The organism is Kocuria sp. UCD-OTCP (assembly GCF_000349605.1).
In the GTDB taxonomy this organism is placed as follows: Bacteria; Actinomycetota; Actinomycetes; order Actinomycetales; family Micrococcaceae; genus Kocuria; species Kocuria rosea.
In genome coordinates this window covers 1-57671 of the sequence record NZ_AOSQ01000027.1, presented here as the reverse complement: position 1 = coordinate 57671, position 57671 = coordinate 1, and the positions used below count along the sequence as shown (strand labels likewise).

Sequence of the window (57671 nt, the reverse complement as noted above, 5' to 3'; positions counted from 1 at the left end):
CGGGCCGGACCTCGAGGCGCTGCCCGGCGGCGTGCGGGCCGCCGTCGAAGCGATCCTGATGGTGGCCGACGAGCCCGTCAGCGAGTACGAGATCGCCGCCGCCCTCGTGGTCCCGGTCGCCACCGTGCAGCGGGTCCTCGACCGGCTCCGCGCGGAGTACGACGGCGTCGCCGCCGATCCGGGGTATGATGGGACGTTGGCGCCGCGCGGGTTCGAGCTGCGCAGCACCGGTGCCGGCTGGCGGATCCACTCGCGCAGCGAGTTCGCCCCCGTCGTCTCCGCGTTCGTCGCGGAGGGACAGACCGCCCGGCTGTCGCAGGCGGCCCTGGAGACCCTGGCCGTCGTGGCCTACCGCCAGCCCGTGAGCCGGGGACGCATCTCCGCGATCCGCGGGGTCAACGTCGACGGCGTCGTCCGCACGCTCGTGCAGCGAGGCCTGATCCGCGAGCTCGAGCGGGACGGCGAGTCCGGCGCCGTGCTCTACGGCACCACCACGTTCTTCCTGGAGAAGATGGGCATCGGCTCGCTCGACGAGCTCCCCGACATCGCCCCTCATCTGCCGGGCATCGACCAGATCGACCACTACGAGGACTGAGACACCACCATGGCCACTTCACGTTCATCATCCGGCCGCCCCGGGCCCGGCGGCCGCCGCGCCCCCGGCTCCCAGGGCGGCCAGAAGCCCCGCACCGGCCAGGGCGGCACGTCGTTCCAGGGCGGGAAGGGCGCTCCTGGCCGCGGCCCCGCCAAGGCCGGTGCCGGCAAGGCCGGTGCCGGCAAGGGCACCGCCAAGGGTGGCGCCGCGAAGGGCGGCGCCGCCAGGGGAGGGTCCTCGACGGGCACCGGTCAGGACCGCGGGCCCCGCCCGTTCGCGTCCTCCGAGAAGAGCGCCCGGCGGATGCCCGCCACCCCGTACCGCCCGCCGCACCGGAAGCGCCGCCCCAAGAACCCGCCCGTGGACCGGCTCGACCAGCACGACCCGGACGGGGTGCGCCTGCAGAAGCTCATGGCCCAGGCCGGCGTGGCCTCGCGGCGCGTGTGCGAGGAGATGATCGAGGCCGGCCGCGTGCAGGTCAACGGGGAGACCATCACCGAGCTCGGCATCCGCGTGGACCCGGACACCGTCGAGATCCACGTCGACGGCGTCCGCGTGCAGCTCGACGAGAACCTCGTCTACTACGCCTTCAACAAGCCCGAGGGGGTGCTCTCCACCATGGAGGACCCCGAGGGCCGGCCGTGCGTGGCCGACTACCTCAACCAGCAGAAGAACGAGCGCGTCTTCCACGTGGGCCGCCTCGACGTCGAGACCGAGGGCCTCCTGCTGCTGACCAACGACGGCGAGCTGACCAACCGGCTCACCCACCCCTCCTACGAGGTCCCCAAGACCTACCTCGTGCAGGTCCGCGGGCCCATGGAGAAGGGCGTCGGCGCGGCCATGAAGGCCGGCATCGAGCTCGAGGACGGCATCGCCTCCGTCGACTCCTTCCGGCTCGTGGACTCCACCCCCGGCCACCTGCTGGTCGAGGTCGTCCTGCACTCCGGGCGCAACCGCATCGTGCGCCGGCTCTTCGACGCCGTGGGCCACCCCGTCGAGAAGCTCGTGCGCACCGAGGTCGGCCCCATCCGGATCGGGGACCAGCGCCAGGGCACCATCCGCCGCCTGTCGAAGACCGAGGTCGGGCACCTCCTCGCCTCGGTGGGCATGTAGGGAGCGCCCGTGACGCAGACCCCCACCGCACCGCCGACCCCCGCGGCGACCGCCGGGCCCGTGCTCGTGGTCGGCGCCGGCCTGCTCGGCGCCAGCATCGGCCTGGGCCTGCGCCACCTCGGCGTGGACGTCTGGCTGCAGGACTCCTCGCCCACCGCCGAGGCCGTGGCCCAGGACATCGGCGCCGGCCGCTCCTGCCGCGCGGCGGGGCAGGACCGGGTGCCGGAGCCGGCCCTCGTCGTCGTCGCCACCCCGCCCGACGTCACCGCCGAGACCGTGGTCGAGGCGCTGGGACGCCACCCGGAGGCGGTCGTCCTCGACATCGCCTCCGTGAAGGAGTCCGTGCTGGAGGACGTGCGCGCCCGGGGCGGGGACCTCACCCGCTACGTGGGCACCCACCCCATGGCCGGGCGGGAGAAGTCCGGCCCCGTGGCCGCCCGCGGCGAGCTGTTCACGTCCATGCCCTGGGTCGTGTGCGACTCCGGCCGCTCCGCGCCCGCGGCGCTGGCCGCGGCGAAGAACCTGGCCGTGGACCTCGGGGCGACGGTCACGTTCATGGACGCCCGCGAGCACGACGCGACCGTGGCGCTGATCTCCCACCTGCCGCAGGTGATGTCCTCCCTGCTGGCCTCCCGGCTGCAGGACACCCCGCTGCACCACCTGTCCCTCGCGGGCCAGGGGCTGCGGGACACCACCCGCATCGCCGCCTCCGACCCCGGCCTGTGGGTGCAGATCCTCTCCGCGAACGCCGCTCCCGTGGTGGCGTCCCTGCACGGGGTGCGCGAGGACCTCGACCGGCTCATCGCCACGCTCGAGGCCCCGCGGGCCCCGGGCGCCCGGCTGGACATCGCCCAGCTGATGTCGGAGGGCAACGCCGGCCGGGCCCGGATCCCGGGCAAGCACGGCGGCGCGCCCCGCGCGTTCGCGACCCTCACCGTGCTCGTCGGGGACGTCCCCGGGCAGATCGCCCGGCTGCTCACCGAGATCGGGGAGATCGGCGTCAACCTCGAGGACCTGCGCCTCGAGCACTCCCCGGGCCAGCCCGTGGGCCTCGTCGAGGTCTCCGTGCTGCCCAACCGCCGCAAGGAACTCGTCGAGGCGCTCCAGGAGCGCGGATGGAAGGTCGTGCAGTGAACACCGGAACGAACACCGCCCGCAGCGCAGCACCCGGCACCGGGACGCCGGCCGCCGCCGGCCGGCAGCTGGTCGTCGCCATCGACGGGCCCTCCGGCTCCGGCAAGTCCAGCGTGTCCAAGGAGGTCGCCCGCCGCTTCGGCCTCGCCTACCTGGACACGGGCGCGATGTACCGCGCGCTGACGTGGTGGTGCCTCGACCGCGGGGTGGACCTCTACGACGGCGGCGCCGTGGTCGAGGCCGCCCGCTCCTTCCCGCTCGCCCAGGGCACCGACCCCGACCGGGAGCTGGTGTTCGTGGGCGGGACCGACGTGGGCGTCGAGATCCGCGGCGCCCGGGTGACCGAGGCGGTCAGCGCCGTGGCCACCAACCAGGCCGCGCGGGCGGTGCTGGTGGCCCGCCAGCAGGAGCTCATCGCGGACAGCGGCCGGCGCATCGTGGCCGAGGGCCGGGACACCACCACCGTGGTGGCCCCCGACGCCGACGCCCGGATCCTGCTCACCGCCGACGAACGGGCCCGGATGGCCCGGCGCGGCCTGCAGAACGGCGGCGTCGAGGACGCCGAGCAGCTGCGGGCCCGGGTCGTGGGCCGGGACGCCAAGGACGCGACGGTCGTGAACTTCACCGAGGCCGCCGACGGCGTCGTGACGATCGACTCCTCCGAGCTCACCGTGGAGCAGACCGTCCAGGCCGTCATCGACGTGGTCGTCCGGGCCGCGGGCCGCTCCGCCTGAACCGCTCCGCACCGCCTCCCCCGACATTTTTCCGCACCCCGACCGGCCGCACCCGGCCCAGCGAAGGACAGCCATGACCGGCAACCCCGAGAACTCCGCGCACGACACCGCCCACGACCCCTACGAGGCCGAGATCCTCGGCGGCACCACGGACGACGTCGCCCAGCGGCTCGCGGCCATCGACGACGACGAGGCCGAGCAGCGCGCGCAGGCGCTGCGGGCCGGGCTCGAGGACTACGAGCTCGACGAGGAGGACGCCGCGCTGCTCGCCGAGTGGGCGGAGGACGGGGACCAGGCCCCCGTGCGCCGGCCCGCCCCGGTGCTCGCCATCGTGGGCCGCCCCAACGTCGGCAAGTCGACCCTCGTCAACCGCATCCTCGGCCGGCGCGAGGCCGTCGTGGAGGACACCCCGGGCGTGACCCGGGACCGCGTCTCCTACCGGGCCACCTGGAACGGGCGCAACTTCACCCTCGTGGACACCGGCGGGTGGGAGTACGACGCCAAGGGCATCAACGCCCGCGTCGCCGAGCAGGCCGAGATGGCCGTGGAGTTCGCCGACGCCGTGCTGCTCGTGCTCGACGCCACCGTGGGCGTCACCGCCGCGGACGAGGCCATCGTGAAGATGCTGCGCAAGGTCCGGAAGCCGGTGATCCTGGTCGCCAACAAGGTGGACTCCCCGCAGCTCGAGGTCGAGGCCACCTACCTGTGGTCCCTCGGCATGGGGGAGCCGCACCCGGTGTCCGCCCTGCACGGGCGCGGCGCCGCCGACGTCCTCGACGCGGTCACGGACCTGCTGCCGGAGTTCTCCGCCGTGGCCGAGACCGAGCTGACCGGCGGGCCCCGCCGCGTGGCGCTCATCGGGCGCCCGAACGTGGGCAAGTCCTCGCTGCTCAACAAGCTGGCCGGCTCCGAGCGCGTCGTCGTGGATCCCCTGGCCGGGACCACCCGCGACCCCGTGGACGAGCTCATCGAGCTGGGCGGCAAGCCCTGGCGCTTCATCGACACCGCGGGCATCCGCCGCCGCGTGCACATGGCCCAGGGCGCGGACTTCTACGCGTCCCTGCGCACCCAGGCCGCCCTCGAGCGCGCCGAGGTGGCCGTGGTGCTGCTGGCCGCGGACGAGGTGCTCTCCGAGCAGGACGTCCGCATCCTGCAGCTGGCCGTGGACTCCGGGCGCGCCCTCGTGCTCGCCTTCAACAAGTGGGACCTCATGGACGAGGACCGCCGCTACTACCTGGAGCGGGAGATCGACCGCGACCTCGCGCACGTGGCCTGGGCGCCGCGGGTGAACGTCTCGGCGAAGACCGGCTGGCACAAGGACCGGCTGGTCCCCGCCCTGGAGACCGCCCTGGCCTCGTGGGACACCCGCGTCCCCACCGGGCGGCTCAACGCGTTCCTCGGCGAGATCGTGGCCGCCCACCCGCACCCCGTGCGCGGCGGCAAGCAGCCGCGCATCCTCTTCGGCACCCAGGCCTCCTCCCGGCCGCCGCGCTTCGTGCTGTTCACCACCGGTTTCCTCGACCCCGGGTACCGGCGGTTCATCACCCGCCGCCTCCGCGAGACCTTCGGTTTCGAGGGCACCCCCATCGAGGTGTCCATGCGCGTGCGGGAGAAGCGGAACCGGAAGCGCTGAGGCGCCCGCCGAGATGAATTCCGCCGGAGCTTGCTGTAATGTGATGCGAGTGCTCGGGGCGGGAACGTACTGAGCACTTCGGGCTGTGGCGCAGCTTGGTAGCGCACTTGACTGGGGGTCAAGGGGTCGCAGGTTCAAATCCTGTCAGCCCGACGATTCGAGGCCGGTGGACCGCGGGAACGCGGACCACCGGCCTTCTCTCGTTCCCGGGGACGGCGCCTCCGGCACCCGTGCTGCCTACCGGCGGGCCCGGGAAGCCGACTCCCGCAGCCGGTCCAGGTCGAGGTCCGGCCGGCCGCCGGCGCTGCCGACCACCTCGGCCGCCGCCGCCGCGGCCCACCAGGCGGCGGACTCGGGGCTCTCCCCGCGCAGCAGCGCGACGGTGAGCGCGGCCACGAACGAGTCGCCCGCCCCGGTGGGGTCCACGGGATCCTCGCCCAGGTGGGGCAGGAGCACGTGCCCGCCCGGCCAGGCGACCACGTCGCCCTCGCCGGTGGCCAGGGCGACGACGCGCGGGCCCTCCGCGAGCAGCGACTCCGCGGCCCGCACCGTCCCCGGCACGTCCTGCGGCGCCCAGCCCACCAGTGCCTCCGTCTCGGCGGTGTCCGCGCGCACCACGTCCGCGGTGCCCAGCACCCGCCGGCGCACCGCCCCGTCCGCCGGGGCGCCGTCGGCCACCACGATCGCGCCCCCCGCCGCGGCCGCCTCGAGGGCCTCCGTCACGGCCGCCCCCGGCTGCTGCAGCTGCACCAGCACGGCGTCCGCCGAGCGCAGCAGGTCCCGGCTCGCGCGCACGTCCCCGGCGTCCAGCAGCATCCGGGCGTCCACGTCCTCCAGCAGGCGGCGGACCCCGCGCGGCCCCACGAGGTCGACGAGCAGCGCGGTCGGGGCGCCGGCGCGGCGCACCACGGCGCCGACGTCGATCCCGTCGGCCGCGGCCTGGGCGAGCACCTCCGCGCCGGCGGAGTCGGTGCCCACGACCCCCACCAGGGCGACCTCGGCGCCGAGCTGGCGGCACGCCACGGCCTGGTTCGCGCCCTTGCCGCCGAGCAGCTCCTGCCGCTCGAGCACGTCGGCGGAACCGCCCTCCGCCGGCAGCTCCGCCACGGTCAGCACGAGATCCCGTCCCACCTGTCCGACCACCACGACACCGGACATCCGGCACTCCTTCCTCCGAGCGGCTCCGCTCGCGAGCCTAGAGCACTCCGGCCGCGGAGCCGACGGCGGTCGGGCGGTGCGGGGCGACCCGGCAGCGGGGGCGGAGCCCCGCCGCCGACGGCGGCGCATACACTGCACGGGACGTCGAGTGCTCCGGTCCCCGGGGCCGACCACGAAGGAGCGCCGGAGTTGAACGACCTGCACACCCTGCCCAAGGCGGAGCTGCACCTGCACATCGAGGGCACCCTCGAGCCCGAGCTCGCGTTCGCGCTCGCCGCCAAGAACGGGGTGGAGCTGCCCTACGGCTCCGTCGAGGAGCTGCGGCGGCAGTACGACTTCGAGGACCTGTCCTCGTTCCTCGCGCTCTACTACGCCACGATGGCGGTGCTGCGCGACGCCTCCGACTTCGAGGCGCTGACCCGGGCCTACCTCGAGCGCGCGGCGGCGCAGGGCCTGCGGCACGTCGACGTCTTCTTCGACCCGCAGGCGCACACCGCCCGGGGCGTGCCGCTCGGGACGGTGGTCGACGGCATCCGCGCCGCCCTCGACGCCGCCCGGGCCGAGCACGGCCTCACCAGCACGCTGCTGCTGTGCTTCCTGCGGGACCGGCCCGCCGCGGAGGCCGTGGAGCTCTTCGACTCCCTCGGGGACCAGCTGCCGCGCATCGACGGGATCGGCCTCGACTCGGCCGAGGTCGGCCATCCCCCGGCGCTCTTCGAGGAGGTCTTCGCGCGGGCGCGGGCGGCCGGACTGCACGTCGTTGCCCACGCGGGGGAGGAGGCGGGCCCCGAGTACGTCCGGGAGGCCCTCGACGTGCTGCGCGTGGAGCGGGTGGACCACGGCATCCAGTGCCTGAGCGACCCGGAGCTCGTGGACCGCCTCGTCGCGGAGCGGGTCCCGCTCACCGTGTGCCCGCTGTCCAACGTGCGGCTGCGCGTGGTCGACACGCTCGCCGACCACCCGGTCCTGGACATGCTCGAGCGCGGGCTGCTGGTCACGGTCAACTCCGACGACCCGGCCTACTTCGGCGGCTACGTGGGGGACGTCTTCCAGGACCTGCGCGACGCGCTGGGACTGACCGACGAGCAGGCCGTCGCACTGGCCCGCAACTCGGTGGACGCGTCCTTCGCGGGGACGGAGCGCAAGCGGGCGATCCACGCCGAGATCACCGCGTGGGAGGGCCGCTGAGCGGCCGACACCCGCGAGGTCCCGCGCCCTCGGGCCACGGGGACGTCTGTGCCATAATCGAGCCGACCGCACCCGCCGGACCAGGAGCCACCCCATGAGCAACATCCCCGCCGACCTGTCCTACACGGCCGAGCACGAGTGGATCGCGGGCCCCGACGCCGACGGCGCGGTGCGCATCGGGATCACCGACCACGCGCAGGGCGAGCTGGGCGACGTCGTGTTCGTCCAGCTGCCCGAGGTGGGGGAGAGCGTCGAGGCGGGCGCCGCCGTGGGCGAGATCGAGTCCACCAAGTCCGTGAGCGACATCTTCGCCCCCGTCTCCGGTGAGGTCACCGCGGTCAACGAGGCGCTCGAGGCCGAGCCCGGGACCGTGAACTCCGCCCCCTACGCGGAGGGCTGGCTGTTCGCGGTCCGCCCCTCCGGCGAGGACTACCGCTCCGGGCTGCTCGACGCCGAGGGGTACGCCGCCCAGCTCGACTGACCCGCGCAGGACCCGACCACGCGCGAGCCGGGACGTGTCCCGGCCGCCCCTCCGTGTCTCCACCACCCGGTACACTGACAAGCAACCGGGTGGCTCCGGCCGGTCGCCCGGGGACCGCCGGGACAGGAGGTCGCGGGGCAGGGGTCCCACAGGACCCGTCCACCAACACGTCACCAGTCGAGGGAAGAGATGTCCAGAACCCAGAACGGCTCGAACGCACCCCAGGGGGAGCCGGAGACCACGTCGATCCAGATCGTGGCCGAGGTCCTCTCGCACGCGGCTTCGCACAAGCTCTCCCCCGAGGAGAGCTCGGCGGTCTCCGCGCTCCCGCCGCGCAGCGCCCTGCTCGTGGCCCACGACAGCGGCGGCTCCGGGTCACGCTTCCTGCTGGACCGGGACGAGGTCCCCGCCGGCCGCCACCCGTCCTCCGAGATCTTCCTGGACGACGTCACCGTCTCGCGCCGGCACGCGCGGTTCGTCCGGCGCGGCGACTCCTTCGAGATCATCGACTCCGGATCCCTGAACGGCACCTACGTCAACGGCGACCGCGTGGACAGCGCGCAGCTGGACAACGGCGACGAGGTCCAGATCGGGAAGTTCCGGTTCACGTTCTACCGTTCGCTGCGCTCGCAGTCGGACCAGTAGAAGGGAGCCATGACCGACCCCGCGGAGACCGATCCCCACCGGGACGACGTCCAGCACGAGGCCCGGGTGGGCATCAGCGCCGTGCTCAAGGAGCTCGGCGAGGACCACCCCGGCATCACCGCCTCGAAGCTGCGCTTCCTGGAGGACAAGGGCCTGGTCCACCCGGCGCGCACCGCGTCCGGCTACCGCAAGTTCTCGCGCGCGGACGTGGACCGGCTGCGCCGGATCCTGGAGCTCCAGCGCGACCGCTACCTCCCGCTGAAGGTGATCCGGGAGCGGCTGGACGCCGACGAGGACGCCCGCGCCGACGACGCCCGGCGCACCGCGGAGCCCGCCGATCCGGTCACCGCCCCCCTGCCGGTCGTCAGCGCGCCGCGCACCTACAACCTGCGGGAGCTCGCCGCCCGCACGGGCGCCGGCATCCCGCTCGTCCGGGAGCTCGTGAGCTACGGGCTGATCCGGGAGCAGAACGGGGCCTTCGACGACCACGCCCTCGCCATCACCCGGGCGGCCCTCGCGCTGACGGCCCACGGTCTGGAACCGCGCCACCTGCGCCCCTTCAAGGCCGCCGCGGACCGGGAGCTGGGCCTCGTGGAGCGCGCCGTCGCGCCCCTCACCTCCCGCCGGGACGCCGCCTCGAGGGCACGCGCGGTCGAGCGCGCCCAGGAGATCTCGGGCCTGTGCCTCACCATCCACACCTCGCTCGTGCGCTCGGAGATCGCCGCGCTCCAGGAGCGCGCCGCGGTGGAGGGCTGACGTGGCCGTGCACCAGGTCCTGATGGAGATCGCGGGCGTCCGCATGGACGTGCCGTCGGCGCAGCCCGTCGTCGTCCTCCGCGAGGTCGAGGGCGGACGGCACCTGCCGATCTGGATCGGCACGAACGAGGCGACGTCCATCGTCTTCGCCGTGCAGGGGATCGAGCCGCCCCGGCCCCTGACGCACGACCTCGTGCTGTCGGTGGCCACCGCGTTCGGGCGCACGCTCACGCGGGTGCGGATCCACACGGTGGAGGAGGGGGTCTTCCACGCCGCGCTCGAGTTCTCGGACGGCACGGTCGTCGACTCCCGCGCCTCGGACGCGATCGCCCTGGCCGCCCGCACCGACTGCCCCATCCTGTGCACCGAGACCGTCCTCGACGAGGCCGGTCTCGTGATGAGCGGGGACGGGGAGCTGCGGGAGCCGTCCCCCCGCGCGGGGGAGGGGGAGCCGCAGCTGCCCCCGGAGACGCAGGTCGAGCAGTTCCGCGACTTCCTCGACAACGTCGACCCCGAGGACTTCTGAGCCGTCCCCGTCCGCCCGACACGGGGTCCGGGCCCCTGATGTCTTTGACCCCGTCCCCGGGGAGGTCTACCGTCATAAGGTGTACTCGAGGTGTTCCCGGGGGGATCCGGACGTCTCTGTGAGACCATCCACTCCCGGCGCCGCGAGCACCGGGTCCACGAGCGAGGAGGCGGCGTGAGCGAACGCGAGCAGCCCGGCGGCCCTCCGGCGCACGGCACCCAGGGCGTCCTCTTCGACGACTCCGTGATCCGGGACGAGTCCGTCGGCTACCGCGGCCCCACCGCCTGCAAGGCCGCGGGCATCACCTACCGGCAGCTCGACTACTGGGCGCGGACCGGTCTCGTGGAGCCCACCGTGCGCGGCGCCTCCGGGTCCGGCACGCAGCGGCTCTACAGCTTCCGCGACATCCTCGTCCTGAAGATCGTCAAGCGGCTCCTGGACACCGGCGTCTCCCTGCAGCAGATCCGCACCGCCGTGGGGGCGCTGCGCGCCCAGGGCGTGGAGGACCTGGCCCGGCTCACCATGATGAGCGACGGCGCCAGCGTCTACGCGTGCACGTCCCCCCACGAGGTCATCGACCTGGTGCAGGGCGGACAGGGCGTCTTCGGGATCGCCGTGGGCCGGGTGTGGCGCGAGGTCGAGGGGACCCTCGCGGCGCTCCCCGGGGAGCACACCGGAGCGGACCGCGCCCCCGCCCAGGAGCCGCTGCCCGGGGACGAGCTCTCCGAGCGCCGGGCCCGCCGGCAGAGCGCGGGCTGAGCCGGGCGGCTCAGGACGAGCCGTCGAGCAGGCCCTGCAGGATCGCCGTGTACCGCCCGGAGATGTCCTGGGCCTCCGCTCCCGGCCAGCGATGGATCGGCCAGGCCGCGCCCTGCGCCTGCTGCCAGACGGGCAGGTCCGGGATCACCGGGCTGACCAGCAGGGGGCCGAACAGCTCCTGCAGCTCGTCCAGGCGGTGCCGGTGCTCCACCGACGAGTGCTGGACCTTGTTGACCACCACCCCGGCAGCCGGCACGGCCCACGTGCGGCTCTGCTCGAACTGGGCGATCGCCGTCATCGTGCGCTTGGTGCCCGCCACCGAGAACAGCGAGGGCTCCGCCACCGAGAGCACCTTGTCGCTGGCGGCCCACGCCGTGCGGGTCAGCGCGCTCAGGGTGGGCGGGCAGTCGACCAGCACCAGGTCGTACCCCTGGGCGCCGGAGAGCGCGCGCTCCAGCCGGCCGAGGTCCTTCTCCCGGTACTCGGAGCGGTCGAGGTGGGACGAGCGGGCCGAGCCCGGGGCGACGTCGAGGGCCCTGCTGTCCAGGCCGGCCCGCACCGCCCAGGCCGAGGCCACGACCACGCGCTCGAGCGCTCCCCGGCGCGGCCTGCGCAGCACCTCTCCGATGTCGTGACCGCGCTCCGGGTGCACGCCCAGTCCGGTCGTGGCGTCGGCGTGCGGGTCGAGGTCCACCACCAGCGTGGGCACTCCCGCCTGCAGGGCCGCCGAGGCGATCCCCAGGGTCACGGAGGACTTGCCGACACCGCCCTTGAGGCTGCTGACGCTGACGATCTGCACGGAGGGGACACCCTTCGCTCGCGGGGAAACGGGAGGAGCGGCTCCTCGGGTCCGGGATCGGGGGCCGCGGCGAGGAGACGGCTGCGCCCATCGTAGCCGGGCGGGCGCGCTCCGCCCCGCTCCGGCGCGGAGCCGCCCGCGGCCGCCCCGCCCCCGCGCCGCCGCCGTGTACGCTGACCACGACGTCGCTCTGTGACAGCAGTCACAGTGTGCCCCGGGGTGGCGTGGTTCACTGGTCAGGACCGCCCGCGGACGGCCATGCTGACCGTGTGCGCGACGTTGTCCGACCTTCGACGAATCAGTGCCCGGGTGTCCGCCGAACGGCCCCGGGTGCGGAACGGGTGTTGATGTTCTCCAAGATCCTGGTGGCCAATCGCGGCGAGATCGCGATCCGTGCTTTCCGTGCCGCCTACGAGCTGGGCGCCAAGACGGTGGCGGTGTTCCCGTACGAGGACCGCAACTCGATCCACCGGCAGAAGGCCGACGAGGCGTACCGGATCGGGGAGGAGGGCCACCCCGTGCGGGCCTATCTCGACGTCGAGGAGATCGTCCGGGTGGCCAAGGAGTCCGGGGCGGACGCGATCTACCCCGGCTACGGGTTCCTCTCGGAGAACCCGGACCTGGCCCGTGCCGCCGCGCGCGAGGGCATCACCTTCGTCGGCCCGCGGGCCGAGATCCTGGAGCTGGCCGGCAACAAGGTCGCGGCGCTGAAGGCGGCGAAGCGGGCGGGGATCCCGACCCTGGCCTCCACGGAGCCCTCGGCGGACCCCGAGGAGCTGCTGGCGCAGGCGGAGGGCATCGGGTTCCCCATCTTCGTGAAGGCCGTGGCCGGCGGCGGGGGCCGCGGCATGCGCCGGGTGGAGACCCCCGAGGCGCTGCCCGAGGCGCTGGCCGCCGCGATGCGCGAGGCCGACACCGCCTTCGGCGACCCCACCGTGTTCCTGGAGCAGGCCGTGCTCCGGCCCCGCCACATCGAGGTGCAGATCCTCGCCGACAACGAGGGCGGGATGGTGCACCTGTTCGAGCGCGACTGCTCCCTGCAGCGCCGGCACCAGAAGGTCGTGGAGATCGCCCCGGCGCCGAACCTCGACGAGGGGATCCGCCAGGCCCTGCACCGGGACGCGGTGAAGTTCGCGAAGGAGCTCGGCTACGTCAACGCCGGCACCGTGGAGTTCCTGGTGGACACGGCCGGGGAGCGGGCGGGTCAGCACGTGTTCATCGAGATGAACCCGCGCATCCAGGTGGAGCACACGGTGACCGAGGAGATCACCGACGTCGACCTCGTCCAGTCGCAGCTGCGCATCGCCTCCGGGGAGACCCTGGCGGACCTGGGCATCGCCCAGGACGAGCTGGCCGTGCGCGGGGCCGCCCTGCAGTGCCGGATCACCACCGAGGACCCGGCCAACGGGTTCCGCCCCGACGTCGGGAAGATCTCCGCCTACCGCTCGGCCGGCGGCGCGGGGGTGCGCCTGGACGGCGGCACGGTCTACGCCGGGGCGGAGATCTCCCCGCACTTCGACTCGATGCTGGTGAAGCTCACCTGCCGGGGCCGGGACTACGCCACCGCCGTGCACCGGTCCCAGCGTGCCCTGGCCGAGTTCCGGATCCGCGGGGTGTCCACCAACATCCAGTTCCTGCAGGCCGTGCTGGCCGACCCGGAGTTCCTCGCCGGCAACGTGGCCACCGACTTCATCGAGCGCCGCCCCGAGCTGCTCGAGGCCCGCACCTCCGGGGACCGGGCCACCAAGGCGCTGACCTGGCTGGCCGAGGTCACGGTGAACCAGCCCAACGGGGAGCGGGTGGAGGGCATCGACCCGCGCACCAAGCTGCCCCACTACCCGGGCGACAAGCAGGACGAGCCGTTCCGCTCGCCCTTCGACGGACCCTCCGAGCACACCCCGCCGCCGGGGTGGCGGCAGCGGCTCGTCGAGCTCGGCCCCGAGGGGTTCGCCCGGGCCCTGCGGGAGCAGCAGGCGGTGGCGGTGACCTCGACGACGTTCCGGGACGCCCACCAGTCGCTGCTGGCCACCCGGGTGCGCACCCGGGACCTGCTGGCCGCGGCCCCGGCCTACGCCCACACGCTGCCGCAGCTGCTGTCCGTGGAGGCCTGGGGCGGGGCGACCTACGACGTCGCGCTGCGCTTCCTCGGCGAGGACCCGTGGGAGCGGCTGCGGCTGCTGCGGGAGGCGATGCCGAACATCCCGATCCAGATGCTGCTGCGCGGGCGCAACACCGTGGGCTACACCCCGTACCCGACCGAGGTGACGGACGCGTTCGTGGCCGAGGCCGCGGCCACCGGGGTGGACATCTTCCGGATCTTCGACGCCCTCAACGACGTGGAGCAGATGGCCCCGGCCATCGAGGCCGTGCGCAGGACGGGCACCGCGGTCGCCGAGGTCGCCCTGTGCTACACCGGGGACCTGCTCGACCCGGCCGAGGACCTCTACACCCTGGACTACTACCTCGAGCTCGCCCAGCAGTGCGTCGACGCCGGGGCCCACGTGCTGGCGATCAAGGACATGGCGGGGCTCCTGCGCCCCGCGGCGGCGGCGAAGCTGGTGACCGCCCTGCGGGAGCGCTTCGACCTGCCCGTGCACCTGCACACCCACGACACCGCCGGCGGGCAGCTCGCCACGCTGATGGCCGCGATCGACGCGGGCGTGGACGCGGTGGACGTGGCCGAGGCCTCGATGGCCGGCACGACCTCCCAGGTGCCCGCCTCGGCGCTGATCGCCGCCCTGGCCCACACGGACCGGGACACCGGCATCCCCCTGGAGGCCGCGACCGCCCTGGAGCCCTACTGGGAGGTCATCCGCCGGATGTACGCCCCGTTCGAGTCCGGGCTCACCGCCCCGACCGGGCGCGTGTACCGGCACGAGATCCCCGGCGGGCAGCTGTCGAACCTGCGCCAGCAGGCCATCGCGCTGGGACTGGGGGAGCGGTTCGAGGCGATCGAGGACATGTACACCGCCGCCAACGCCATGCTCGGCAGACTGGTCAAGGTCACCCCCTCGTCCAAGGTCGTGGGCGACCTCGCCCTGCAGCTGGTGGGCATGGGCGTGGACCCGGCCGAGTTCGAGGCGAACCCGCAGAAGTTCGACATCCCCGACTCGGTGATCAGCTTCCTCGCCGGGGAGCTCGGCACGCCTCCCGGCGGGTGGCCCGAACCGTTCCGCTCCAAGGCCCTGGAGGGCCGCAACGTGCGTGTCGGGATCACGGAGCTGGCCCCGGAGGACTCCCAGGCCCTGGCCGGGGACCCGGCCACCCGCCGTGCCACGCTGAACCGGCTGCTGTTCGCCGGCCCGACCCGGGACTACGAGGCCAGCCGGGCGAAGTACGGCGAGCTGGCGCTGCTGCACACCCGGGACTTCCTCTACGGGCTGACCTCCGACCGGGAGCACGTGATCTCCCTCGGCAAGGGGGTGCGGCTGCTGGTGACCCTGCAGGCCATCTCGGAGCCGGACGACAAGGGCATGCGCACCGTGATGCTCACCCTCAACGGCCAGCCCCGGATGATCGAGGTCCGCGACACCTCGATCACCTCCTCGGTGCCCGAGACCGAGAAGGCCGACCCCACGGACCGCGGCCACGTGGCCGCCCCGTTCGCCGGGGCGGTGACCGTGACGGTGGCCGAGGGCGACACCGTGGAGGCGGGCGGCCAGGTGGCCACCATCGAGGCCATGAAGATGGAGGCCTCCATCACCGCCCCCACGGGCGGCACGGTCGCCCGGGTGGCCCTCAAGGGCGTCACCCAGGTCTCCGGCGGCGACCTCCTGCTGGCGCTCGACACCGCCGGCTGACCCGGCACGCCCGCGCCGGCACCGCGGCCCCCGGGAGGGCCGCGGTGCCGGCGGGTGCCGCCCGGCGGGCGCGCATAGGATGGGTCGCATGCGGAAATTCGACCTCATCATCATCGGCTCCGGCTCGGGCAACTCGATCCTCACCGAGGACTACGAGGGCCTGGACGTCGCCATCATCGACGGCGGGACCTTCGGCGGCACCTGCCTCAACGTCGGCTGCATCCCGACGAAGATGTACGCGTATCCGGCGAGCGTGGCCCGCCGCGCCCAGGAGGCGGACCGGCTCGGCCTCCACGTCTCGGTGGAGGACGTGCGCTGGCGGGAGATGCGGGACCGGATCTTCGGGCGGATCGACGCGATCTCCCACGGCGGGCTCGAGTACCGCCGGACGCTGCCGCACGTGACGGTCTACGAGGAGCACGTGCGCTTCACCGCCCCGCGGACCCTGCGCACCGCCTCGGGGGAGGACCTCACGGCCGACCAGATCGTGGTGGCCTCCGGCTCGCGCCCGGTGCGGCCGGAGATCCCCGGGATCGACCTGCCCCAGGTGCACACCTCGGACACGGTGATGCGCATCGAGGAGATGCCCCGCCGCGTGGTGGTGGTCGGCGGCGGCTACATCGGCGCCGAGTTCGCCCACGTCTTCTCCAGCCTCGGCGCGCGGGTCACCCAGGTCAACCGCTCGCACCGGATCCTGCGCTACCACGACCCGGAGATCGCCGAGCGGTTCGCCCGCGAGGCCTCCCGGCAGTGGAAGCTGGAGACGGGCTGGTCGCTGAGCGAGGTCGAGGAGTGGGACGGCGACGAGTGCGCCGTGATGGTCACCTTCCGCGACCCGCAGGACCCGGAGCTCGTCATGCGCCTGCCCGCGGACGTGGTGCTGGTGGCCACGGGCCGGCAGCCGAACACCGACGTGCTCGACGCCCGGGCGGGCGGGCTGGACGTGCGGCCGGACGGGCTGCTGGCCGTCGACGAGCACCAGCGCGCCCTCTCCGGGGGCCGCCCCGTCGAGGGCGTGTGGGCGCTGGGCGACATCAGCTCGCCCTACCAGCTCAAGCACGTGGCCAACGCCGAGGCCCGCACGGTGCAGCACAACCTCCTGCACCCCGGCGACCTCCGGGCCACCGACCACCGGTTCGTGCCCTCCGCCGTGTTCACCAGCCCGCAGATCGCCTCCGTCGGCATGACGCAGCAGGAGGCCGAGCAGTGGGCGGTCGAGCAGGGCAGCGAGATCACCGTCAAGGTGCAGGACTACGGGGCCACGGCCTACGGGTGGGCCATGGAGGATCGCACGGGGCTGTGCAAGCTGATTGCGGAGAAGGGCACCGGTCGCCTCCTGGGCGCGCACCTGATCGGGGAGGAGGCCTCCCTGCTCATCCAGCCGCTGGTGCAGGCCATGTCCTTCGGCCTCGACGCGCACACGATGGCGCGCGGCCAGTACTGGATCCACCCCGCCCTGAGCGAGGTCGTCGAGAACGCCCTGCTGGGCCTCGACGTCCCCGAGCACTCACCGCTGTCCCCGGGGGCCCTCGTCGGCGGCCGGTGATCCCACCGGCCGCCGGCCGGCCCGGGGTCAGCCGCGGCCCGGCAGGTGCGCGTGGGAGAGCTTCTCCTTGATCCGCTCCGCCGGGGTGACGGGGGCCGCGGCCGGATCGGGGGCGGGGCGCGAGTAGATCTCCTCGATCCGGTCCGCGAAGTCCTGGGCGATCCTGGCCCGCTTGATCTTCATGGACGGGGTCAGGTGCCCGGAGGCCTCCGTCCAGTCGACGTCGAGGATCTCGAAGGCCCGGATGCTCTCCGCGCGGGAGACCGCCTGGTTCGCCCGGGTGACGATGTCCTGGACGTGCTCGACGACCTTCGGGTGCCGGGCGGCCTCCGCCACCGGCATCGCGGGGTCCAGGCCCATCAGCTCCAGGCGGGCGGGGAGCACGTCCTGGTCGAGGGTCACGAGGGCGGCCACGAACGGCCGGTTGTCCCCGACCACCATGACCTGGGAGACCAGGGCCGAGGCGCGGATGGGGTCCTCCAGCACGTTGGGGACCACGTTCTTGCCGCCGGCGGTGACGATGATCTCCTTCTTCCGGCCGGTGAGGGTGAGGGCGCCGTCCTCGTCGAGCGAGCCGAGGTCGCCGGTGCGGAACCACCCGTCCTCGAAGGCCTCGGCGGTGAGGTCCTCCCGCCCGTGGTAGCCGCGCATGACGTGGGTGCCCCGGACCAGGACCTCCCCGTCCTCGCCGATCCGCACCTCGTTGCCCGGCAGCGGCAGTCCCACGGTGCCGATCTTGCCGATCTCCGGGGTGTTGACGGCGATCGGGGCCGTGGTCTCCGTGAGCCCGTAGCCCTCCACGACGTACACGCCGATCCCGTTGAAGAAGTGGCCCAGCCGGGTGCCGAGGGCCGCGCCGCCCGAGACCGCGTGCGTGACCTCCCCGCCCATCGCGTCCCGCAGCTTCGAGTACACGAGCCGGTCGTAGAGGGCGTGGCGCGCGCGCAGCAGCGGCGGGATCCGCCCGTCCTGACCGGCCTTCGAGTACGCGACGGCCGTGGTCACCGCGCGCTCGAAGATCAGGGACTTCGCCCCGCCGGCCTTCTCGGCCTTGAGGCGGGCGCTCTGGTAGATCTTCTCGAACACGCGCGGGACGGCCAGGATGAACGTGGGCCGGAAGGCCCCGAGGTCCGCCATCAGGTTCTTCACGTCCGGGGTGTGGGCCAGGACGGTCCCGGAGTAGAGGGCGATCACCTCCACGAAGCGGGCGAAGACGTGGGCCAGCGGCAGGAACAGGAGCGTCCGGGCGCCCGGGTGGATGATGTCCTCGACGACCAGGGTCGTGTTCTCGCACAGCCGCACGAAGTTCCCGTGCGTCAGCTCGCACCCCTTGGGCGGTCCGGTGGTCCCCGAGGTGTAGATGATCGTGGCGACGTCCTCGAGCCCGCGCGACGTGCGGCGGGCCTCGAGCTCCTCGTCCGGCACGTCCGCGCCGGCGCGCGCGAGCTCGTCGAGGCCCGTGCCGGTGCCGTCCAGGCGCCAGACGTTCTCCGCGGCGCGGAACGGCGTCTCCCGCGAGGCGGCGAGCACGGAGTCCTCGAGGGCCTGCGTCTCGACGAACACGGCCTTGGCGTCGGAGTCGCCCATGATCCAGGCGATCTGCTGCGCCGAGGACGAGTCGTAGACGGGGACGGGCACGGCGCCGGCGTACCAGATCGCGAGGTCTGCGAGGGTCCACTCGTAGCGCGTCCGGCTGAGGATGCCCACCCGGTCCCCGGGCTCGATCCCCGCGGCCACGAGACCCTTGGCCACACCCTGCACGGCGGCGAGGAACTCCCGGGCGCGCACCTCGCGGGCGGCCCCCTCCGGCCCCAGGACGGTGTACAGGTGCGGATCCTCGTCCTGGCCCGCCTGCATGAGCAGGAAGTCGGTGATGCGGCTGTGGGCCGGTGGGTCCACGAGGGCGTCGGTCGCGACGTGGCGCATGGGGTTCTCCTCGGATCGGGGTCGGTGGGCCGTCCGCTCCAGTCTAGTGAATTGGCTCACGCAAACCCCGTCAAACGCGGGCGCCGTCGTCCAGCTCGTCGCGGTCGTCGGGCAGGGACCGCAGCAGGTGGCCGATGGCCCCGACCACGGCGAGCAGGCCCCCCACGATGGCCCACCACGGCAGGGAGCCGGGCAGGAGGGAGAGCACCACCAGCAGCACGGGCACCCCGACCAGCACGGTCCAGGACAGCAGTGCCCCGCCGCTGAGCCCCTGCGTGACCGGCCCGGGGTCGGGGGAGTAGGGCGCGTCGTCGTCCCCCGCGTCCTCCGGCTCCCCGGCGCCCTCTGCCCCGGCAGCCTCCGCTCCGGCGTCCTCCGCCCCGGCGGACGCGCCCGGCCCGGCGTCCTCGGGGGACCAGTCCCGGGGCCCGGCGAGGTGCCGGTCCCCGGCCCGGCGCACGTCCTCGAGGCCCGACACGATCCGGCTCCACTCGTCCTCGGGGCCGTGCCCGGCGCCGCCCGGCGTCCCCGGGCCCGCACTCATCGCCGGTCCCCCCGGGAGGCGGGGCGCAACGGTCTCGCGGTGACCGGGTTGCGGCCCGCCAGCAGGTCCTCCAGGAAGCGCACGGACCGCGCCGCGACCACGTCCGCCTCCCGGTCCAGGGTGGCCACGTGGAAGCTCTCCGCCAGCCGCACCAGCTCCACGTCCCCGCCGGCCCGGCGCAGCACCTGCAGGTGCGAGGCGTCCGACACCACGTGGTCGTGCTGCGAGCGCAGCACCAGGACCGGGGCGGTGACCGCGGGCAGCATCCTCCGGGTCCGGGTCATGAACCGGCCCAGCTCGGCGACGCCCGCCACGGGCGTGCGCGGGTAGGCGTGCTCGGTGACGCCCGGGAGGCTGATGTCGTCCCCCACGCCCGGCACGGACGGCACCGCGCGGTGCAGGGCCGGGGCGAGCCGGGCCGTGCGGCTGACGAGGGACAGCGCCGGGTTCAGGGCCACGACCCCGTCGACGGGCAGGGTCGCGGCGAGGTGCAGGGCGAGCGCCCCGCCCATGGACAGCCCGCACACCACCACCACGTCGTGCCGGGCCCGCAGCCGCTGCACGTGCTCGGCCGCGTGGTCGCGCCACTGCTCCCAGCGGACGCCGGCGAGGTCCTCCCAGCGGGTGCCGTGGCCGGGCAGCACGGGCCCGACGACGTCGGCGCCCGCCGCGTGCAGCGCCCGGCCCCAGGGGCGGACGCTGAACGGGACGCCGGTGAAGCCGTGCAGCACGAGCGCGCCCGCGGGCCCGTCGGCCGGATGGTGGAAGGGCGCGCCGGGATCGTCCGCGGCGGCGGGCCCGACGGTCGCGGAGGGGGCGGGCAGGTGCTGGTCCTCGACGGGTGGCGTCATGCGTCCATGATGTCAGGGCGGGCGCCGTCGACGGGCGGACCGGCGCGGGTGCCCGTGCGGACGTGAGAGAATACCGGAGGCCGGACCCGGTCCGAGCGGCACGGACCCTCGCGACATCCCGATCAGCACGAAGGAGTCCCCTCCCACATGGTCTACATGTTTCTGAAGCGCTACGTCGTCGGCCCCCTGATCAACGTCGCCTTCCGTCCCGAGGTGCGCGGCCTGGAGCACGTGCCCGAGGAGGGCCCGGCCATCCTCGCGAGCAACCACCTCTCCGTCTCCGACTCGGTGTTCATGCCCGTGGCCGTGCCCCGGCAGGTGTACTTCCTGGCGAAGTCCGACTACTTCAACAGCCCCGGCGTCAAGGGCCGGGTGATGGCCGCGTTCTTCCGCGCCATCAACCAGATCCCCATGGACCGCTCCGGGGGCCGGGCCAGCGCGAAGTCCCTGAGCAACGGCGGCCGCAAGCTGCTGGAGGGCGAGCTGCTCGGGATCTATCCGGAGGGCACCCGCTCCCCGGACGGCCGCATGTACAAGGGCAAGATCGGGGTGGCCCGGCTCGCGCTCGAGACGGGGGCCCCGGTCGTCCCGATCGCCATGGTCGGCACCGACAAGGTCCAGCCGATCGGGACCAGGCTCCCGCTGCCCCGCCGCAGCGCCCGGGTCACCACGATCTTCGGCGAGCCCCTCGACTTCTCCCGCTACCGGGGCCGGCAGGGTGAGCACGCCCTGCTCCGCGAGGTCACCGACGAGATCATGCACGCGATCCAGGCCCTCTCCGGCCAGGTCTACGTGGACGTCTACGCCTCGGAGCACAAGAAGCGGCTCGCCGAGCAGAAGCGCCAGGAGACCAAGCAGGCCGCGGCGGAGCTCGTGGGCAACGCCAAGGACAAGGCGCGCAGCGCCGCCCACACCGCCCGCCGGACCGCGGACTCCATCGCCCACCGCGACCGTCCCGGGGCCGCGGACGACGACACCCCGCGGCCCACCGCACCCTGATCCCGCGCCCGGCCCCGCCCCGGACGAGACATAGGAAGACATGATGCTCGACTTCACCGTTCCCGACAGCCTCCGCAACCTCGCCTCCCCGGTGCCCTCTGCGGCCGACTACCCGGGGCTGGACGACTGGCGCGAGCTGGCCGCCGACCAGCAGCCGACCTGGCGCGACCACCCCGACTTCGCCGCCTCGATCGCCGAGCTCAACGCGGTCCCGCCCCTCGTCTTCGCGGGGGAGGTGGACAAGCTGCGCGACCGTCTGGCCGAGGTCGCCAACGGCCGGGCGTTCTTCCTGCAGGGCGGGGACTGCGCCGAGACCTTCGAGGGCGCCACCGCCGACCGGATCAGCGCCCGGGTCAAGACGCTGCTGCAGATGGCCGTGGTGCTCACCTACGGCGCGTCCATGCCCGTGGTGAAGATGGGCCGGATGGCCGGGCAGTTCTCGAAGCCCCGCTCGTCCAACGACGAGACCCGCGACGGCACGACGCTGCCGACGTTCCGCGGCGAGATGGTCAACGGCTTCGACTTCACCGAGGAGTCCCGGGTCCACGACCCGCGGCGGATGGTGCGCGGCTACCACACCTCGGCCTCGACCCTGAACCTCATCCGGGCCTTCACCACGGGCGGGTTCGCGGACCTGCGCCTCGTGCACGCCTGGAACATGGGTTTCACCACGAACCCGGCCCACGCCCGGTACGAGTCGCTCGCCCGCGAGATCGACCGGGCCGTGAAGTTCATGGACGCGTGCGGCGCGGACTTCGACGCCCTGCGCACCACGGAGTTCTACGCCGGCCACGAGGCCCTGCTGCTGGACTACGAGCGCGCGCTGAGCCGCATCGACTCCCGCACCCACCTCCCGTACGGCACGTCCGGGCACTTCCTGTGGATCGGCGAGCGCACCCGGGAGCTCGACGGCGCCCACGTGGACCTGCTCTCCCGGCTGCGCAACCCGATCGGCGTGAAGCTCGGCCCCAAGACCACCGGGGACGACGCGCTGGCGCTCATCGACAAGCTCGACCCGGAGCGCGAGCCCGGACGGCTCACCTTCATCACCCGCATGGGCGCGAAGAACATCCGGGAGAAGCTGCCCCCGCTCGTCGAGGCCGTGGAGCGCTCCGGCGCCAAGGTCGTGTGGGTCACCGACCCCATGCACGGCAACACCGTGTCCCTGCCGTCCGGGTACAAGACCCGAAACTTCGACGACGTCGTGGACGAGGTCCGCGGCTTCTTCGAGGTGCACGAGGCGATCGGCTCCTTCCCCGGCGGCATCCACGTGGAGATGACGGGCGACGACGTCGCGGAGTGTCTCGGCGGCGCCGACCCCGTCGACGAGTCCTCCTTCCAGGACCGCTACGAGTCGCTGTGCGACCCGCGCCTGAACCACATGCAGTCCCTGGAGATTGCGTTCCTCGTGGCGGGCTACCTCTCCCGCCGCTGAGCGCGGGACCGGCCGACGGGGCCGGGGCCGTTCCTGCCGTCCGCTCAGACGACGGTGAGGACGACCTCGGCCCCGTCCGTCGTCTGGGCCACCACGTAGCCGAAGGGGGCGCCGAGGCTCTCCTCGANGTTCCTGCCGTCCGCTCAGACGACGGTGAGGACGACCTCGGCCCCGTCCGTCGTCTGGGCCACCACGTAGCCGAAGGGGGCGCCGAGGCTCTCCTCGACCCGCGCCGCGAACCCCGCCTCCGCGAGGAGCCGGACCGCCTCGTCCACGGGCCTGCCCAGCACCCCGGGCGCGGAGTCGGCGCGGGCCCCGAGGGAGACGGCGAGGTCCACCGCCGACCCCTCGGCCACCGCCTCGCCCGCCTCGGGGTGCTGGCCCACGACCGTCCCGGCGGCGGCGGCGTCGGCGACCGGGCTCCGGGTGCCGGCCGCCAGCCCGGCGTCCTCGAGGCGCGCCCGGGCGTCCTCCTCGGACATCCCGGTGACGTCGGGCGCGGTGGTCCGCACGGGACCGGTCGAGACCAGCAGGACGACCTGCTCCGCGGAGCGCACCGTGGCCCCGGCCTCCGGGTCGGTGCCGAGCACGGTGCCGGCGGGGGCCACCGGGTCCGCGGTCTCGTGCACGGCGACGTTGCCCAGACCGGCCCCGGCCAGGTACTGCTCGGCGAGCTCCGGACCCGCTCCCCGCACGTCCGGCACGCTCACGGTCCCGCCCGGACCGGAGCCCAGGAGCCAGCCCAGGAACGCCGCCCCGGCCACCGCGAGCGCGACCAGGGCCAGCGTCCCCGCCGCGTGCAGGGGCCGGGTGGGCCGCAGCTCGACCTCGGGCCGCCAGGGGTCGGAGGAGCCGCTCGAGGTCCGCGCCGGCAGCGGCCGGCCGGAGACCCCCGGGGCCCCGGCCCCGGCCGCTACCAGGGTCGCCGCGTGCGGACCCGGCACCCCGGTCCGGCCGGCCGCCGGGCCGAACGCCTCCGTGGGAGCGTCCCGGCCGAGGGTCTCGGTGGGGGCGTCCCGGCCGATGGTCTCCGTGGTGCCGCTCGAACCGAGGGCCTCCGTGGGAGCGCCCCGGCCGAGGGCTTCCGTGGGAGCGGTTCGGCCGAGGGCTTCCGTGGGGGCGCCCGCCCCGAGGGCCGCGGTGGGTCCGACCGCGGGGTCCAGGGCCGCCGTGGCCGCGGCGTCCGGAGCCGGCACGGCCGGGGTGCCGCGGGCGGCGCCGGGTCCCGGGGGGCGGTCGAGCTCCGCGGGCCGCAGACCCGCCCGGACCGACCGGAGCTCGTCGAGGAAGCTGCCGGCGTCGGGCGGACGCCGCTCCGGCTCCCGTGCCGTGGCCCGGGCGACCAGCCGCGCCACACCGGCCGGGAGACCGGGATCGAGGGTGCGCAGGTCCGGGACGGCGCCGTCCGCGTGGGCGCGGGCCACGGCCAGCGGACCGCCCTCGAAGGGACGGCGGCCGGCCAGGAGCTCGAAGAGCAGGATCCCGGCCGAGTACACGTCCGCGCGGGTGTCGACCCGCTGCCCCGTGACGAGCTCCGGCGAGGCGTAGCCGACCGTGCCCAGCACCGTTCCGGTCGCCGTGTGCTGGTCGACGGCGCGGGTGAGACCGAAGTCCGCGACGGTCACCCGGCCGGCGGCGGAGATCAGCACGTTCTCCGGCTTCACGTCGCGGTGCACCAGGCCCTCGCGGTGGGCCGCCGCCAGCCCGTCGAGGACCGGTTCCAGCAGCCCGAGCGCCTCGCCCGGGGGCAGGGCGCCGCGCCGGCGCAGGAGGTCCCGCAGCGTCGAGCCCGCCACGTGCTCCATGACCAGGTACGGCACCCCGTCCGGGGCGTGGCCCTGGTCGAGCACGGAGACCACGTGGGGATGGGACAGCCGCGCCGCCGACCGGGCCTCCCGCACGAACCGGTCCGCCGCGGCCGGGTCCTCGGCCAGGTGGGCGTGCATGAGCTTGACCGCCACGACGCGCTGCAGGCGGGTGTCCACCGCCCGGTACACGGTGGCGGTGCCACCGCGGGCGATCCGCGGACCCAGCTCGTAGCGGCCCTCGAGGACGGTCCCGGTCAGGTGGTCGGGGAGCGCGTGCTGCACGGGATCAGCCTAGGGCGGGGCGCTGTGCGCAGGCTGGGTCGCAGGTCACGGTCCGAACCGCTTGCGGTGGGTCTTGACGCTCTTGACGTACTGCTTGGTGTCGTCGTACATCCCGTACTTCTTCACCCCGTGCAGGCCCTGGTAGTACGCGGCGATGGCCACGTCGGTGCTGGGCGCGGCGCGGCCCAGCTGCCGGATGATGGCCACGCCGGCGGTGACGTTGTCCTGCGGGTCGAGGAGGTCGAGCTCCCGGCCCACGAGTCCCGAGGCCCAGTCCCCGGCGTCCGGGATGACCTGCATGGTGCCCACGGCGTCCGCGGGGGACACGGCCCGGTGGTCGAAGCCCGACTCCTGGTGGGCGTGCGCCAGGGCGAGCGCGGGGTCCACGCCCATCCGCACGGCGGTGTCGTGGACGAGCCGGCGCATCTCCTCGCGCGAGGGCGCGGGGCGGGCGGCGAGCTGCTCGTGGTGGCGGTTGGCGGAGTCCACGACTCCGTCCTCGTACGTGCGGCCCAGGAAGGTGTCGCCGACGGCGCGCTCGGGCGCCGGCCGGGGCTGCTCGGCCCGCTCGGGGGCGGGGGCCTGGGCGGTCCGCACGGTGTCGGGGGCCGGCTCCGTGACCGACAGCCGCTGGCCCGGGCGCAGCAGCGAGTTCACCGTGAGGTCGTTGCCGTCGAGGAGCGACTGGACCGACACCCCGCGCGCCTGCGAGATGCTCCACAGCGAGTCGCCCGAGCGCACCATGTGCTCCGTCCGGGGCGGCTCCGCCGCGGGCGGGGCCGGCTTCTTCGAAGGCTCGGCCGCCGGGGCCGCGCCGCCGGAGAGGCGCAGCTCCTGCCCGGGCAGCAGCAGCGCCGCGCCGGAGAGGTCGTTCCACCGCATGAGTTCGTCCACGGCCACGCCGTGGCGCTGGGCGACCGCCCACAGGGAGTCCCCGGGGGACACGGTGTGCACGGGGGTCTTCGTCGTCTTCTGGGCGGCGAGCAGGGGCGCCGAGGCCACCTGGGCCGTCTGGGCGGGGGCGGCGTGGGCCACGGTGCCCCCGCCCAGGGCGGCGAGGGCGGCGACGGCGGTGACCGCCGACCCCGTCCGGGCGCGGCGCGCCCAGCCGGGGGAGCGGTCGTCCTGCCGCCCGGAGGCCTCGGCGGAGGTCTCGGCGGTGGTGGAGCGCGGTGCGTCGTTCGGGTCGGTCGTGTCGCTGTCGGGGGGATACGGCATGAAGTAACTCTCTGACGCTGATCGGGGAAGGTGCGGAGGTCTCAGCCGGCTCCGCGGGTCGAGCATACCGTGGCGGGCCCGCGTGGCACGGGCACCGGCGGACGTGGCACTCTGGGGGCGTGAAGAACACATCCGGAATCAGCACCGAGGAGTTCGACCGCCTGGACGGTCTCGTCCAGGAGTGGTTGCCCCTGCCCGACGTCGCCGAGCAGCTCGGCCTCGTGGTCACCCGCGTCCACGGCCTCGTCGACGACGGGACGCTCCTCGCCGTCCGCAACCCGCACGACAGCATCCGCCGGGTGCCGGCCGCCTTCCTGCTGGACGGCGCCGTGGTCGACTCGCTGAAGGGCACGGTGGCGGTCCTGCGGGACTCCGGCTTCACCGACGTCGAGGCGATCACGTGGCTGTTCACCGAGGACGAGTCCCTGCCGGGCCGTCCCGTCGACGCGCTGCGGGACGGGCGCAAGACGGAGATCCGCCGCCGGGCGCAGGCCCTGGCCTGGTGACCCGCTCCTGACCGGCGCGCCGGACCGGCCCCGACCGCGGGACCGGCCCGGCGCGCCGGACTCACGACGAGCGGCGGACCGCAGCCGTCGCGAGGCCGCGCAGCGCGGCCATCGGCACGGCGTCGGCCCCGAGCCGGTCCAGCGCGGTGAACGCCTCCCCGCTGAGCCGTTCGATGAGCTCCTCCGTGGAGCCCAGGGCGCCGCACGCCGTGATGAGCGAGCGGAGCTCCTCGACGTCCTCCTCCGTCAGCTCCGGCCGGCCCAGGGCGTCCTCGAGCCGCGCGATCTGCGCCTCGCTGCCGAGCGTGCGGACGTAGCCGACGAGCACCGTCCGCTTGCCCTCGCGCAGGTCGTCGCCGGCGGGCTTGCCCGTGGCCGCGGGATCGCCGAACACGCCCAGGACGTCGTCGCGCAGCTGGAACGCCTCGCCCAGGGGCAGCGCGAACGCGGAGCAGCGCTCCAGGACCGGCTCCGGCGCCCCGGCCAGGGCGGCGCCGAGCACCACGGGGTGCTCCACCGAGTACTTCGCCGACTTGTACCGGATGACGTCCAGGGCCCGCTGCACCGCGCCGTCGCGGTCCTGGCCCCCGCCGGCGACCTCGCCCTGCACGTCGAGGTACTGCCCGGCCATCACCTCGGAGCGCATGAGGTCGAAGACCGCCCGTGCGCGGTGGCCGCCGGGCGCCGTGGTGGTGGCCGCGGCGAACGACTGCTCGCTCCAGGACAGGCACAGGTCGCCCGAGAGGATGGCAGCGGCCACGCCGAAGGCCGGACCGTCCAGGGCCCAGCCCCGGTCCGCGTGCACGGACTCGAAGCGGCGGTGCACGCTGGGGGCGCCGCGGCGGGTGTCGGAGCGGTCGATGACGTCGTCGTGGATGAGCGCGGCGGACTGGAAGAGCTCGAGCGCCGCCCCGGCCCGGACCACGGCCGGGTCCTCCGGGTCGCCGCCCGCCGCCCGCCAGCCCCAGTAGCACAGCCGCGCCCGCAGTCGCTTGCCGCCGGCGGAGAGCGCGACGACGGCGTCCAGCAGCGGGAGGGCGTCCGCCGAGATGCCGCCCAGGACCGCTCGCTGCCGGCCGAAGAACTCCTCCAGCTCCGCGTGCAGCCGCGCCACGAACCGCTCGTCCTCGGCGCGGAAGGCGTCCTGGGGCCGGGCCTGCGGCGCGGTGCCTGCGGGGGCGTCGGGGTGGTGCGGGAGGGGCGGGCACGTCATGGGCGGATCGACCTCGGACTCGGGGTGGCGGCGGACGCCCTCTGCCGGCCGTCCGCGATGTCCGCCCCAGCCTATCGAAGGCCCGGTGAGCGGACCGGGGCGCTCCGCCCGGGCCGGGGCCCGCACCGCGGCCGGGATGTCCGCGCCGAGGGCTAAGCTGTGCCGGACCCGGGAGGAGGACGCGGTGACCGAGACGCCGAGGGACCGGCTGGAGCGCTGGCGGCAGTGCGCCGTGCTGCACGTCGACATGGACATGTTCTACGTCGGCGTGGAGCTGCTCGCGGCCCCCGGGCTGCGCGGCAGGCCCGTCATCGTGGCCGGGTCGGGCGGACGCTCCGTCGTCCTCTCCGCGTCCTACGAGGCCCGGGCGTTCGGCGTCCGCTCCGGCATGCCCCTGGCAAGGGCCCGGGCGATGTGCCCCCGGGCCGTCCTGCTCGAGCCCCACCGGGACGCCTACGACGCCTACTCCCGCCGGGTCATGGCCATGTTCTGGGACATCACCGACCGTGTCGAGCAGATCAGCGTGGACGAGGCCTTCCTCGACGTCGCCGGAGCGGTCCGGCGGCTCGGCCCGCCCGTGGGCATCGCCCGCGGCCTGCGGGCCCGTGTGCGGGACGAGCTGGGACTGACCGCCTCCGTGGGGATCGGCGCCAACAAGACCGTCGCGAAGATCGCCTCCACCCGCTCCAAGCCGGACGGCCTGCTGCTCGTCCAGCCCGAGGACACCGTCGCGTTCCTGGCGGAGCTGCCGGTCTCGGCGCTGTGGGGCGTCGGCGGGCGCACGGCCGAGACGCTCACCGGCGCGGGGCTCAGGAGCGTGGGGGACCTCGCGGCCGCCCCCGTGCCGATGCTGACCCGCCTGGTCGGACGGGCGGCCGGCCACCACTTGCACGAGCTCGCCAACGGACGGGACCCCCGCCCCGTCGAACCGGTCCGCGAGGAGAAGAGCGTGGGCGCGGAGGAGACCTTCCCCCGGGACGTCGCGGACGACCGCGTGCTGCACGAGACCCTCCTGCGGCTCAGCCACCGGACCGCCTCGCGGCTGCGCCGGCAGGGTCTGCGCGCCCGCCGGGTGGGGCTCAAGGTGCGCTGGGCGGACTTCACGACCATCACCCGGTCGCGAACCCTGCAGCATCCCTTCACGTCCGCCCACGACCTCCTCGAGCACGGCGTGGGCCTGCTCGAGGAGCTCGGGGACCGGCCCCAGCCGGTCCGGCTCATCGGCATCCGCGCCGAGCGGCTGGAGCCCGCCACGGACGCCCTGCAGCTGAGCCTGGACGGCCGCGAGGAGGAGTGGGGGGCCGCCGAGCAGGCCATGGACCGGGTGCACGCCCGCTTCGGCGCCGAGCGCCTCGGCCCCGCCCGTCTCCTGCCTCCCGCACCCCGGAGTCCGGAGGGCAACTCGGAGGCTGTTGACAGCCGTGTGCGCGGTGCCAAATCAGCACCCGACGGTCTATCCTGGTAGCAGGCGGCGCCGGAACAGCCGGGGAATCCGCACCCGAAGGATGAGGAGGCATACCGTGCCACTGTCCGAGCACGAGCAACAGCTCCTGGCGCAGCTCGAGAAGCAGCTCCACGCGGACGACCCGAGGTTCGTGACGAACATGGGGTCCCGCGCCGTCAGGGGTGCTTCCACCCGCAACATCGTCCTCGGGATCGTGATCGCCGTCGTCGGCCTGCTCGTCCTCCTGGGCGGGGTCGTCATCGACTCCATCCTGGTCGGGGTCCTGGGCTTCGTCGTGATGGGCGCGGGTGTCTACGTCGCCACGCTGCGCTCCGGCAAGCCGCGCCCCGGCGGGGAGCCCGGCAAGGGCGGCCCGCCCCGCCGCTCGTCGCCCTTCCTGCAGAACCTCGAGGAGCGCTGGGACCAGCGCAACTCCGGGGGCCCGTCCACCTGACCGGCCCCGCCCGGACCCGGAGCCGACCGCAGGGCGCCGCCCGCTCGAACCGACCCGCCCGGCCCCTCCACCTCCCCCCACCCTGCTGCCGCACGGCGGTCTGCAGGGTCCGATCAGCTCCCCGGTGCACCGCCGGGGAGCTTTTTCATGCCCTGGAGGTGCCGCGGCCGCACCCCGGGAGCGTCCGGGGAGCGTTCCTCCACCGTCCTCCCCGCAGCCCGCACCGCGGCGTCCTCCACTCTCCTCCCCGCACCCCTCCGCCGGCGCCCGATGCCGCGGCGTCCTCCACCGCGCTCCCCGACGCTCGGTGCCGGCGCCCCGCACCGCGGGCCCGGGGTGTCCTCCACGCTCCTCCCCGCCGCCCTCCGCCGCGGCGCCATCGTGCCCACCTGGGGCGACGCCCGTCGCGGCGCCCGGGCGCCGCGCCACGCCGCGGCGCCCGGCCCCTGCGTTCGTTGACCGGGGAGTGAAGTGGAGTAAAGTGGGGCGAAGAGATGGATCTGGGAAAACTCTCGGGCTGGAGAGGCGGTGAGCATGTTTCTCGGAACGTACTCACCCCGTCTCGACGAGAAGGGCCGCCTGATCCTGCCGGCGAAGTACCGGGAGGAACTGGCGGAGGGACTCGTGCTGACCCGCGGTCAGGAACGGTGCCTCTACGTGTTCAGCGTCCGCGAGTTCGAGCGGGTCCACGAGCAGCTGAGGGCGGCACCGCTGTCCTCGAAGCAGGCCAGGGACTACATCCGGGTCTTTCTCTCGGGCGCCTCGGACGAGGTCCCGGACAAGCAGGGCCGAGTCACCATACCGCCGCCGTTGCGGGACTACGCCGGGCTGGGCCGGGAGCTCGCCGTCATCGGCGCGGGCACCCGGGCGGAGATCTGGGACGCCCAGGCGTGGAACGACTACCTGAACGAGAAGGAGGCCGTCTTCTCCGAGACCGAGGAGGAAGTGGTGCCCGGGCTCTTCTGAGCGCAGGGCCGCCGAGACCACCGCGGAGCACGCGGAGCCGCTTCCCGGATGAGATCTCCAGCCGCACAGCCGTCACCGTCCTGACTCACCTTCCCCTGAGCCAGGCCGGATTCGAGGGACGGCCAGCGGATGGGGTTCTGATCCTGGAAGGCCCGCCGCCGCACCACGGCGTCGACCCGGCGCCGGCCACCGAAGACCGATCCACCGTCGACCGCCGAAGAGAGGGCCCATGGCGCAACGCCCAGCCGAGCAGCTCCACGTTCCCGTGCTGCTCGAACGGTGCCTGGACCTGATGGCTCCCGCGCTCGGCGAGGACGGCGCCGTGGCGGTGGACGCGACGATGGGCATGGGCGGTCACTCCGAGGCGCTGCTGCGGCGCTTCCCCGGCCTGCAGCTGGTGGCGATCGACCGGGACCCGCAGGCCCACGCGCTGGCCGGCGCGCGGCTCGCCCGGTTCGGGGACCGGTTCCACCCCGTGCACACGACCTACGACCGGATCCCGGAGGCCCTCGGCCGGCACGGGTTCGACCACGCGGATGCGGTGCTCTTCGACCTCGGGGTCTCCTCGCTGCAGCTCGACGAGCGCGAGCGCGGCTTCGCCTACTCCTACGACGCGCCCCTGGACATGCGCATGGACTCCACCGCGCCCGTCACGGCCCAGGACGTGGTCAACGACTACAGCGAGGAGGACCTGCGCCGGATCCTGCGGGACTGGGGCGAGGAGCGCTTCGCCGGTCGGATCGCCCGCGCGATCGTGGCGCAGCGGGCCAGGACCCCGCTGCGGACCACGGGCGAGCTCGTCGAGGTCGTCCGCGGGGCCGTGCCGCAGGGCGCCCAGCACCGCAAGGGGCACCCCGCGAAGCAGACCTTCCAGGCGTTGCGGATCGAGGTCAACGAGGAGCTCGACGTGCTGCGCCGGGCGATCCCCGCCGCGCTGGACGCCGTGCCCGTGGGCGGGCGCGTGGTGGCCATGAGCTACCACTCCCTCGAGGACCGGATCGTCAAGCAGGCCTTCGCCCGCGGAGCCGCCTCGACGGCGCCGAAGGGCTTCCCCGTGGAGCTCGACCAGCACAAGCCCACCCTGCGGGTCCTGACCCGCGGGACGGAGACCCCCACCCCCCGGGAGATCGACGATAACCCCCGTGCCGCCTCCGCGCGCCTGCGCGCGGTGGAGCGCATCCGAGAGCACGTCCCCCCCACAGCACAGAACACGCAGAGGTACACGGCATGAGCGGAACCGGACTCCAGCGACGCCCCGTCCGCCCGACCTCCCAGCGCACGGGCATCGGCGCCTGGGCCGGGCGGCGCGGGCAGCGTCCGCCGGTGGAGGGCACCTCCGCCCGCCAGCTGAGCGACCCGGCGCCGCCCGCCGAGGAGCGGGCCGGGTCGACCCGGGCCCCGCTGTCCGTGGTCCCGGGCCGGGCACGCCGACAGCGGTTCTCCACCGTGGTGCTCAGCCTGGTGGCGCTCGTGGTGGCGCTGGCCTCGATCCTGGTGCTGAACATCCAGATCTCCGGGGGCCAGTACCGGCTCGTGGAGCTGCGCGCCCAGGAGCAGGCCCTCAGCCAGCAGAACGAGGCGCTCACCCAGGACCTCGAGTTCTACAACGCCCCGCAGAACCTCGCGGTGATGGCGACGGACCTCGGCATGGTCCCCGCGCAGGACTCGGGCACGGTCGACGTCACGAACGGGACCGTCGAGGGCGACCCCATGCCCGCGCAGCCCCAGGAGAACCACGAGATCCTGGTCGACCACGCCCACCAGACCGGCTCCGAGGCCGCGGACCGTGCCGCCCAGCGCGCCGAGGACCGCGAGCGGGAGAAGGCGGCGCAGGAGCGGGAGGACGCCGAGCGCAGCGCCCGCGAGGACGCCGCGCCGGCCGGCGAGGCGGACGCGGAGGGCGGCTCCCTCGCGGCCCCGCCGCAGCGCACGCCCGGGGAGTGACCGGGCCACCGGCCCCCGCCCCCGCCGGCAGCAGCCCCCCGGACATCTCCCAGTCGCAACCAGGAACGAGGCAGACACGTGGCACGCGCACGCTCGACGTCCGACGCCCCCCGCGCCCGCGGCATCGGACGCAGCCACATCGGCGTGGTCCTCGTGCTCGGCCTGCTCGTGGTCCTCGGGATCCGGCTCGTGTGGGTGCAGGGCTTCGACGTCGCAGGCCGGGCGGAGGCCGCCGCCGGCGAGCGGTCCCGAACGGAGGTGGTGCCCGCGCTGCGCGGTGAGATCCGCGACACCCACGGCAACGTCCTGGCCCGCACGCTCCAGCGCTACGACGTCACGGTCGACCAGTCCCTGGTGCGCGAGTTCGAGCGTCCCCTGGCCGACGGCACCACCGAGACCGTGACCCCCACGCAGGCGGTGTACCAGCTCGCCGACGCCCTCGAGCTCGAGGACACCGAGGTCAAGGACGCCCTCGACGGCGACAAGCAGTTCGAGTACGTGGCCCGCGGGGTCACGCCCGAGCAGTGGAACACCGTGCGCGAGCTCGGCCTGCCCTACGTGTACGGGCAGCCGTCCTCCGACCGCATCTACCCCAACGGCCCGGTGGGCGGCAGCGTGGTCGGCTTCATGGGCGGGGACGACGAGGCGCTCGGCGGGATCGAGCAGACCCAGGACGAGCTGCTGCGCGGCACCGACGGGAGCCGGACCTTCGAGATCAGCGCCGACGGCGTGCGGATCCCGGTGGCGCCCCAGGAGGAGAGCCCGGTGGAGGACGGCTCCTCGGTGCAGCTGTCGATCGACAGCGACGTCCAGTTCTTCGCCCAGCAGGCCGTCACCGAGCGCGCCGAGGAGCTGGACGCCGAGTGGGGCACGGCCGTGGTCATGCGGATCGAGGACGGTGCGGTGCTCGCGCTGGCCGACTCCTCGACCGTGGACCCCAACGACATCGGCTCCGCCGAGGCGGAGGACCTGGGGGCGCGGGCCGTCACCCAGGCCGTGGAACCCGGCTCCACCCAGAAGATCCTCACCGCGGCGGCCGCCGTGGAGGAGGGCGTGGCCACGCCCCGCACGGAGATCACCGTGCCCCCGTTCCTGGAGATCGACGGGCAGAAGATCACCGACGCCTTCGACCACGGCGAGCAGCGGCGCACGTTCACCGGGATCATCGCCGACTCGATGAACACCGGCACCGTCCTGGTCGGCGGCAAGCTCGCCCCGGAGCAGCGCCACGAGTGGATGCAGCGCTTCGGCGTCGGCGAGACCACGGGCATCGAGCTGCCCGGTGAGTCGCCCGGCATCCTCACGAGCGCGGACCAGTGGGACGTGCGCCAGCAGTACACCGTGCTCTTCGGCCAGGGCGTCGCCCAGACCCCGCTGCGCACGGCGACGATCTTCCAGGCCATCGGCAACGGCGGGGTCCAGGTGGAGCCCCGGGTCGTCGAGTCCGTCGTCGCCCCCGACGGCACCAGCACCCCGGTCGAGCGGCCCGAGGGCGAGCGGGTCGTCTCCGAGGAGACGGCCGAGCAGGTGCTCGACATGATGGAGGTCACCGTCACCCAGGGCGGCGCCAAGGAGGCCGCCGTGGAGGGCTACCGGGTGGGCGGCAAGACCGGCACCGCCGAGGCCCCCAGCCCGGAGGGCGGCTACGACGGGTACACCACCTCCTTCGTGGGCGTCGCCCCCGTCGAGGACCCCCAGTACCTCGTGGCGGTCACGCTCCAGCGCCCCCAGGGCGACGTCCGCGCGATCGGCACCACCCCCACCTTCAGCAAGATCATGGGCCAGGTGCTGCGCCACTACGACGTCCCGCCCTCCACCACCGAGCCCGTGCGGATCCCGCTGCGCACGGACGATCCGGAGGAGGACGAGAGCGAGCAGACGGCGCCGGTGGACACCCCGCCGGGTGTCGAGGCACCCGAGGACGGCAGCACCGGGGCGGACGCCCCGGCCGACGCCGAGGAGGGGCCCGCCGCCGACACGGAGGCCGGCGCCGGGGTCGACGCCGCGGCCGGGACCGGGGCCGCCGGGACCGGCGGGACCGCCCCGGAGGCGTCCCGGCGGGCCGACGAGGGCGACTAGACTTCCATATCGCCGTGCCCGGCCACCCCCCGGGACCGCCCCCGCTCCCGGCGGACCACCCACCCGCCGCCCAGACCACGAAGGACGTTGATGGACGCGACAGCCCAGCAGGGACACGACGCGCAGACGATGCGCCCCGCCCGCCCCCGGCCGCTGAGCCTCGCGGAGACCGCCCGGCTCGCGGGCGGGACGGCGCCGTCCCGCGCGGTGGAGGTCACCGGCATCTCCCTGGACTCCCGGGAGCTGCGCCCCGGGGACCTCTATGCGGCGCTGCCCGGCGCCCGCACCCACGGCGCCCGCTTCGGCGCGGCCGCCCAGCGCTCCGGCGCCGCCGCGGTGCTCACCGACGACGAGGGCGCCGCAATCCTCCGGGACGCCGGCATCGGGCTGCCCGTGGTCGAGGCCCCGGACCCCCGCCGGTCCGTGGGGGCGATCGCCGCACGCGTCTACGGCTCCCGGCCGGAGGACGGGACCGCCCCGGCCCTGTTCGCGGTGACCGGCACCAACGGCAAGACGACCACGACCTACTTCACCAACTCGGTGCTCCGCGCCCTGGGCCGGCGCACGGGCCTGATCGGGACCATCGAGATCCTCGCCGGCGACGAGTCGATCCCCTCCCGGCTCACCACCCCGGAGGCCCCGCACGTGCACGCGCTGCTGGCGCTCATGCGCGAGCGCGGCATCACGGCGGCGTCCATGGAGGTCTCCTCCCACGCCCTGCAGTTCCACCGGGTGGACGGCGTCCGCTTCGACGTCGCCGGGTTCACCAACCTGACCCAGGACCACCTCGACCTGCACGGGTCGATGGACGAGTACTTCGCGGTCAAGGCCCAGCTGCTCACCCCGGAGCGGACCCGCCGGGCCGTCGTCGTGGTCCAGGACGAGGACGACGTCTGGGGCCTGCGGATGGCCGAGCACGCGCGGGAGCGGCTCGGCCCGGACCTCGTCGACACGATCGCCCTGCGCGGCGGCGTGCCGGGGGACCGGGACGCCGGACCGGGCCGGCACGGCGCGGACTGGACGCTGACCAGCCTGACCCGCCGCGGGATCGGGCACTCCTTCGCGCTGCGGCACCGGGACGGCCGCACACTGCGCGTGTCCACGGGCCTGCCGGGCGACTTCAACGTGGCCAACGCCGCGCTCGCCGTGGTCATGGTCGTGGCCTCCGGGGTCGACGTCGCCGACGTGCAGCGCGTCCTCGACGAGGCGGACCCCCTCACCACGGACGTGCCGGGGCGGATGCAGCTCATCGGCACGCAGCCCACCGCCGTCGTCGACTTCGCGCACAACCCGGACGCCCTGCGCCGCGCGCTCGCCGCCGTCGAACCGCCGGACGAGGAGGGCCGCGTGATCGTGGTCTTCGGCGCCACGGGGGAGCGGGACCGCTCCAAGCGCCCGGTCATGGGGGAGATCGCCGCCCGCCACGCGGACGTGGTGATCATCACGGACGACGACCCGCACGACGAGGACGCCGGCGCGATCCGCGCCGAGGTCGCGGCCGGGGCGTTCGCGGCCCGCGACGCCGGCGCCCGGGCCCAGGAGGTGCTCGTGCTCGAGCCCCGCACCGTGGCCATCCGCGCCGCGGTGGCCATGGCGGGGCGCACCGACTCCGTGCTCGTGGCCGGCCGCGGGCACGAGACGGTCCAGGAGATCCGGGGCGTGGACCACCCGCTGGACGACAGGGAAGAGCTGCGGGCCGCGCTGGCCGACGGGCAGCAGGACCGTTGGGAGAACCGATGATCGACCTCACCGCCGCACAGCTCGCGCAGATCACCGGCGGGCGCGCCGTCGGCGCCGCCGCCGCGGCGCCCGTCGTCCGCCACGTCGCGACCGACTCCCGCGAGGCGCGTCCCGGCACGCTGTTCGTCGCCAAACCGGGGGAGGTCACCGACGGCCACGAGTACGTGGGCGCGGCCTTCGCCGCCGGCGCCGTCCTCGCCCTCGTCGAGCACGAGGTCTCCGACGCCGCGGGGGTCACCTACCCGGGCGTGCTGGTCCCCGACGTGGTGGAGGCGATGGGCCGGCTGGCCGCCTGGGTCGTGGCCCAGCTGCGCGCCGACCACGAGGTGAAGGTCATCGCCGTCACCGGATCCGTCGGCAAGACGACCACCAAGGACCTCCTGCGGGGCATCTTCGCCGCGGAGGGTCCCACGGTCGCGCCCCGCGGTTCGTACAACGGGGAGGTCGGCGTGCCGCTGACCGTCTTCGAGGCCGAGCCGGACACCCGGTTCCTCATCATCGAGATGGGCGCCACCCGGATCGGCAACATCGACTACCTGTGCCGGATGGTCCGCCCCGACATCGGGGTGGTGCTGTGCGTGGGCTCCGCCCACGCCGGCGAGTTCGGCGGGGTCGCCAACATCGCCCGCGCCAAGGGCGAACTCGTCGAGTCCCTGCGGGCCGACGGCGTGGCGGTCCTCAACGACGACGACCCCCTGGTCCGCCAGATGCACCGTCGCACCGCCGCGCCCGTGCTGTTCTTCGGGGAGTCCCCGTCGAACGCGCTGCCGGACGTCCCGGCCGCCCGGGTGCACGCCTCCGAGATCCGCCTCGGGCCCGGCGGCAGCCCGGAGTTCCTCCTGCACCTCCCGGACGGCTCCGCGCACCGGATCGTCTCCCGGCTCATCGGGGAGCACCACGTCTCCAACCTGCTCGCGGCCGCCTCCGCGGCCTTCGTGGCCGGGGTCGCCCCGGAGCGGATCGCGGCCTCGCTCAACGCCCAGGGCGCCGCGAGCCGGTGGCGGATGGAGCGCACCGAGCGGGCCGACGGCGTCACGGTGGTCAACGACGCCTACAACGCCAACCCGCAGTCGATGCGCGCCGCGCTACAGACCCTGGCCCAGCTGGGCCGCGGCTCCGCCGGGTCCGCGCCCCGCCGCACCTGGGCGGTGCTCGGGGGCATGCTCGAGCTCGGCGACAGCACGATCGAGGAGCACGACGCCCTGGGCCGCATGGTGGTCCGGCTCAACATCTCCAAGCTGATCGCCGTGGGCGACCTCGCCCGCCCGGTCTACGACGCCGCCCAGCTCGAGGGCTCGTGGGGCAACGAGGCCACCTGGGCGGCGACCGCGGAGGACGCCGAGGAGATCCTGCGCCAAGAGCTCGCTCCCGGTGACATCGTGCTCTTCAAGTCCTCCAACGCCGCCGGTCTCCGGGTGCTGGGGGACCGGGTCGCGGCCGACGCCGGGGACGGCGCCGGCGGACCCGCCCCGGGCAACGACGCCCCGGCGCGCGGCGACCACTGGCGCTCGGCCGGTCCCTTCGTCAACGCCTCCCTCGACCCGAACGGAAGGCCCACCACCCCGGGCCCCTCCGCGGACGGGAACGAGCCGGCATGATCCAGATCCTCATGGCGGCCTGCTTCGCCCTGGTCCTGTCCCTCTTCGGCACCCCGGCCTTCATCAAGTTCCTCGCCCGGCGCGGCTACGGCCAGTTCATCCGGGACGACGGGCCCACCAGCCACCACACCAAGCGCGGGACGCCCACCATGGGCGGCGTGGCGATCCTCGGCTCCGTGGTGGTCGCCTACGCGCTCACGCACCTGATCTCCGGGGTGCTGTGGCCCTCCTACGGGGGCGTCACCCTCTCCGGGCTCTCCGCGCTGCTGCTGATGCTCGGCATGGGCTTCGTCGGGTTCATCGACGACTACAAGAAGATCGCCAAGAAGCAGAACCTCGGGCTCAGCCCCGTGGGCAAGATCGTCCTGCAGGGCCTCATCGGCACCGCCTTCGCCCTGCTCGTGCTGCTCGTGCCCGGTCCGCAGGGCACGACCCCCGCGTCCTCGGCGATCTCCATCACCCGGGACACCGCCCTCGACCTCGCCTTCGCCGGCACCGCGGTCGGGGCCGTCCTCTTCGTGATCTGGGTGAACCTGATCGCCACCGCCACGACCAACGCCGTGAACCTCACCGACGGCCTCGACGGCCTCGCCACCGGGGCGTCCATCCTCGTGTTCAGCGGCTACCTGCTGATCGCCATGTGGCAGAACACCCACCTGTGCGGAGCCGTGGCCGAGGGGGTCTGCTACGAGGTGCGCGACGCCGCCGACCTCGCCCTCACCGCCGCCGCGCTGGTCGGGGCCCTGGTGGGCTTCCTGTGGTGGAACACCTCCCCGGCGAAGATCTTCATGGGCGACACGGGATCGCTGGGCCTCGGCGGCGCGCTCGCCGCGTTCGCGGTGCTCACCCGCACCGAGCTGCTGCTGGTGCTCATCGCCGGGCTGTTCGTGATCATCACGGTCTCCGTCATCCTGCAGGTCGGCTACTTCAAGCTCTCCGGCGGCAAGCGCATCTTCAAGATGGCGCCGCTGCAGCACCACTTCGAGCTCAAGGGCTGGAACGAGGTGACCATCGTGGTCCGCTTCTGGATCATCGCCGGGCTGTTCGTCGCGGCCGCGCTCGGCGTCTTCTACGGCGACTGGCTGCTCTCCCACGGAGGAATGATCCAATGATCCACGCGAGCAACGACAACCCCGTCCTGGACCGGCCGCGCCTGGCCGGGCTCACCACGTGGGACGCCGACTGGGCCGGGCTGCGCGTGGTCGTCGCCGGCATCGGCCTGTCGGGCTTCGCCGCCGCGGACACCCTGATCGAGCTCGGCGCCCGCGTCGTCGTCGTCGACGGGGCGGACACCCCGGAGAACCGGGCGAAGGCCGACACCCTGCGGATCGTGGGCGCCGCCGACGTCCTGCTGGGGGAGGCCGCCCAGGGGGCCGTGCCCGACGTCGAGGGCGAGCGCCCCGACCTGGTCGTCACGTCCCCGGGGCTGCGGCCCGACCACCCCCTGCTCGCCGCCGCGGCCGCCGAGGGCGTCCAGATCTGGGGCGACGTGGAGCTCGCCTGGCGGGTGCGCGAGCGCGCCGGGCGCAGGACCGCCGAGTGGGTGTGCATCACCGGGACCAACGGCAAGACCACCACGGTCGGGATGACCGCGTCGATGCTGCAGGCCGCCGGGCTCACCGCGGCCGCCGTCGGCAACGTGGGCACCCCCATCCTGGACGCGCTGCGCGAGCCGGTCGAGCACGACGTCCTCGCCGTGGAGCTCTCCAGCTTCCAGCTGCACTGGACGTCCTCGATGTCGCCGCTGGCGTCCGTGGTGCTCAACGTGGCCGAGGACCACGTGGACTGGCACGGCGGCTACGAGAACTACGTGGCGGACAAGTCCCGCATCTACGAGCACACCCGGGTGGCGTGCGTCTACAACGCCCAGCAGGCCGAGACCGTGCGCATGGTCGAGGAGGCCGACGTCGAGGAGGGCTGCCGCGCCGTGGGCTTCACCCTCGAGACCCCGGACGTCAGCATGCTCGGCGTCGTGGAGGACCTGCTCGTGGACCGCGCCTTCCTCGACGACCGCCGGGGCTCCGCCCTCGAGCTCGCCTCCATCACCGACACCGGCCCCCTCCCCACGCCCCACGGCGTGGCCAACGCGCTGGCCGCCGCGGCGCTGGCCCGGGCGGCCGGCGCCCCGCCGGAGGCCGTGCGGGAGGGGCTGCGCGCCTGGGAGCCCGGCGACCACCGGATCCAGGCCGTCGCCACGACCCACGGCGTGCTGTGGATCAACGACTCCAAGGCCACCAACCCGCACGCGGCCGACGCCGCCCTGGCCGCGTTCGACTCCGTGGTGTGGATCGCCGGCGGCCTGTCCAAGGGCGTCTCCTACGACCGGCTCGTCGCCCGGCACGCCGGCCGGTTGCGCACCGTGGTGCTCATCGGCACGGACAACGACTCGCTGCTGGCCGCGCTCGCCGCGCACGCCCCCGAGGTCCCCGTCCTGCGGACCGCCGAACGTCCCGGCCCCGCGGCGGGCGACGCCGTGATGGGCGAGGCGGTGCGGCTCGCCCACGAGGTCGCCCGGAAGGGCGACACGGTGCTGATGGCCCCGGCGTCCGCCTCGATGGACCAGTTCAGCTCCTACGCCCACCGCGGTGACGCGTTCGTCCGGGAGGTCGCGGACCTCGTGGGACGGCTCTCGTGACGCAGCTGCAGGACCGGGCGGGGCTCGCGGAGACGGCCCGCGGCTCCCTGGGCGGGGCGCGCCGCTTCTGGCGTGCCCTCGTGGACGGCCCCCTCATCCACTCCTACTACGCGCTGGCCGGCTCCGTGCTGCTGCTCACGGCCATCGGCATCATGATGGTCCTCTCCGCCTCGGCGGTCGAGTCGATCTCGGCGCAGGAGTCCGCGTACTCGTACTTCGTCAAGCAGGCCACCTTCGGGGGGATCGGCGTGGTCCTGATGTTCGCGCTGTCCTTCGTGCCCACCGCCTGGTACCGCCGGGGCGCCACCGGACTGCTGGTCCTCGCCGTGCTGCTGCTCATGCTCGTCTTCACCCCGCTCGGACAGGAGATCAACGGCAACCGGAACTGGATCGTGGTGGGCGGGCAGACCTTCCAGCCCTCCGAGGCCGCCAAGCTCGCCGTGGCGATCTGGCTGGCCATGGTCCTGGCCCGGCAGGGCGACGCCGTGCGCGACTGGCGCCAGGCCCTGTGGCCGTCCGGGCTGGGCATCGGGATCCCCGCCGCGATGATCGTGCTGGGCGACGACGTCGGCACGGCCCTCGTCTTCGTGCTGATCTACGGGGCCGCCCTGTTCTTCGCCGGGGCGCCGCTGCGGCTGTTCGCGATCGCGGCCGCCGGGGCCGCGCTGGTCGGCACGCTGGCCGTGGTCACCGCGCCCCACCGCGTGGACCGGATCACCGGCTGGCTGTTCGGCGAGTGCGGCGCCACCGACGCCTGCTACCAGTCCCAGCAGGGGCTCAACGCCCTCGCCTCGGGCGGCTGGTGGGGCGTGGGGCTGGGCCAGTCCCGGCTCAAGTACAACTACGTCCCCGAGGCGCACAACGACTACATCTTCTCGATCATCGGCGAGGAGCTGGGCCTGCTGGGCACGGTGCTGATCCTCGCCCTCTTCGCGGTCATGGCCCTGGCGATGGCCCGCGTCATCCTGCGCGCCCGCAGCGGCTTCGTCCGGATCGCCACCGCCTGCATCGTGACCTGGCTGGTCGGCCAGGCGTTCATCAACATCGGCATGGTCACGGGGGTGCTGCCCGTGATCGGCGTCCCCCTCCCGTTCATCAGCTACGGTGGGTCGTCGCTGCTGATGAGCCTCGCGGCCGTCGGCGTCGTGATGTCCTTCACCCGGCTGCCGCGCCGGATCCAGGTCCCCACCCGCACCCCCCGCCCCCGCACCCCGAACGAGGATCGCGCATGACACCGTCCGAACCCACCACCGGAGGCCCCGCGCCGTCGGTCCTGCTGGCCGGCGGGGGCACCGCCGGGCACGTCAGCCCCCTCCTGGCCGTGGCGGCCGCGCTGCGGGAGCAGGCCCCGGCGGCCCGCCTCACGGCGGTGGGCACCGCGTCCGGGATGGAGACCCGGCTCGTCCCGCAGGCCGGGCTCGAGCTCGAGCTCGTCGACCGGGTCCCGCTGCCCCGCCGGCCCTCCGTGGACCTCGTCCGGCTGCCCGGACGGCTCCTCGGCGCCGTGCGGCAGGCCGGGGAGATCCTCGACCGCGTCCGGCCGGACGTGGTGCTGGGCGTCGGGGGCTACGTCTGCACCCCCGTCTACCTCGCCGCCGCCCGGCGCGGGCTGCCCATCGTGGTGCACGAGGCCAACGCCCGCCCCGGTCTGGCCAACCGGGTCGGCGCGCGCTGGGCCAGGACCGTGGCCGCCGCGTTCCCCGGCACCCCGCTGCGCGGAGCCGTCACCGTCGGCATGCCCATGCGCCGGGAGATCTCCCACCTGGACCGGGAGGCGCTGCGCGCCGAGGCCCGCCGGTCCTTCGGGCTCGACCCCGACCTGCCCACCGTCGTGGTCACCGGCGGATCCTCGGGCGCCCTCGCCATGAACCGCACCGTGGCCGGCGTCGTCGGGGAGGTCGCCGCGCGCGGCTACCAGCTCCTCCACGTCACCGGCCGGGGCAAGCAGCTCACCCGGGACGACGGCGCGCCGCTGAGCGCCCCCGGCTACGTGCAGGTCGAGTACGTGGACGGCATGGAGCGCGTCTACGCCGCCGCGGACCTGCTCGTGGCCCGCGCCGGCGCCGCGACCGTCTCGGAGGTCGCCGCCGTCGGCCTGCCCGCCGTGTTCGTCCCGCTGCCCGTCGGCAACGGCGAACAGGCGCTCAACGCCGCCTCCCTGGTGGCGGCCGGCGCGGCGCAGCTCGTCGCCGACGACGCGTTCACCCCCGACTGGTACCGCCGGAACGTGCACCCCCTGCTGGCCGACCCCGGCCGCCTCGCCGCGATGGCCGCCGCGAGCCGCGCCCACGGCGTGCGCGACGCCGACACCGTGCTGGCACGGATGATCCTCGAGGAGGTCCCCGTTGAGCGCTGAGCACGAGACCGACCCCGCCCTGCTGGGCCGGGTCCACTTCATCGGGATGGGCGGCGCGGGGATGTCCGCCGTCGCCAAGCTGATGCTCGCCCGCGGGGTCCCGGTCAGCGGCTCCGACCGCCAGGACTCCCCGGCGCTGCGCCAGCTCCAGGACCTGGGCGCCACCGTGCACGTGGGCCAGCGCGCCGAGCACGTGGACGGGGCGCAGACCGTGGTCGTGTCCACCGCGATCCCGCCCGAGGACCCCGAGTACTCCGCCGCCCGGGCCGCGGGGCTGCGCGTGCTGCACCGCTCCGAGGCCCTCGCGGCCGCGATGCACGGCCGCGCGGTCGTGGCGGTGGCCGGCACGCACGGCAAGACGACCACGAGCGCCATGGCCGCGCTCGCGCTGCACACCGCCGGGCTGGAGCCCTCCTGGGCCATCGGCGCGCACGTGGCCGACCTCGGCTCCAACGCGGCCCTCGGCACGGGCCCGTGGTTCGTGGCCGAGGCCGACGAGTCGGACGGCTCCTTCCTCGCGTACGGTCCGCGGATCGCCGTGGTCACGAACATCGAGCCCGACCACCTCGACTACTACGCCTCCCGCGAGGCCTTCTACCGGGCCTTCGACGAGTTCGCCGCGACCCTGCCCGCGGACGGGCTGCTCGTGGCCTGCCAGGACGACCCCGGCTCCCGGGCGCTCGCGGAGCGCCACCGGTCCGCCGGCGGACGGGTGGTCAGCTACGGCACGGACCCGGGCTCCGACGTCCGGGTGCTCCCCGGGGAGGCCGACGGGCTGCGCACCACCAGCACCCTGCTCCTGGGCGAGGGCGCCGACCGCCGCGAGGAGCGGCTCGAGCTCGTGGTGCCGGGCCGGCACAACGTCCTCAACGCGACCGCCGCCTTCTGCGTGGCCGTCGAGGCCGGCGTCCCGCCCGCGGACGCGGTGCGCGGGCTGGCCGGCTTCCACGGCTCCGCCCGGCGCTTCGACCTGCGGGGCGAGGTGGACGGGGTCCGGGTCTTCGACGACTACGCCCACCACCCGACCGAGGTGGTCGCGGCGCTCACGGCCGCGCGGGAGGTCGCGTCCGGGCACCGGGTGATCGCGATCTTCCAGCCGCACCTGTTCTCCCGCACGCGCGAGTTCGCGGCCGAGTTCGCCGACGCCCTGGCGCTGGCCGACGAGGCCCTCGTCATCGACATCTTCGCCGCGCGGGAGCAGCCCGTCGACGGCCTCACGAGCCGGATCGTCACCGACCGCGCCCCCGCCCACGTCCGCTACGTGCCGGACGGCGCCGACGCGGTCGCAGAGGCCGCGGCGGCCGCACGCCCCGGGGACCTGGTGCTCACGGTGGGCGCCGGGGACGTCACCGCCCTCGGGCCCCGGCTCGTGGACCGCCTCGGAGCCCGCTGATGAGCCGGCACGGCCGCCCGCACCAGCCCCGCTTCGGGGACCCGGCCGGGGACTCCGCCGGGGACTCCGGCGTTCCCGGGCCCGCCGACGGGCCCGTGCCGGAGACCACCGCGGGCCCCGCCCCCGAGCGGGGCACCGCCCCCGAGCGCGACCCCGGACCGCCGGCCGGCCCCGGGGGCCCGCCGCGGTCCGGGAGCACCGCCTCCGGCGCGGCCGCGCCGGAGGGCGGGCGCGTGCGCGTGCGCGTGAACGACGGGACCAAGGTCACGCCCCTGGCCGACGAGGACGACCTCGAGGAGGTCCCGGCCGCCGGCGGGCGCTTCAGCGCCTGGCGGCGGCACCGGCAGGAGCGCGCCGCCACCCGCACGCTCACCGCCTCCCGGCTCCCCCCGGTGGAGGAGCCCCCGCGGGCCGGTTCCACGGCCGTGGGGGCCACAGCCGTGGGAGCCACGGTGGTGGCCTTTCCCGCCTCACCGGGGGCGCGGCGCCGGCGCCGGCGGATCGGCGCGGTCCTCGGGGTGCTCGCCGCCCTCGCGGTGCTCGCCGGCGTCCTGTTCCTCTCCCCGGCGCTGGCCGTGCGGGACATCACGGTGCGCGGCGCGGAGTTGACGGACCCGGCTCGCGTCGAGTCCGCGCTCGACGCCTACCGGGGCGTCCCGCTGACGCGGATCTCCAAGGACGAGGTGCGGGAGCGGGTGGGGCGGATCCCGCAGGTCCGCTCCATCGAGGTCCTGCTCGAGCCCCCGCACCACCTCGTGGTCGCGCTGCGCGAGCGCGTGCCCGTGGCCGCGATCGAGGACGACGGGGAGTTCGTGGTCGTCGACTCGGAAGGGGTGGAGCTGATGACCGCCGGCTCCGCGGAGGAGGCGGGCGTCCCCGTCGTCACGGGCGGGCGCGACGTGCTCGAGGGCGAACGGTTCGAGGCCATCGCGGACGTGCTGGCCGCCCTCCCGGAGTCCGTCCTCGCCCAGCTGCGCACCGCCTCGGCCGAGTCGCTGTCCTCGGTGGAGCTGGCCTTCACCGACGGCCGCACGGTCGTCTGGGGCACCGCCGAGGACAGCGAGCTCAAGTCGCAGGTCCTCCGGGAGCTCGTCGAGGCGCGCGGCGCCGGCAGCGGCGTCGAGACCTACGACGTGTCGAGCCCGACCCGCCCCGTGGTGCGCTGAGGGGCGACACCGGGCCTCACGTTCCACCAGAGGTCGAGAGTGCGGCCGAAACGCAGCACGACCTGCGGTTTTGGCGAAAAGTGTCGAAAGCGGTATGGCTTGTCGTGCAGGTGGTCCCCGTCGTTGTTAGGCTTGACCCCGACATCGAACCCGCCGGGGGAGCAGCTGACGGCATGAGATTCGACCTTCGATAGAAGGTTGAGAAACGGCTCGCCATCCCCGACCCGAACCATCTCCAGTTAGGTACCCATGGACTCCTCCACCCCCCAGAACTACTTGGCCGTCATCAAGGTCGTCGGAATCGGCGGCGGCGGCGTCAACGCCGTCAACCGGATGATCGAGGAGGGGCTGCGCGGCGTCGAGTTCATCGCGATCAACACGGACGCGCAGGCCCTGCTGATGAGCGACGCCGACGTCAAGCTCGACGTCGGGCGCGAGCTCACGCGCGGCCTGGGCGCCGGCGCCAACCCCGATGTCGGCCGCCAGGCGGCGGAGGACCACCACGAGGAGATCGAGGAGGTCCTCAAGGGGGCCGACATGGTCTTCGTGACCGCCGGCGAGGGCGGCGGCACCGGCACCGGCGGCGCCCCCGTGGTCGCCCGCATCGCCCGCTCCCTGGGCGCCCTGACCATCGGTGTCGTCACCCGCCCGTTCACCTTCGAGGGCCGCCGCCGGTCCAACCAGGCGGAGAACGGGATCGAGACGCTGCGCGACGAGGTCGACACCCTCATCGTGATCCCCAACGACCGGCTGCTGTCCATCTCCGACCGCAACGTGTCCATGCTGGACGCCTTCAAGTCCGCGGACCAGGTGCTGCTCTCCGGCGTGCAGGGCATCACGGACCTGATCACCACCCCGGGCCTGATCAACCTCGACTTCGCCGACGTGAAGTCCGTGATGCAGGGCGCCGGCTCGGCGCTCATGGGCATCGGCGCCGCGCAGGGCGAGGACCGTGCCGTGAAGGCGGCCGAGCTCGCGATCGCGTCGCCGCTGCTCGAGGCCTCGATCGACGGTGCCCACGGCGTGCTCCTGTCCATCCAGGGCGGCTCCGACCTCGGGCTGTTCGAGATCAACGAGGCCGCCCGCCTGGTCCAGGAGGTCGCCCACCCCGAGGCGAACATCATCTTCGGCGCGGTCATCGACGACGCCCTGGGTGACCAGGCCCGCGTCACGGTCATCGCCGCGGGCTTCGACTCGGTGAGCCCGGAGACCAACGCGAACAACACCAACGCGGCCGCCCAGCAGGCGGCGACCACGCGCGCGGCCTTCGGGTCCGGCGCCGGTCAGCCCGCCGGCGTGGGCCGTGCCCCGCAGCGCGGCGGGACCCCGTCCTTCGCCCAGCCCTCCACCTCGCAGCGGTGGGCGCAGCCGGTGCAGAACGACGACGTGCCCGACGACGCCGGCTTCGACGTCGACCTGCCCGCCGAGGCGGAGGCCGGCACCGGGGCGGGCTCCGGGCGCAAGGACTCCCTGGACTTCCCCGACTTCCTGAAGTGAGTCCGGCCCCCTGGGGGCGGACGCGGTGGACCCGCGTCCGCCCCCAGGGCGCGTTAAGCCCCGCCGCCGGTTCCTCCGGCGGCACGACGAGCAATGACAGGAGGACCCGGTGCTCTGGTGGCAGGACGACGTCGGGCAGGGCGTCCGGGTGGCGTTCACGGACCGCGGCGCGGGCAACCTCGCCCTGCACACGGGCGACGACCCGGACGCGGTGCGGGCCCGCCGGGCCGCGCTCGAGCGGTCGATCGGCGTGCCCGGGGGCTCCCTGGTGTTCCTCGACCAGGTGCACGGCACCGACGTGGCCGACGCGGACCGGCACGACCGGCCGGCCGTGCCGACCGCGGACGCCGCGGTCACGGCGACGGGCGTGCCGCTGGCCGTGATGGTCGCCGACTGCGTGCCCGTCGTGCTGGTCGGGGAGGGGCCCCGCGGCCCGCTCACGGGCGTGGCGCACGCCGGGCGCCGCGGCCTGCTCGAGGGCGTGCTCGAGCGCGCCGTCGAGCAGCTGCGGGCCCGGGGCGCGAGCGGGCTGTCGGCCTGGCTCGGCCCCTCGATCTGCGGCAGCTGCTACGAAGTGCCGGCCGCCATGCGCGAGGACTCCGTGGAGCGGATCCCCGCGGTGGCCGCCACGACGTCCTGGGGCACCCCTGCCCTCGACCTGCGCGCCGGGGCCCGGGAGCGGCTGACCGCCCTCGGGGTCGGCGTCGTCGAGCCGTCGGGGGCCGGCCCCTCCTGCACCCTCGAGAACGAGCGGCTGTCCTCGCACCGCAGGGACCCCGGCTCCGGCCGCATCGTCGGCCTCGTCTGGCGCTCGGGTCCCCGCGGAGAGGACGCCGCGTGAGCGCCGACCCGGCCGCCGCCCCCGGCGGCGACGATCCGCGGACCCTGGAGCTCGCCCGGTCCCTCGACCGGGTGCGTGCCCGGATCGCGGCCGCGGCGCGGGGGAGCGGGGCGGCCGAGGAGCCCGTGCTGGTCGCCGTGACGAAGTTCTTCCCGGCCGCGGACGTGGCCCGGCTGCACCGGCTCGGCGTCCGGGACGTGGGGGAGAACCGGGACCAGGAGGCCGCCGCCAAGGCGCGGGAGGTGGCCGGGCTCGTGGACGGACCCCTCACCTGGCACTTCGTGGGCCAGCTCCAGTCCAACAAGGCGAAGTCGGTGGTGCGCTACGCGGGGTGGGTGCACTCCGTGGACCGGGCCTCCCTGGTCACGGCCCTCGGCAAGGCGGTGCAGCGGCACCGGGAGGCCGTGGCGGCCGGGGACGCGGCCCCCGGGCCGTGCGCCGAGCAGGACCTGACGTGCCTCGTCCAGGTGTCCCTGGACGCCGAGGAGCGCCGCGGCGGCGCCCGCCCCGAGGACGTCGTCGGGCTCGCCGAGCAGATCGCCGGCACCGAGGGCCTGCGGGCCGGGGGCCTCATGGCCGTCGCCCCGCTGGGGGCGCCCCCGGGGCCCGCCTTCGACCGCCTCCAGGAGCTCTCGCAGCGGCTGCGGCGGTCCCTCCCGGAGGCCGCGGCCGTGTCCGCGGGGATGAGCCAGGACCTCGAGGAGGCGGTCGCCCGGGGAGCCACGCACGTGCGCGTCGGCTCCGATATCCTCGGGCCCCGGGCGCCCGTAGGATAGCTTGGAGGACGGCCCCGCGGGGCCAGGGCCGTACCGCGTTCCGGGCAGCACCACGGGCGCAGGGCGGTCCGAGGATCCCGGAACTCCCCCCACCGCCGATATCCGCACAGACAGTCAAGGAGAGCACCATGGCCGGAGCGTTGCGCCGCACCATGATCTATCTCGGCCTCGCCGAGACGGACGAGGACTACGACGAGCCGACGCCGTCCCGCCAGGAGCACCAGCCCACCGCCGCGGTCCGCGAGGAGCCGCGCGAGGCCCGCGCCCACGAGTCCACCGCAGTGGCCGTGCCGCGCCGGTCGGCCGAGTACCGGGCGCCGGTCACCCCCATCAAACGCGCCCCCTCCAGCTCTCGAGAGGACAGCTCGACCTTGCGCACGATCACCACGGTCCACCCCCGCTCCTACAACGACGCGAAGTCCATCGGCGAGGCCTTCCGCGAGGGCACGCCCGTCATCATGAACGTCAGCGACATGGGCGACGCCGAGGCCAAGCGCCTGGTGGACTTCTCCGCAGGCCTGGTCTTCGCCCTGCACGGCTCCATCGAACGGGTGACCGGCAAGGTCTTCCTGCTCACCCCGTCCTACGTGGAGGTCGTCGGGCACCCCGCCGGCGGCGAGGACGAGACCGACGACCACCAGGAGGACTGAGGCGGACCGATGGACCTGTTGCTCTCCGTGCTGTACCTGGCACTGCACCTCGTGTACGTCGCGCTGCTCGCGCGCCTCGTGCTCGACTGGGTGCAGATGTTCGCCCGCAACTGGCGGCCCCGCGGAGCCGCCCTCGTCGGGGCCTCCGCCGTGTACACCGTCACCGACCCGCCGATGCGGTGGCTCCGGCGGATCGTGCCGCCCCTGCGCTTCGGCGGGGTGTCGCTGGACCTCGGGTTCCTCATCCTCATCTTCGCCGTCAGCATCGTCCAGGGCATCATCGGCTCGATGCTGGTCTGACGCAGTGCCGGTCTGACGCAGTGCCGGTCCGACCCGGCCCGCCGGGGACCGGCCTGTACGCTGTAACCGCACGACCACCGGGCGCCGGCCACCGCGCCGCCCCGGCCCCGGTCGGACGGATCCCCCGCCGCGGGCCGCGCCCGCGCTCCGCCCACGAAGGAATGCACCCATGGCTCTGACGCCCGAAGACGTCATCAACAAGCGGTTCCAGCCCACCAAGTTCCGGGAGGGCTACGACCAGGACGAGGTCGACGACTTCCTCGACGAGATCGTCGTGGAGCTGCGCCGCCTGAACCAGGAGAACAGCGACCTCAAGCAGCAGCTCGAGGCCGCCGGGCAGCCCGTCGCGCCCAAGGACTCCGCGCCGTCGCCCGTCTCCGAGCCCGGCCTCCCGGTCGCCGAGGACACCGCCGGAGAGACCGCTGGGGAGACCGTCGAGGCCCCCGCCCCGGTCGCCGGCGGCGCGCCGCAGGAGGCGGTGGAGCTGACCTCGCCCGCCGCGGCCGGCACCGGAGCCGCCGAGACCGTCCCCGCGGAGACCGCGCCCACCTCCGGCGCGGCGCAGTCCGCGGCCGGAGTCCTGGCGATGGCCCAGAAGCTGCACGACGAGTACGTCGCCGAGGGCACCGCCGAGCGGGACCGGATCGTCGGCGAGGCCCGCGAGCGGGCCGAGGAGCTCGTCACGGACGCCCAGCGCACGCGCGAGGAGACCCTCACGGCCCTCCAGGAGGAGCAGGCCGAGCTGCAGGCCCGCGTCTCGGGGCTGCGCGCCTTCGAGCAGGACTACCGCACCAACCTCAAGGCGTACATCCAGGACCAGCTGCAGGACCTGGACACCACCCCGTCCCTCGAGCCCGCACCGGCCGCGGACGGCGCCGCCGCCCCGGTCCGGTCCGAGCAGGCCTAGCCGCCGCACCGCGACGCGCACCCCGCGGAGGGACCGGCCACGTGCCGGTCCCTCCGTCGTCGTCCGCCCCGGGCCGCCCCTGGAGGGGCGCCCCCGGGGCGGATGGCTCCCGGGCGGACGTGGCACCATGGAACGGGGCCGACGTCCCCGCCGCCCCGCCACCCCGGGGTGAGCCCGATCCCCGCCCCGCCACCCGAGGAGAGCATGAGCGAGTCCCCCGAAGTCCCCGCCGGAGCACCCGACCGCCGGACCCCGCGGGGCGTCCTCCTCCTCGCCGCGGCCGCCGCGCTGCTGGTGTACGCCGCGGACCAGCTCACCAAGTGGTGGGTCGTCGCGACCATGGAGCTCGGCCAGCGGACGCCGGTGGTCGAGGGACTGCTGTGGTGGCAGTTCATCCGCAACCCCGGCGCCGCGTTCTCCCTGGGGGAGAACATCACCTGGGTCTTCACCCTGGTCATGGTGGTCGTCTCCGTCCTCATCGTGCTCACCCTCCGCCGTGTCCGCTCGGCCGCGTGGGCCCTGGCCCTGGGGCTCGTCCTCGGCGGCGCCCTCGGCAACCTGACCGACCGGCTCCTGCGGGAGCCCGGCTCGGGGATGGGCCACGTGGTGGACTTCATCGCCGTGCCGCGCTTCGCGATCTTCAACATCGCCGACTGCGGGGTGGTCGTGGGGGTCTCCCTCGTGGTGCTCCTGACGCTGCTCGGCCGGGAGCTCGACGGCACCCGCACGGGCGCGGGCGCCCCGGACGCGCAGCGGGTCGAGGCCTCGCCGGAGGAGGAGGGCACCCGTGGCTGAGCCCGAGGAGCACGTGCAGGAGCGCTTCACCGTGCCGCCCGAGCTCGAGGGGCAGCGCGCGGACGCCGCCGTGGCCGCCCTCACCGGGCTCTCCCGCTCCGCGGCCGCCGTGCTCTGCGCCGAGGGCCGCGTGCTGCACCGCGACCGGCCCGTCGCCAAGTCCTTCCGGGTCGAGGCCTCGCAGACCCTCACCGTGCACGTGCCCGTCCCCGAGGACCCGGCCCGGATCGTGCCCCAGCTGGTCGAGGACTTCCGCGTGGTGCACCTGGACGACGACATCGTGGTGATCGACAAGCCGCCCGGCGTCGCCGCGCACCCCTCGCCGGGCTGGAAGGGACCGACCGTGGTCGGGGCCCTGGCGGGCGCGGGCGTCACCGTGAGCACTTCCGGCGCCCCCGAACGGGCCGGTGTGGTGCACCGGCTCGACGTCGGCACGTCCGGGCTGATGGTCGTGGCCCGCACCGAGCGCGCGTACACCGCGCTCAAGCGCGCCTTCAAGGACCGGACGGTCACGAAGGTCTACCACACGGTGGTGCAGGGCCTCCCGGACCCGCTGCGCGGGACGATCGACGCGCCGATCGGGCGCCACCCCGGCTACGACTGGCGCTTCGCCGTGGTCGACGGCGGCCGCGCGTCGATCACCCACTACGAGGTCCTGGAGGCCTTCGGCCGGGCGGCGCTCGTGGAGGTGCACCTGGAGACCGGCCGCACCCACCAGATCCGCGTGCACTTCTCCGCGCTGCGCCACCCGTGCTGCGGGGACCTCACCTACGGCGCGGACCCCGCGCTGTCGGCCGGCCTCGGGCTCACCCGGCAGTGGCTGCACGCCAAGCGCCTGGGCTTCGAGCACCCCGGCACGGGGGAGCCCGTCGAGTACGAGAGCCCGTACCCGCCGGACCTCTCCTTCGCCCTCGAGACGCTGCGCGACGGCGGTCCCGCCTGACCCGGCGGAGCGGCCCCGGCCGGGGGAGCCGGCCGTCGCGGGACGGCCCCGGCGGGGCGGAGCGGTCGGTGCGGACCACTACACTGGTCGGGTGACGACGGCGACCGGCAAGAACAGCTTCACCCACCTCCATGTGCACACCGAGTACTCGATGCTCGACGGTGCGGCACGCCTGGACGACCTCTTCGAGGCCTGCCACGAACTGGGGATGTCCTCCCTGGCGACGACCGACCACGGCTTCGTCTTCGGGGCCTTCGACTTCTGGAACAAGGCCCGCAACGCGGGGATCAAGCCCATCATCGGCGTGGAGGCCTACCTGACGCCGGGCACCGCCCGCTCCGACCGCACCCGCGTGAAGTTCGCCGACGGCGGCCGGGACGACGTCTCGGGCGGCGGCGCCTACACGCACATGACGCTGCTCGCGGAGACCACCCAGGGCATGCAGAACCTGTTCCGCGCCTCGTCCCTGGCGTCCCTGGAGGGCCAGCTGTACAAGCCGCGCATGGACCGCGAGCTGCTGAACACCTACGGCAAGGGCCTCATCGCGACCACCGGCTGCCCCTCCGGCGAGGTGCAGACCCGCCTGCGCCTGGGCCAGTACCAGGAGGCGCGGCAGGCCGCGGCGGAGTTCCGCGACATCTTCGGCGCCGAGAACTACTACTGCGAGCTCATGGACCACGGCCTGGGGATCGAGAAGCGGGTCACCGGCGACCTGCTCAAGCTCGCCAAGGACCTGCAGCTGCCGCTCGTGGCCACCAACGACCTGCACTACACCCACGCCGAGGACGCGAAGTCCCACGCCGCCCTGCTGTGCGTGCAGTCCGGCTCGACGCTGGCGGACCCGAAGCGGTTCAAGTTCGACGCCGACGAGTTCTACCTGAAGTCCCCGGCGGAGATGCGGGAGCTGTTCCGGGACTTCCCCGAGGCGTGCGACAACACCCTGGAGATCGCGGAGCGGTGCAACGTCGAGTTCGACACCTCCGCGAACTACATGCCCCGCTTCCCGACCCCCGAGGGCCACGACGAGGAGTCCTGGTTCGTCGAGGAGGTGCAGCGGGGCCTGCACCACCGCTTCCCCGGCGGGATCCCCGAGGACGTGCAGCGGCAGGCGGACTACGAGAAGGGCATCATCCTGCAGATGGGCTTCCCCGGGTACTTCCTGGTGGTGGCCGACTTCATCAACTGGGCCAAGAACAACGGGATCCGGGTGGGCCCGGGCCGCGGCTCCGGGGCCGGCTCGATGGTCGCGTACGCCATGCGCATCACCGAGCTGAACCCTCTGGAGCACGGCCTGATCTTCGAGCGCTTCCTCAACCCGGACCGCGTCTCCATGCCCGACTTCGACGTCGACTTCGACGACCGCCGCCGCTCCGAGGTGATCCACTACGTCACCGAGAAGTACGGCGACGAGCGCGTGGCCATGATCGTCACCTACGGCACCATCAAGGCCAAGCAGGCGCTCAAGGACTCCTCGCGCGTGCTCGGCTACCCCTTCTCGATGGGGGAGAAGCTGACCAAGGCCATGCCGCCGGACGTCATGGGCAAGGGCATCTCCCTCAAGGACGTCTACGACGAGAGCGCCAAGCGCTACGGGGAGGCCGACGAGCTGCGCGAGATCCTCGCCCAGGACCCGGAGGCGAAGAAGATCTTCGACACCGCCGAGGGCCTCGAGGGGCTCAAGCGGCAGTGGGGGGTGCACGCGGCGGGCGTCATCATGTCCTCGGACCCGCTGATCGACATCATCCCGATCATGCGCCGCGAGCAGGACGGGCAGGTCATCACCCAGTTCGACTACCCCACCTCCGAGGGGCTCGGGCTGATCAAGATGGACTTCCTGGGGCTGCGCAACCTCACGATCATCTCCGACGCGATCGAGAACATCACGCTGAACCAGGACGGGTTCGTCCTCGACCTGGAGAACCTCCTGCTCGACGACGCCGAGTCCTACGAGCTGCTGGCCCGCGGCGACACCCTCGGGGTGTTCCAGCTCGACGGCGGGCCCATGCGCCAGCTGCTCAAACTCATGCGCCCCGACAACTTCGAGGACATCTCCGCGGTCATCGCGCTGTACCGCCCGGGTCCCATGGGCGCGAACTCGCACACGAACTACGCGCTGCGCAAGACCGGCCAGCAGGAGATCACCCCGATCCACCCCGAGCTCGAGGAGCCGCTCGCGGAGATCCTCAACACGACCTACGGCCTGATCGTCTACCAGGAGCAGGTCATGGCGATCGCCCAGAAGGTCGCGGGGTTCACGCTCGGCCAGGCGGACATCCTCCGCCGCGCCATGGGCAAGAAGAAGAAGTCGGAGCTGGACAAGCAGTACGAGGGCTTCCACGGCGGCATGGTGGAGCGCGGCTACTCCGAGGCCGCGATCAAGGCCCTGTGGGACATCCTCCTGCCCTTCTCGGACTACGCGTTCAACAAGGCCCACTCCGCCGCCTACGGCCTCGTCTCCTACTGGACGGCCTACCTCAAGGCGCACTACCCGGCCGAGTACATGGCCGCGCTGCTCACCTCGGTGGGCGACGACAAGGACAAGCTCGCCCTGTACCTCACCGAGTGCCGCCGGATGGGCATCACCGTGCTGCCCCCGGACGTCAACGAGTCCGCGCTGAACTTCACCCCGGTGGGCACCGACATCCGCTTCGGGATGGGCGCGGTGCGCAACGTGGGCGCCAACGTGGTCAGCGCGATGGTCGAGGCCCGGGAGGAGCACGGCGCCTTCACCTCCTTCAACGACTTCCTCGCGAAGGTCCCCGCCGTGGTGTGCAACAAGCGCACCATCGAGTCCCTGGTCAAGGCGGGCGCCTTCGACCGGCTGGGCCACACCCGGCGCGGACTCGTGCTCTGCCACGAGGAGGCCGTGGACGCCACGGTCGCCGTCAAGCGCCAGGAGGCGGCCGGGCAGTTCGACCTCTTCGGGGGCATGGGGCTGGACGACGAGGACCCCTCGACGTCGCTGACCGTCGCGGTGCCGGACGTGCCCGAGTGGGAGCGCAAGGACCTGCTGGCCTTCGAGCGCGAGATGCTCGGCCTGTACGTCTCCGACCACCCGCTGCGCGGCCTCGACGAGGCGCTCGGGCAGTACGCTGACACCTCGATCCAGCCGCTGCTCGGCGAGGACGGCCGGCCCGACGGCGCCGTGGTGACCGTGGCGGGCATGATCACCTCCCTGTCCCGGCGGATCGCCAAGACCTCGGGCAACGCCTACGCGCGGGTGGAGCTCGAGGACCGGACGGGTTCGATCGAGATCATGTTCTTCGGCAAGGCCTACGCCCCCATCGCGGGCGTGCTCGCGGAGGACCTCATCTGCGTGATCAAGGGCCGGCTGCAGCGCCGGGACGACGGGTCGGTGACGATCTCCGCGCAGGAGCTCACCGTGCCGGAGCTCTCGGCGGACGGGCACAGCGGCCCCGTGCTGATCGCCCTGCCCGAGTTCCGCGCCACGGAGGAGACGGTCAAGGAGATCGGCGCGGTGCTGCGCAACCACCGCGGGGACTCCGAGGTGCGCATCCACCTCGAGACCCGCCAGAAGGTGCAGGTCCTGCGTCTGGGCCCCGATCTGCGGGTGAACCCCTCACCGGCGCTGTTCGGGGACCTCAAGGTGCTGCTCGGCCCGACCTGCCTGGAGGTGTAGCCCACCGGGCGGCTGAGCGCAAGGCCCGGCACCCGGCCGGGCGCCGCGGTGGAATACCATGGAGAGCGTGACTACTGCTGAGACGACCACGACTCCCGTCCTGCGAACGATCGACCTGCGCGGCCGGCACCTGTCCTGGTCCGAGCTGCGGGCGGCAGTGCCCCGGCAGAGCTCTACGTCGCTCGCCTCGGCGCAGCAGGCCGTGGAGGAGATCATCGCCGCGGTCCGCACCGAGGGCGCCGTCGCCCTGCGCCGCTACGCGCAGCGCTTCGACGGCGTGGCCCAGGACCGGCTGCGCGTCGACCCGGCGGAGATCCGGCGGGCGGTCGACGAGCTGGACCCGGCCGTGCGCCGGGGCCTGGAGACCGCCATCGAGCGCACCCGGGCCTTCGCGCAGGCGCAGCGCCCGGCCGACGCCCGCGTCGAGGTCGCGCCCGGCGCCGTGCTCGTGCACCGATGGACGCCCCTGCGCCGGGCGGGGCTCTACGTGCCCGGCGGGCTGGCCGTCTACCCCTCGTCCGTGGTCATGAACGTCGTCCCGGCCCAGGCGGCCGGGGTCGGCTCCGTGGTGCTGTGCAGCCCGCCGCAGAAGGAGTTCGGGGGCCTGCCGCACCCCACGATCCTCGCGGCCGCGGGGCTGCTCGGGGTGGACGAGGTCTGGGCCATCGGCGGCGCCCAGTCGCTGGCCGCCATGGCCCACGGGGTCACGGACGGCGACGACGTCCTCGAGCCGGTCGACACCGTGACCGGTCCGGGCAACGTCTACGTCGCCACCGCCAAGCGCCTGCTCCGCTCCGTGGTCGGCGTGGACGCCGAGGCGGGGACCACCGAGATCGCCGTGCTGGCCGACGACACCGCCGTGCCGGCCTACGTGGCCGCCGACCTCATCTCCCAGGCCGAGCACGACCCCGCCGCCGGCGCGGTGCTGATCACCCACTCGCCCGAGCTCGCCGAGCGGGTCGCCGCGGAGCTCGCCGTCCAGGTCCCCGAGGCGAAGCACCGGGAGCGGATCACCACCGCCCTGTCCGGGCCGCAGTCCGGGATCGTGCTCACCGACGACCTCGACTCCTCGATCGCCGTGGCCGACGCCTACGCCGCCGAGCACCTCGAGATCCACACCGCCGACCCGCAGGAGGTGGCCGCCCGGGTGCGCAACGCGGGGGCGATCTTCCTGGGGCCCTACAGCCCCGTCCCGCTCGGCGACTACGCGGCGGGCTCGAACCACGTGCTGCCCACGGGCGGGACGGCGGTGCACGCCCAGGGCCTGTCCACCACCGCCTTCATGAAGGCGGTGCAGATCGTCGAGTACACCCAGGACGCGCTCGCCGTGATCGGGGAGGACATCGTGGCCGTCGCGCGCTCCGAGGACCTGCCCGCGCACGGCCGGGCCATCACGATCCGCACCGGGAGCTGATCCGACCGTGCACTGCCCGTTCTGCCGTCACACCGACTCCCGCGTCGTCGACAGCCGCACCACGGACGACGGGACGGCGATCCGCCGCCGCCGCCAGTGCTCCGAGTGCGGCCGGCGCTTCACCACGCTCGAGACCACGACCATCTCGGTCATCAAGCGCTCGGGCGTCACCGAGCCCTTCGACCGGCAGAAGATCGTCAACGGGGTGCGCAAGGCCTGCCAGGGGCGGCCGGTGAGCGAGGACGACCTCGCGATGCTCGCCCAGGAGGTCGAGGAGACGATCCGGGCGCTGGGCGCCGCGGAGATCGAGGCGCACGAGGTGGGGCTCGCGATCCTGGCCCCGCTCCGCCGGCTGGACGTCGTGGCGTACCTGCGCTTCGCCAGCGTCTACCAGGCCTTCGACGGCCTGGGGGACTTCGAGGAGGCGATCGACCTCCTGCGAGATCGGAAGAGCACACGTCTGAACTCCAGTCACGTCCGCACA

At 74.2% G+C, this 57671-nt stretch carries 48 protein-coding genes and 1 tRNA gene (1 of these 49 running past the window's edge); 41 read left to right on the top strand and 8 right to left on the bottom strand.

What is annotated here, in order from left to right; translation table 11 throughout:
• From scpB to H488_RS29130, 6 genes are all read left to right on the top strand, one after another.
• Nucleotides 1–595 carry the 3' portion of an SMC-Scp complex subunit ScpB gene (gene scpB, locus H488_RS29155; RefSeq protein ID WP_017833721.1) on the top strand. 20 nt of this gene lie to the left of the window's left edge, so only the last 595 of its 615 coding nucleotides appear in the window; its start codon lies off the left edge, out of view; it ends in the stop codon at nucleotides 593–595.
• 9 nt (nucleotides 596–604) lie between these two features.
• Nucleotides 605–1708 (top strand): pseudouridine synthase, encoded by a 1104-nt coding sequence (locus H488_RS29150; RefSeq protein WP_017833720.1) that lies wholly within the window; start codon nucleotides 605–607, stop codon nucleotides 1706–1708.
• Between the two features lie 9 nt (nucleotides 1709–1717).
• On the top strand, nucleotides 1718–2842 hold the full coding sequence (locus H488_RS29145; protein WP_017833719.1) for a prephenate dehydrogenase: 1125 nt from the start codon (nucleotides 1718–1720) through the stop codon (nucleotides 2840–2842).
• Nucleotides 2839–3576 carry a (d)CMP kinase gene (gene cmk / locus H488_RS29140; RefSeq protein ID WP_017833718.1) on the top strand — a complete coding sequence of 246 codons (738 nt, stop codon included), beginning with the start codon at nucleotides 2839–2841 and terminating at the stop codon, nucleotides 3574–3576. The genes H488_RS29145 and cmk overlap by 4 nt, the downstream gene beginning before the upstream one ends.
• Before the next feature lie 73 nt (nucleotides 3577–3649).
• Nucleotides 3650–5209, top strand: a complete 1560-nt coding sequence (gene der, locus H488_RS29135) for a ribosome biogenesis GTPase Der (protein ID WP_017833717.1) — start codon at nucleotides 3650–3652, stop codon at nucleotides 5207–5209.
• 79 nt (nucleotides 5210–5288) lie between these two features.
• Nucleotides 5289–5362, top strand: a tRNA-Pro gene (locus tag H488_RS29130).
• A gap of 84 nt (nucleotides 5363–5446) precedes the next feature.
• Here H488_RS29130 and H488_RS29125 read toward each other — a convergent pair.
• Nucleotides 5447–6367, bottom strand: a complete 921-nt coding sequence (locus tag H488_RS29125; protein WP_017833716.1) for a PfkB family carbohydrate kinase — start codon at nucleotides 6365–6367, stop codon at nucleotides 5447–5449.
• Nucleotides 6368–6556: 189 nt separating this feature from the next.
• On the opposite strand from H488_RS29125, the gene H488_RS29120 reads away from it, so the two are divergent.
• The 6 genes from H488_RS29120 (at nucleotide 6557) to H488_RS29095 (ending at nucleotide 10722) form a co-directional block, all read left to right on the top strand.
• Nucleotides 6557–7555, top strand: coding sequence for an adenosine deaminase (locus H488_RS29120; protein WP_017833715.1), 999 nt, complete (start codon nucleotides 6557–6559; stop codon nucleotides 7553–7555).
• 94 nt (nucleotides 7556–7649) lie between these two features.
• Nucleotides 7650–8036, top strand: a complete 387-nt coding sequence (gene gcvH, locus H488_RS29115; protein ID WP_017833714.1) for a glycine cleavage system protein GcvH — start codon at nucleotides 7650–7652, stop codon at nucleotides 8034–8036.
• A 189-nt stretch (nucleotides 8037–8225) separates the two neighbouring features.
• Nucleotides 8226–8681, top strand: coding sequence for an FHA domain-containing protein (locus H488_RS29110; RefSeq protein ID WP_017833713.1), 456 nt, complete (start codon nucleotides 8226–8228; stop codon nucleotides 8679–8681).
• Between the two features lie 9 nt (nucleotides 8682–8690).
• Nucleotides 8691–9437 carry a transcriptional regulator FtsR gene (ftsR, locus tag H488_RS29105; protein ID WP_017833712.1) on the top strand — a complete coding sequence of 249 codons (747 nt, stop codon included), beginning with the start codon at nucleotides 8691–8693 and terminating at the stop codon, nucleotides 9435–9437.
• A 1-nt stretch (nucleotide 9438) separates the two neighbouring features.
• The gene (locus H488_RS29100; RefSeq protein WP_017833711.1) at nucleotides 9439–9963 is read left to right on the top strand and encodes a bifunctional nuclease family protein; all 525 of its coding nucleotides are present in this window, start codon (nucleotides 9439–9441) and stop codon (nucleotides 9961–9963) included.
• A gap of 174 nt (nucleotides 9964–10137) precedes the next feature.
• Nucleotides 10138–10722, top strand: a complete 585-nt coding sequence (locus tag H488_RS29095; RefSeq protein WP_017833710.1) for a MerR family transcriptional regulator — start codon at nucleotides 10138–10140, stop codon at nucleotides 10720–10722.
• A gap of 10 nt (nucleotides 10723–10732) precedes the next feature.
• On the opposite strand, the gene H488_RS29090 is transcribed toward H488_RS29095, so the two are convergent.
• Entirely contained in the window at nucleotides 10733–11521 is a 789-nt protein-coding gene (locus tag H488_RS29090; RefSeq protein WP_017833709.1) for a ParA family protein, read from the bottom strand.
• Between the two features lie 347 nt (nucleotides 11522–11868).
• Between H488_RS29090 and H488_RS29085 the strand changes: the two genes are divergently transcribed.
• On the top strand, nucleotides 11869–15321 hold the full coding sequence (locus H488_RS29085; protein ID WP_017833708.1) for a pyruvate carboxylase: 3453 nt from the start codon (nucleotides 11869–11871) through the stop codon (nucleotides 15319–15321).
• A gap of 88 nt (nucleotides 15322–15409) precedes the next feature.
• A complete protein-coding gene (locus tag H488_RS29080) occupies nucleotides 15410–16867 on the top strand; it encodes a mycothione reductase (protein WP_017833707.1) in 1458 nt (485 codons plus the stop codon).
• A gap of 27 nt (nucleotides 16868–16894) precedes the next feature.
• Here the strand turns inward: H488_RS29080 and H488_RS29075 are convergent, their stop codons facing one another.
• From H488_RS29075 to H488_RS29070, 3 genes are all read right to left on the bottom strand, one after another.
• The gene (locus H488_RS29075; protein WP_017833706.1) at nucleotides 16895–18793 is read right to left on the bottom strand and encodes an AMP-dependent synthetase/ligase; all 1899 of its coding nucleotides are present in this window, start codon (nucleotides 18791–18793) and stop codon (nucleotides 16895–16897) included.
• 70 nt (nucleotides 18794–18863) lie between these two features.
• The gene (locus H488_RS36115; RefSeq protein WP_017833705.1) at nucleotides 18864–19337 is read right to left on the bottom strand and encodes a hypothetical protein; all 474 of its coding nucleotides are present in this window, start codon (nucleotides 19335–19337) and stop codon (nucleotides 18864–18866) included.
• Nucleotides 19334–20188, bottom strand: a complete 855-nt coding sequence (locus H488_RS29070; protein WP_017833704.1) for an alpha/beta hydrolase — start codon at nucleotides 20186–20188, stop codon at nucleotides 19334–19336. The genes H488_RS36115 and H488_RS29070 overlap by 4 nt, the downstream gene beginning before the upstream one ends.
• Nucleotides 20189–20335: 147 nt before the next feature.
• Between H488_RS29070 and H488_RS29065 the strand changes: the two genes are divergently transcribed.
• A complete protein-coding gene (locus tag H488_RS29065) occupies nucleotides 20336–21187 on the top strand; it encodes a lysophospholipid acyltransferase family protein (protein WP_017833703.1) in 852 nt (283 codons plus the stop codon).
• Nucleotides 21188–21227: 40 nt separating this feature from the next.
• Nucleotides 21228–22622: a class II 3-deoxy-7-phosphoheptulonate synthase gene (locus tag H488_RS29060; RefSeq protein ID WP_017833702.1), complete on the top strand. Its 1395-nt coding sequence runs from the start codon at nucleotides 21228–21230 to the stop codon at nucleotides 22620–22622.
• A 143-nt stretch (nucleotides 22623–22765) separates the two neighbouring features.
• On the opposite strand, the gene H488_RS29055 is transcribed toward H488_RS29060, so the two are convergent.
• Both H488_RS29055 and H488_RS29050 read right to left on the bottom strand, forming a co-directional pair.
• Nucleotides 22766–24712: a protein kinase domain-containing protein gene (locus H488_RS29055; protein WP_017833701.1), complete on the bottom strand. Its 1947-nt coding sequence runs from the start codon at nucleotides 24710–24712 to the stop codon at nucleotides 22766–22768.
• 45 nt (nucleotides 24713–24757) lie between these two features.
• Nucleotides 24758–25930, bottom strand: coding sequence for a LysM peptidoglycan-binding domain-containing protein (locus H488_RS29050; RefSeq protein WP_017833700.1), 1173 nt, complete (start codon nucleotides 25928–25930; stop codon nucleotides 24758–24760).
• Between the two features lie 119 nt (nucleotides 25931–26049).
• Between H488_RS29050 and H488_RS29045 the strand changes: the two genes are divergently transcribed.
• Nucleotides 26050–26436: an Rv2175c family DNA-binding protein gene (locus tag H488_RS29045; protein WP_017833699.1), complete on the top strand. Its 387-nt coding sequence runs from the start codon at nucleotides 26050–26052 to the stop codon at nucleotides 26434–26436.
• Nucleotides 26437–26497: 61 nt separating this feature from the next.
• On the opposite strand, the gene H488_RS29040 is transcribed toward H488_RS29045, so the two are convergent.
• Nucleotides 26498–27649, bottom strand: coding sequence for a polyprenyl synthetase family protein (locus H488_RS29040; RefSeq protein WP_017833698.1), 1152 nt, complete (start codon nucleotides 27647–27649; stop codon nucleotides 26498–26500).
• A gap of 184 nt (nucleotides 27650–27833) precedes the next feature.
• On the opposite strand from H488_RS29040, the gene dinB reads away from it, so the two are divergent.
• The 24 genes from dinB to hisD all read left to right on the top strand — a co-directional run bounded on the left by dinB (nucleotide 27834) and on the right by hisD (nucleotide 57187).
• Nucleotides 27834–29114 carry a DNA polymerase IV gene (gene dinB, locus H488_RS29035; protein WP_017833697.1) on the top strand — a complete coding sequence of 427 codons (1281 nt, stop codon included), beginning with the start codon at nucleotides 27834–27836 and terminating at the stop codon, nucleotides 29112–29114.
• A 55-nt stretch (nucleotides 29115–29169) separates the two neighbouring features.
• Entirely contained in the window at nucleotides 29170–29547 is a 378-nt protein-coding gene (locus H488_RS29030; RefSeq protein ID WP_017833696.1) for a DUF3040 domain-containing protein, read from the top strand.
• A gap of 534 nt (nucleotides 29548–30081) precedes the next feature.
• Nucleotides 30082–30513 (top strand): division/cell wall cluster transcriptional repressor MraZ, encoded by a 432-nt coding sequence (mraZ, locus tag H488_RS29025; protein WP_031283112.1) that lies wholly within the window; start codon nucleotides 30082–30084, stop codon nucleotides 30511–30513.
• Between the two features lie 229 nt (nucleotides 30514–30742).
• Nucleotides 30743–31744, top strand: a complete 1002-nt coding sequence (gene rsmH / locus H488_RS29020) for a 16S rRNA (cytosine(1402)-N(4))-methyltransferase RsmH (protein WP_017833694.1) — start codon at nucleotides 30743–30745, stop codon at nucleotides 31742–31744.
• Entirely contained in the window at nucleotides 31741–32457 is a 717-nt protein-coding gene (locus H488_RS29015) for a hypothetical protein (RefSeq protein WP_017833693.1), read from the top strand. Before rsmH ends, H488_RS29015 begins: the two co-directional genes overlap by 4 nt.
• Before the next feature lie 78 nt (nucleotides 32458–32535).
• Entirely contained in the window at nucleotides 32536–34536 is a 2001-nt protein-coding gene (locus H488_RS29010; RefSeq protein WP_017833692.1) for a peptidoglycan D,D-transpeptidase FtsI family protein, read from the top strand.
• Nucleotides 34537–34626: 90 nt separating this feature from the next.
• Nucleotides 34627–36276: a UDP-N-acetylmuramoyl-L-alanyl-D-glutamate--2,6-diaminopimelate ligase gene (locus tag H488_RS29005; protein WP_017833691.1), complete on the top strand. Its 1650-nt coding sequence runs from the start codon at nucleotides 34627–34629 to the stop codon at nucleotides 36274–36276.
• Nucleotides 36273–37874 carry a UDP-N-acetylmuramoyl-tripeptide--D-alanyl-D-alanine ligase gene (locus H488_RS29000; RefSeq protein ID WP_017833690.1) on the top strand — a complete coding sequence of 534 codons (1602 nt, stop codon included), beginning with the start codon at nucleotides 36273–36275 and terminating at the stop codon, nucleotides 37872–37874. Before H488_RS29005 ends, H488_RS29000 begins: the two co-directional genes overlap by 4 nt.
• Entirely contained in the window at nucleotides 37871–38986 is a 1116-nt protein-coding gene (gene mraY / locus H488_RS28995) for a phospho-N-acetylmuramoyl-pentapeptide-transferase (RefSeq protein WP_017833689.1), read from the top strand. The genes H488_RS29000 and mraY overlap by 4 nt, the downstream gene beginning before the upstream one ends.
• On the top strand, nucleotides 38983–40509 hold the full coding sequence (murD, locus tag H488_RS28990) for a UDP-N-acetylmuramoyl-L-alanine--D-glutamate ligase (RefSeq protein ID WP_017833688.1): 1527 nt from the start codon (nucleotides 38983–38985) through the stop codon (nucleotides 40507–40509). The genes mraY and murD overlap by 4 nt, the downstream gene beginning before the upstream one ends.
• Complete coding sequence (ftsW, locus tag H488_RS28985) at nucleotides 40506–41741, top strand: putative lipid II flippase FtsW (protein WP_017833687.1); 1236 nt, start codon at nucleotides 40506–40508, stop codon at nucleotides 41739–41741. The genes murD and ftsW overlap by 4 nt, the downstream gene beginning before the upstream one ends.
• Nucleotides 41738–42865 carry an undecaprenyldiphospho-muramoylpentapeptide beta-N-acetylglucosaminyltransferase gene (gene murG / locus H488_RS28980; protein WP_017833686.1) on the top strand — a complete coding sequence of 376 codons (1128 nt, stop codon included), beginning with the start codon at nucleotides 41738–41740 and terminating at the stop codon, nucleotides 42863–42865. Before ftsW ends, murG begins: the two co-directional genes overlap by 4 nt.
• Nucleotides 42855–44258 (top strand): UDP-N-acetylmuramate--L-alanine ligase, encoded by a 1404-nt coding sequence (gene murC / locus H488_RS28975; protein ID WP_017833685.1) that lies wholly within the window; start codon nucleotides 42855–42857, stop codon nucleotides 44256–44258. The genes murG and murC overlap by 11 nt, the downstream gene beginning before the upstream one ends.
• On the top strand, nucleotides 44258–45424 hold the full coding sequence (locus tag H488_RS28970) for a cell division protein FtsQ/DivIB (RefSeq protein ID WP_017833684.1): 1167 nt from the start codon (nucleotides 44258–44260) through the stop codon (nucleotides 45422–45424). Before murC ends, H488_RS28970 begins: the two co-directional genes overlap by 1 nt.
• A 249-nt stretch (nucleotides 45425–45673) precedes the next feature.
• Nucleotides 45674–46921 carry a cell division protein FtsZ gene (gene ftsZ / locus H488_RS28965; RefSeq protein WP_017833683.1) on the top strand — a complete coding sequence of 416 codons (1248 nt, stop codon included), beginning with the start codon at nucleotides 45674–45676 and terminating at the stop codon, nucleotides 46919–46921.
• Nucleotides 46922–47030: 109 nt separating this feature from the next.
• Nucleotides 47031–47762 carry a polyphenol oxidase family protein gene (locus H488_RS28960; protein WP_017833682.1) on the top strand — a complete coding sequence of 244 codons (732 nt, stop codon included), beginning with the start codon at nucleotides 47031–47033 and terminating at the stop codon, nucleotides 47760–47762.
• Complete coding sequence (locus H488_RS28955) at nucleotides 47759–48538, top strand: YggS family pyridoxal phosphate-dependent enzyme (protein ID WP_017833681.1); 780 nt, start codon at nucleotides 47759–47761, stop codon at nucleotides 48536–48538. The genes H488_RS28960 and H488_RS28955 overlap by 4 nt, the downstream gene beginning before the upstream one ends.
• A 128-nt stretch (nucleotides 48539–48666) precedes the next feature.
• Complete coding sequence (locus H488_RS28950) at nucleotides 48667–49188, top strand: cell division protein SepF (protein WP_017833680.1); 522 nt, start codon at nucleotides 48667–48669, stop codon at nucleotides 49186–49188.
• Between the two features lie 9 nt (nucleotides 49189–49197).
• The gene (locus tag H488_RS28945) at nucleotides 49198–49488 is read left to right on the top strand and encodes a YggT family protein (RefSeq protein WP_017833679.1); all 291 of its coding nucleotides are present in this window, start codon (nucleotides 49198–49200) and stop codon (nucleotides 49486–49488) included.
• Between the two features lie 169 nt (nucleotides 49489–49657).
• Complete coding sequence (locus H488_RS28940) at nucleotides 49658–50395, top strand: DivIVA domain-containing protein (RefSeq protein ID WP_017833678.1); 738 nt, start codon at nucleotides 49658–49660, stop codon at nucleotides 50393–50395.
• Between the two features lie 204 nt (nucleotides 50396–50599).
• Nucleotides 50600–51190, top strand: coding sequence for a signal peptidase II (gene lspA / locus H488_RS28935; RefSeq protein WP_017833677.1), 591 nt, complete (start codon nucleotides 50600–50602; stop codon nucleotides 51188–51190).
• Entirely contained in the window at nucleotides 51183–52133 is a 951-nt protein-coding gene (locus tag H488_RS28930) for an RluA family pseudouridine synthase (RefSeq protein WP_017833676.1), read from the top strand. Before lspA ends, H488_RS28930 begins: the two co-directional genes overlap by 8 nt.
• Before the next feature lie 91 nt (nucleotides 52134–52224).
• On the top strand, nucleotides 52225–55773 hold the full coding sequence (gene dnaE, locus H488_RS28925) for a DNA polymerase III subunit alpha (protein ID WP_017833675.1): 3549 nt from the start codon (nucleotides 52225–52227) through the stop codon (nucleotides 55771–55773).
• A gap of 58 nt (nucleotides 55774–55831) precedes the next feature.
• Entirely contained in the window at nucleotides 55832–57187 is a 1356-nt protein-coding gene (hisD, locus tag H488_RS28920; protein WP_017833674.1) for a histidinol dehydrogenase, read from the top strand.
• Nucleotides 57188–57671 lie beyond the last annotated feature (484 nt).

Bases quoted from the DNA above. Each gene is read 5' to 3' on its own strand.
- H488_RS29150 (WP_017833720.1), top strand. From the start codon at position 605: ATGGCCACTTCACGTTCATCATCCGGCCGCCCCGGGCCCGGCGGCCGC.
- der (WP_017833717.1), top strand. From the start codon at position 3,650: ATGACCGGCAACCCCGAGAACTCCGCGCACGACACCGCCCACGACCCC.
- H488_RS29125 (WP_017833716.1), bottom strand. From the start codon at position 6,367: ATGTCCGGTGTCGTGGTGGTCGGACAGGTGGGACGGGATCTCGTGCTG.
- gcvH (WP_017833714.1), top strand. From the start codon at position 7,650: ATGAGCAACATCCCCGCCGACCTGTCCTACACGGCCGAGCACGAGTGG.
- H488_RS29110 (WP_017833713.1), top strand. From the start codon at position 8,226: ATGTCCAGAACCCAGAACGGCTCGAACGCACCCCAGGGGGAGCCGGAG.
- ftsR (WP_017833712.1), top strand. From the start codon at position 8,691: ATGACCGACCCCGCGGAGACCGATCCCCACCGGGACGACGTCCAGCAC.
- H488_RS29085 (WP_017833708.1), top strand. From the start codon at position 11,869: ATGTTCTCCAAGATCCTGGTGGCCAATCGCGGCGAGATCGCGATCCGT.
- H488_RS29080 (WP_017833707.1), top strand. From the start codon at position 15,410: ATGCGGAAATTCGACCTCATCATCATCGGCTCCGGCTCGGGCAACTCG.
- H488_RS29075 (WP_017833706.1), bottom strand. From the start codon at position 18,793: ATGCGCCACGTCGCGACCGACGCCCTCGTGGACCCACCGGCCCACAGC.
- H488_RS36115 (WP_017833705.1), bottom strand. From the start codon at position 19,337: ATGAGTGCGGGCCCGGGGACGCCGGGCGGCGCCGGGCACGGCCCCGAG.
- H488_RS29070 (WP_017833704.1), bottom strand. From the start codon at position 20,188: ATGACGCCACCCGTCGAGGACCAGCACCTGCCCGCCCCCTCCGCGACC.
- H488_RS29065 (WP_017833703.1), top strand. From the start codon at position 20,336: ATGGTCTACATGTTTCTGAAGCGCTACGTCGTCGGCCCCCTGATCAAC.
- H488_RS29060 (WP_017833702.1), top strand. From the start codon at position 21,228: ATGATGCTCGACTTCACCGTTCCCGACAGCCTCCGCAACCTCGCCTCC.
- H488_RS29050 (WP_017833700.1), bottom strand. From the start codon at position 25,930: ATGCCGTATCCCCCCGACAGCGACACGACCGACCCGAACGACGCACCG.
- H488_RS29040 (WP_017833698.1), bottom strand. From the start codon at position 27,649: ATGACGTGCCCGCCCCTCCCGCACCACCCCGACGCCCCCGCAGGCACC.
- mraZ (WP_031283112.1), top strand. From the start codon at position 30,082: ATGTTTCTCGGAACGTACTCACCCCGTCTCGACGAGAAGGGCCGCCTG.
- rsmH (WP_017833694.1), top strand. From the start codon at position 30,743: ATGGCGCAACGCCCAGCCGAGCAGCTCCACGTTCCCGTGCTGCTCGAA.
- H488_RS29015 (WP_017833693.1), top strand. From the start codon at position 31,741: ATGAGCGGAACCGGACTCCAGCGACGCCCCGTCCGCCCGACCTCCCAG.
- H488_RS29005 (WP_017833691.1), top strand. From the start codon at position 34,627: ATGGACGCGACAGCCCAGCAGGGACACGACGCGCAGACGATGCGCCCC.
- H488_RS29000 (WP_017833690.1), top strand. From the start codon at position 36,273: ATGATCGACCTCACCGCCGCACAGCTCGCGCAGATCACCGGCGGGCGC.
- mraY (WP_017833689.1), top strand. From the start codon at position 37,871: ATGATCCAGATCCTCATGGCGGCCTGCTTCGCCCTGGTCCTGTCCCTC.
- murD (WP_017833688.1), top strand. From the start codon at position 38,983: ATGATCCACGCGAGCAACGACAACCCCGTCCTGGACCGGCCGCGCCTG.
- murG (WP_017833686.1), top strand. From the start codon at position 41,738: ATGACACCGTCCGAACCCACCACCGGAGGCCCCGCGCCGTCGGTCCTG.
- H488_RS28970 (WP_017833684.1), top strand. From the start codon at position 44,258: ATGAGCCGGCACGGCCGCCCGCACCAGCCCCGCTTCGGGGACCCGGCC.
- ftsZ (WP_017833683.1), top strand. From the start codon at position 45,674: ATGGACTCCTCCACCCCCCAGAACTACTTGGCCGTCATCAAGGTCGTC.
- H488_RS28950 (WP_017833680.1), top strand. From the start codon at position 48,667: ATGGCCGGAGCGTTGCGCCGCACCATGATCTATCTCGGCCTCGCCGAG.
- H488_RS28945 (WP_017833679.1), top strand. From the start codon at position 49,198: ATGGACCTGTTGCTCTCCGTGCTGTACCTGGCACTGCACCTCGTGTAC.
- H488_RS28940 (WP_017833678.1), top strand. From the start codon at position 49,658: ATGGCTCTGACGCCCGAAGACGTCATCAACAAGCGGTTCCAGCCCACC.
- lspA (WP_017833677.1), top strand. From the start codon at position 50,600: ATGAGCGAGTCCCCCGAAGTCCCCGCCGGAGCACCCGACCGCCGGACC.
- hisD (WP_017833674.1), top strand. From the start codon at position 55,832: ATGGAGAGCGTGACTACTGCTGAGACGACCACGACTCCCGTCCTGCGA.